We start from the raw sequence: 55,102 nt of genomic DNA, 5'->3' as shown, positions 1-55,102 counted from the left end.
TGTCCAGCGCAATGTAATCCTGCTGATAGAACTCGTCCCAACTGACGCTGCTGCGCCCGGCCAGCGGATGATCGCGACGACAGGCGACAACGTAGCACTCCTGCACAAGCGGTTCGAACTCGACTTTGGCATCCTGCGTGCCGAGAAAACTCAAACCGAAATCCGCCTCGCCATTGACCACCGCACTCAACACATCGTGGGCGCTGGAATCGAGGACTTTGACCTTGATCCGTGGAAACTGCTGGTGATAGCGCGCGACCACGCGGGGCATGAAGTAGTACGCCGCCGACGGCACGCAGGCGACGGTGACATGGCCCAGTCGGGTCGAGGCGACTTCGCTGATGCCGAGCAAGGCAATGTCGAGGTCATCCAGCAAGCGCTCGACGCTGGGCATGAAGCCGCGCCCGGCCTGGGTCAGGCTGACCTTGCGCGTGGTGCGCTCGAACAGTTTCACGCCGAGGGAGTCTTCGAGCTTTTCGATGCGCCGGCTGAGCGCCGGTTGCGACAGGCGCACGGTGTCGGCAGCCTTGCGAAAACTGCCCTGCTCGACCACCGCGCGAAAGGCTTGCAGGTCGTTAAGGTCGAAGTTGATGGCCATGGCGTTTCCGGAAATTGATGCGCAGGGGTTATAAATGTAACCAGTTGATGCAAATTATTACAGGCCTGATGAAAGCTGCCCTTGTGGGAGCGAGCCTGCTCGCGAACGCGGGGCATCAGTCAATGCATAGGTGACTGACCCAGCGCATTCGCGAGCAGGCTCGCTCCCACATTGGATCTCGAATGGTCTGGAAACCGCGTAAGCCTTATCCTTGTCACCCTCGCCGTACCCGTAGTCAGGAGTCGTTCCAATGCCCCATGAAGGCAATCTGTTGCAAGCCGCCGTCGTGTTTCTGTTCGCGGCCGTGCTCACCGTGCCTTTGGCCAAACGTCTGCAACTGGGCGCGGTGCTCGGTTATCTGTTTGCCGGGGTGATCATCGGCCCGTCGGTGCTGGGTCTGATCGGCAACCCGCAAAGCGTTGCGCATATTTCCGAGCTGGGCGTGGTGTTGCTGCTGTTCATCATCGGCCTGGAGCTGTCGCCGCGACGCTTGTGGGTGATGCGCAAATCCGTGTTCGGCGTCGGTCTGGCGCAGGTGCTGTTGACCGCATCGGTGATCGGCGTGCTGGCACTGTCGGTGTTCGGCCAGCCGCTGAACAGCGCCATTGTGCTGGGCCTCGGTCTGGCGCTCTCCTCCACGGCGTTCGGCCTGCAAAGCCTCGCCGAACGCAAGGAACTGACCAGCCCCCACGGGCGTCTCGCGTTTGCGATTCTGCTGTTCCAGGACATCGCCGCGATTCCATTGATTGCCCTGGTGCCGATGCTCGCCGGCGTCGATCACCACACCAGCACCGCCGACGATATCCGTCACAGCTTGCAGGTGCTCGGCGGCATTGCCGTGGTGGTGATCGGCGGGCGGTATCTGCTGCGTCCGGTGTTCCGCGTGGTGGCAAAAACCGGGCTGCCGGAAGTGTCCACCGCCACGGCGTTGCTGGTGGTGATCGGCACGGCGTGGCTGATGGATCTGGTCGGTGTGTCGATGGCGTTGGGTGCGTTTCTCGCTGGTCTGCTGCTGGCGGATTCGGAATACCGGCATGAGCTGGAAGCGCAGATCGAACCGTTCAAGGGCCTGCTGCTCGGGCTGTTTTTCATCAGCGTCGGCATGGGCGCCAATCTCAGCCTGTTGTTGAGCGCGCCGATCACTGTATTGGGCCTGACTCTGCTGCTGATCGGTCTGAAATTACCGCTGCTGTTCGTCGTCGGACGTCTGGCAGGAGGATTGAACAAGATCAGCGCAATCCGCCTCGGCATCGTCCTCGCTGCCGGCGGTGAGTTCGCGTTTGTGGTGTTCAAGATCGGCCGCGATCAGGGCCTGTTCGAACCGCGTCTGTACGACCTGCTGGTGCTGACCATCACCCTGTCGATGGCGCTGACGCCGTTGTTGCTGTTGATCTGCGCGCGTCTGGTCAGCCCGAAAGTGCAGCCGGTGGAAGTGCCGGAGAAATTCCGCGAAATCGACACCGAAGCACCGCGCGTGGTGATTGCCGGCATGGGCCGGATGGGCCAGATCGTGGCGCGGATTCTGCGCGCGCAGAACATCAAGTTCGTCGCACTGGACACCTCGGTGGAAACCATCGAACTGTCGCGCAGCTTCGGCGGTGTGCCAGTGTTCTACGGCGACCCGATGCGCCCGGAAATTTTGCACGCGGCCAAGGTCGGCGAAGCGGAGTATTTCGTGATTGCCACGGACGATCCGGAGACCAACATCAAGACTGCCGAAGTGGTACACAAGCTCTATCCGCACATGAAAATCATCGCCCGCGCGCGTAACCGTCAGCACGTGCATCGCCTTGTGGATGTCGGCGCGGAAGCGATTCGTGAGACCTATTATTCGAGCCTGGAAATGAGCCGGCGCACGCTGGTCGGCCTCGGTCTGACCCAAGCCCAGGCCGATGCGCGGATCAAGCGTTTCAAGCATCACGACGAACAGGTGCTGGAGGCGCAACACGCTGTCTACGACGACGCCGCCAAAGTCCTGCAGACCGCCCAGGAAGCCCGGGCGGAACTGGCCAAATTGTTTGAATCGGATCAGCTCGAAGAAGAAGCGCGCAAATCCTGATCGTGCCTTGCGCAGATCCAACTGTGGGAGCGAGCCTGCTCGCGAAAGCGTCGTGTCAGTCACCCAATACTTCACTGACAGATTGCATTCGCGAGCAGGCTCGCTCCCACAGGGGATTGGGTCAGGCCCGTTCCAGCGCGGGGGCGGGCTCGACCGGCGCGACTGCAAACCGATCCGCCAGAAACGGCGTGATATCCAACGGCAGCGGCTCGTCATTCACCAGTTTATCCAGCAGCACACCGGTAATCGCCGAGGTCAGAATGCCGGTGCGGAAGTGCCCGCAAGCATTCAGATAACCCTCCACCCCACGCATCGGCCCGAGGATCGGCAACTCATCCGGCGACCCAGGACGCAGTCCCGCCCAGGTGCGCTTGAGGTTGACGTCCACAAGCTTCGGCAGACAGCGCACCGCGCCCTGCACCAGCCCGGCGATTTCCGGGTAGGTGGTGGTGACGTCGAACCCTTTGTCTTCGGTGGTGCTACCAATGAGGATTTCGCCGTTGTCCTTTTGCGCCACGTAGCAATCGCTGGTGGTCAGGCAGCCATTGAGGATTTTCGGCATGCGCTCGGTCAGCAGGATCTGCCCTTTCACCGGTTTCACCGGAATGCGGATACCCGTGGCCCACTCACTCAAATCCGCCGCCCAGGCACCGGCGGCGTTGATCAGCGTCTTGCAGTGAAACACGCCCGCTTCTGCCGTCTGCACGCCGGTCACGCGAGTGCCGTGATGCAGCACGCCGGTGACGTTGGTGTTGACGAAGAGGTCGACGCCGTTCTGCCGCGCACCTTCCATGTAGGCATCCCCGAGGCGGAACGGGCTGACCTGATGGTCGCAGAGAAACTCCAGCGCCCCGCGTGCTTCATGGCTGACACTCGGTTCCGCCGCGCGCAACGCCGCCTGATCGAGCCAGCGCACCTGATCGGCCAGATGCGGAATGCAGCCGACGATGTGCTCGGCGTAGAGCCGGTCTTCGTCGTCATAGATCACGAATTTCAATCCGGTCTTTTCGAACTTGCAATCCATGCCGTGATTGTCTTTCAGCTCGCGATGCAGCGCCGGGTACAGCGCGTTGGACTGCAAGGCAAATTCAAAAAACGACTCCGGCAAAATATGCGGCGTACTGGCGTCCACCGCTACCGCAGCGCCCTGGGTCTCGCGCTTGCGGTTGGCCGACATCATGCGAAAGAAAATCACCCCGCAGCCGAGGCCGACCGATTCGCCGATCGCCCATAAACCACCAGCCGACGCGCGGGTCGCGTTGCCGGGGCGCTTGGCGTCGATCAGCGCAACTTTCAGATCTTTGCGCTTGGACAATTGGTAGGCGCAGGAGGCGCCGATCACGCCGCCACCGGCAATGACCACGTCGTAGAACTTACTCATGGCAAGCGCCCTCCGTGCCGAGAGACTGGAACGCGGAAAACGGTACCGGATCGATTGGAAAGCGTGGGCGCAGCCAACCGATATCCTGACGTCCGGTGGCCTGGCGCAAGCGATCGCTGCAATAGCCGACGCACATCCGCCCCTGACAATCGCCCATGCTCACGCGGGTGCGCATTTTCAGGCTGGCGATGTCTTGCACACCCTGCTCCAGCGCCAGATCGATGTCGGCGCGGGTTGCGTGCTCGCAGCGACAGATCACCGTGTCGGCTGCGGGCAAAGCAATCTGCCCGACACCGCGTTCGGTGTAGCGATCCACCGCCGCACGAAAGCGCACGATGGCTCTGAGTTTGCTTGCGTAGCGATCACTGCGCACCCGGGCGAGCTCGGCGTCGAGCACGCCGCGTTGCAGCAGGATAGAAGTGGCGGCGATCTTGCCGGCGAGCATCGCCGCTTCGCCGCCGCGGATCCCGCCCATGTCGCCGGCCAGATGCACATGCGCGACGCTGCTTTGCTGCCAGACATTGGCGTTGGCACGCAGGTAGCCGTCGTCGCTGAAGCGGTGATCAAGGCCCATCTGCTGGCTCAATTGCGTGCGCGGAATAAAACCGTAACCCACCGCCAGCGTCTGCGCTTCGAAACGCTCGACCCGCGACAGATCCGCCTCCCACGTCGACGAATACGGCGCGACGCTGACGCTTTTCAATTCGCCCTCGCCGTGGGCTTCGACCACCCCCCAACCGTAGTTCATCGGGATGCCGTGCAACTTGAGGTAAGCGAGCATGCTCAAGCCATCGAGGAACAGCTGCGGCTTGTTCAGCAGCGCCAGACTCTCGCGGGCGATCCTGCCGAATGCGCAAGCCTCATAGACGCCGGCGACGCGCACGCCAGACGCATGTAACTGGGTCGCGACAAGCGGCAGCAACGGCCCGGTGCCGGCGATGATCACCGGCCCTTGCGGCTTTACCACGCCACTCTTGATCTGCAACTGCAGGCCGCCGAGCAGGATCACTCCCGGCAACGTCCAGCCGGGAAACGGTACGCTGCGTTCATGGCAACCGGCGGCCAGCAGCAGTTGCGGATAAGCGATCTCGTGCAGCTGTTCATCGCCATCGAGCACCACCAGAGCGCGAGTGCCTTCAGCGCCGACCACCCGATGGTTGAGGCGCACGTCGATCAGCCCTGACTGCTGCTGAAATTCACCGTGCAGTTTGTCCAGTGCTTCGGAATAACGCGGGCCGAGATAATCCAGCTGCACGCCATCGCGCAACGGCCCGCGATAGACCACGCCGCCGAGGCGCGAAGCCTCTTCGAGCAAGGTGCAGCGCACGCCGTGGCGCGCCAGTTCGATGGCCGCCGCCATCCCCGCCGGCCCGCCGCCAACGATCAACGGTTGCAGGCTCATACGACCTCCTGCGCGACGACGCGGTTGATCTGGGTTTCAATCAGCATGCCGTCGCGCACTACGGTCTGGCAGGCGCGGCGTTTGTGGCGACCGTTGATTTTCACCAGGCAGCACTGGCACACGCCCATGCCGCAATAGGCGCCGCTGATTTGGTCGTGATCGTTGCGTGCAATCTGGCGCACGCCGAGGGACTGGATGACGCTGAGAACGGTTTCGCCGATGGCGGCGCTGACCGCTTGGCCATTGATGTGCACGGTCATGTCCGCCTGCACCAAGGGCTGGATATCGAAGGTTCTTTCTAGGCAGTTCATTACGGTGTTCGTCCGTGAAGATTCAGTTGAGGTTGTGACAGCTCCTTGCTGCACTACGCCTCGTCGACGCTTTTCTTGCTGTGTTTTCAACGTCGACGCGGATACTTCGCCAGCGCAACAAGGTGCGCGACAAGCACTGTAGCTCATACCTCAGCAAAGGCCTGGATCATTTACGGTAGGCGATATCGCCAAGGGAAATATTGATCCAGGCCAGTGAAAATGGCGGGATGGAAACGGTTAGTTGGAGAAGACGAACTGGCCCCGCAGAAAGCAAAAAAGCCGCTTTCACCCGAAGATGAAAGCGGCAGAGGCATCCTGCCTCAGAGGGATCAGTGTACGAACAGGGCGATCAGGATGATGATCGGGATCGGTACGCCGAGGAAGAACAGCAGTAATGAGCGCATGGTGACTCTCCTTTTTAACGGACCGGAGTGGTAGTGGTGTAGGTGTCGACTTCAACGTACTCGACCGCATCGCGACGACGACCGCCGAAGGTGGCTGCCAGGCTGGCGAAGAACGCACCGGCCAGCAGCGCGACGAACATCCACAGCGAGGTGTAGGCAGCGACTTTCGCGGCGGTGTCGGCAGCTTGCTGGGCTTTCAGTTTCGCGTCAGCGATGGCTTTCTGGGTGTTGGCGTAGATTTCGTCGACACGACGTTCAGCATCGGCCTGGCTCAGGTTGGTACGTTGCGACACCAGTTGTGCGAGGTAGGTGCGGTCTTCGGCGCTGAGCTGACCGTTGGCCAGGCTCTGAGCGAAGATGCGGGTCACGGTGCCGCGTGCGGCGTCATCGCTGACGGCAGCCGGACGGTCGTCACGGAACAGGCTGTCGACGAAGTAGCCGTACTGATCGCTGTCAGTATTGGCTGCGGCAGAACCGGCGGCCTGGCTCATGGCACCGGCAGCACCGCCGACGACGTTAGCCCCAGCCTGCACACCGCCGCTGACGACGCTGCTGACCGAACCGACCACCAGCACAGCGGTGACCAGTGTGGCGACGCACCAGGCGAGGAAGCCGTGGGCGGTGTCGCGAAAGTAGACTTCGTCACCGTGCATGTTCGCCCATTTCACCCGCAGACGACCGGCAATGTAGCCGCCCATGCCGGAAGCAATGATCTGCGTCACCGCCAGCCAGACAATCGTCGAAATGCCCAGGCCCTTGGCGCTGACGCCCTCTCCGGCCCACGGTGAAACCGCCGAAAAGCCCAGACCGAAACCGAGCAGCACGAGAATCATCGACAGCGCAGCGGCCGCCGCAGCACCGGCAAAGATCGCGCCCCAGGACACGCCTGAGACGCTGCTCGACTCTTCCACGGCAGGATAATAGCCATCAGGGGATCTATTCATTGTTGTACTGCTCCAGGCATGAAAAATGGTGTTACAACTCGTCAGGTGAGGAATTGCAGTGACCGTGCCAGTTACAGAAACTAAATAAACTCTTTATTTTCAATAGGTTAGAAAGTTTGAACTTCGCTGATCCGTGCAATTTGCAATAAATGGTCAGAGCCTGCGGGTTTTCTGCATTGATGACTGACTGGCAAATCCGATCAGTTCCGATTCACCGTCGCGACGAAGATGAAAGTTAATTTAAAGCGTCACGGTAAATTCTTGGCAAAATGCTGCCATTCCGTTTGAACCGATCAGCAGGCCTGCCTATGACTCGTATCTTGACCATCGAAGACGACGCCGTGACCGCGCGGGAAATCGTTGCCGAACTGAGCAGCCACGGGCTGGATGTCGACTGGGTCGACAATGGCCGCGAAGGCCTCGACCGCGCCGTGAGCGGCAACTACGACCTGATCACCCTCGACCGCATGCTGCCCGAGCTGGATGGTCTGGCCATCGTCACCACCCTGCGCACTATGGGCGTGGCGACGCCGATTCTGATGATCAGCGCCCTCTCCGATGTCGATGAGCGAGTGCGCGGTTTGCGAGCCGGTGGCGATGACTACCTGACCAAACCGTTCGCCACCGACGAAATGGCTGCGAGGGTCGAAGTGTTGCTGCGCCGGCAAAACAGCGTCGCCACCCAGGCCACGACATTGAACGTCGCCGACCTCGAACTCGACCTGATCAGCCATGAAGCCCGCCGCGCCGGACAGGTGCTGACGCTGCTGCCCACCGAATACAAACTGCTCGAGTTTCTGATGCGCAACAGCGGCCAGATTCTCTCGCGGATGATGATTTTCGAAGAGGTCTGGGGTTATCACTTCGACCCGGGCACCAACCTCATCGACGTGCATATCGGCCGGCTGCGCAAAAAGATCGACGCAGCCGGCAACGTTCCGCTGATCCGCACGGTACGGGGCTCCGGCTATGTCATTGCCGAACCCGTCTGACGGCTGGCGCTCGTCCAGCAGCCGCTTGCTGGCGCTGTACAGCTCGCTGTTCGTGGCCTGGAGCGCGATCCTCATGGGGGTCATGTACTACGAGGTATCCGGCTACCTCGACAAACTGGCCAAACATTCGTTGATGCAACGCCAGCATCTGTTCTCGCATTTTCGCGGCGAGCAACTCGAAGACGCGCTCGCGGCCAGCATGACCTTCGATATTCGTGGTATCGACGCCTATGGTCTGTTCAGCGCTGACGGCGTTTACCTGGGCGGCGCACTTCAGCAAATTCCCGAAGGACTACCGCTCGACGGCAAGATCCATATGCTCGCCGAGTGCGCCGATTCCGACGATCCGACTCTGCCCAGCGACAGCTGCGATGCTGTGGCCACCCAGACTCGCGACGGGCGCTGGCTGGTGCTGCTGCGTGACAATGGCTCGCTGTTCGCGGTGACGCGGATCATTTTGCACGCGTTGTTCTGGGGCGTGTCGCTGACGATTATTCCCGGGGTCGCCGGTTGGCATCTGCTGCGGCGTCGACCGTTGCAGCGCATCCGCGCGATTCAGAACAGCGCCCAGGCCATCGTTGCCGGCGACCTGACGCACCGCTTGCCGCTGTCCAATCGCCGCGATGAGCTGGACATGCTCGCCGCCATCGTCAACGCCATGCTGGAGCGCATCGAGCGCTTGATGAACGAGGTCAAAGGCGTCTGCGACAACATCGCCCACGACTTGCGCACACCGCTGACTCGCCTGCGCGCGCAGTTGTATCGCATGCAGCAACAGGCGGGCGAAGGTTCACAAGAAGCGGCGCAACTGGATCTGGTACTGGCTGAGGCGGACACGCTGATGGCGCGGTTTCGCGGACTGCTGCGGATTTCCGAACTGGAAGATCGCCAGCGCCGCTCAGGTTTCGTCGAACTTGATCCGGTGCGTTTGCTGGAGGAGTTGCACGAGTTCTATCTGCCGCTGGCCGAGGAAGGTAATCTGCGCTTTCAGTTAAACATGCCGGAGACGCTGCCGCCGCTCAATGGCGACCGCGCGTTGCTGTTCGAAGCGTTGGCGAACCTGCTGAGCAACTCGATCAAATTCACCCCGCCCGGCGGCACGGTGATGTTGCGTGGGGTCAATGCTAATGGCCAGACGCGGATCGAGGTTCACGATTCAGGCCCGGGGATTCCCGAGGCTGAACGTGAGGCGGTGTTCCAGCGGTTTTACCGCACCGAGGGTGGCCAGCCGCAGAGTGGATTCGGTCTGGGGCTGTCGATTGTCGCGGCGATTGTCAGCTTGCACGGCTTCAGTCTTGCGGTCGGCAGCAGCGATCTGGGCGGGGCGAAACTGGTGCTGGATTGTCGGCAGAGTTTGATCAGCCAGGCCTGACGTCTCGCGCCGATCGTTCCCACGCTTCGCGTGGGAATGCCTCAAGGGACGCTCCGCGTTCCGGCTTTCGAAATGGGACGCAGAGCGTCCCGGGCTGCATTCCCACGCAGAGCGTGGGAACGATCTGCGTCTCAGGTTGGGTAATTCGCCCGCAAGGCTTCGAGCCCGCCCTGGTAGATGCCGTTGAACAACGCCACCACCTCTTCATCGCTCACGCCGACCGCATTGAATCGCCCCGACCACGTCACCCGCGCGCCCTGCCCCTGAGCTTCAACCTTGATCGTCGCCAGGTAATCGCTGGCCGGAAACGGTGCCTGTTCGATCGAATAGCTGTACGTTCGGGCAGCGTTATCGAAAGTCTGCAGACGTTCGACCACTACACCCCCGTCAGCAGTTTTCAGCGTGCGCACTCGACCGCCTTCGCTCAGTTCACTGTGGGTAATCAACGGCAGCCAGTCCGGCAGCGTGTTGAAGCCGCCGATCAATTGCCAGACCTGATCGGCCGAGGCCGGGATGTCGATGGTTGCAGATGCTGTTGGCATAAAACCTCTCTTTCGGAAATTTCAGATAGTCAGGCTGTCGACCACACCGCCATCGACGCGCAACGCTGCGCCCGTGGTGGCCGAGGACAGCGGTGAAGCAATGTACGTGACCAGATGCGCCACTTCCGAAACATCCGCCACGCGCTGGATGATCGAAGTCGGACGGGCCTTGCGCACAAAGGCGTCGGCTTCGTCGCGCAGGTCGCGCCCGGATTCGGCGGCCGCGTCTCTGAGCATGTCTTGCAGGCCATCGGTGAAAGTCGGCCCCGGCAGGATCGCATTGACCGTGACCCCGGTACCAGCCAGACGTTTGGCCAAGCCGTGGGACACCGCGAGGTTGGCGCTTTTGGTCACGCCGTAATTGAGCATGTCTGCCGGCGTCGCGACCCCGGATTCCGATGACAGAAAGATCACCCGGCCCCAACCCTGCTCAACCATCGCCGGCACATAATGCCGCGCCAGGCGCACGCCGGAAATCACGTTGACTTCATAGAAGCGCGTCCACTCACTGTCCGGAGTCTCGAAGAAATCGACGTCGTTGAAGATGCCGAGGTTGTTGACCAGAATGTCCGCGCGCGGCTCGGCGGCGAAAAGCTTTTCCGCGCCCTCGGCCGTGCCCAGATCGGCGCTCAGACCACGCAACTGCGCGCTGGGCACCGCTTGGCGAATACTCGCCAGCGCCTGCTCGACCTTGGCCGTGTCGCGACCGATGACCACCACCGTCGCCCCGGCTTCGGCCAACGACTGGCTGATGCCCAGACCGATGCCGCCGGTACTGCCGCTGACAATGGCCAGTTTTCCACTCAGATCGATCTTCATGCGTTTACCTCGTTAGCAAGGAGTTCCACCGCGCTCGACTTTGGCGACGATTTCACAAGCATGGATCAGCGTAGTTGCGATATTGCCGGCATGGTTGAGCTGCCGACCGGTGACGGGGATGTTGTTTGATTGACGATCCCCTGTCTCTGGCAGACCGTAGCCCCTCACCCTAGCCCTCTCCCGGGGGAGAGGGAACCGACCGAGTTGTGCTGAATTTGCCGTCGACCTGAAAGACCATAGCGATTATGGATTCAGAGAAGACCTTTCACGTCGGCGTATTACCTGAATATCCCCCGGTCAGTCCCCTCTCCCTCCGGGAGAGGGCTAGGGTGAGGGGCATTTTGGAACAGATCAGATTTCCGTCAGACGAAGCAGACCATCGGCGCCGACCCTGACGCCGATCGCATCGTAACTGGCCAACGTCGCATGCGCCGTTTCGATCGGGTGCTGGTGCGTGGTGGTGATGATCATCAGTGCAGCGCCCGCCGCTTCCGCTGCCTGAATGCCAACCGTGGCGTCTTCAAAAATCAGACAGTCAGCCGGCTCGACTCCCAGCTTATTTGCAGCCAAGAGATACCCCGCAGGATCAGGCTTGCCAGCCTTTACATCTTCCGCCGTGATCATTACCGCCGGCTCGGGGATACCCGCCGCCGCCATCCGCCGCAACGCCAGATCGCGAGGCGCCGACGTCACCATCGCCCAACGATTTTTCGGCAGCGCGTTGAGAAAGGCTGCCGCCGCAGGAATCTCGACAATGCCTTCAACGTCATTGATTTCCGCTGCGGTGATGAACGCTGCTTGTTGCTCAGCATCCAGCCCCGGCAGATTCAGCCGAGTGATGGTGTCGATCGCCCGCGCGCCATGGATGGTCGGCAAAAACGTCTCGACATCAACGCCATGGCGCACCGCCCACGCTGACCAGATGCGCTCGGCGGCGGCGATGGAGTTGAGGACGGTGCCATCCATGTCGAACAGGAACGCGCCGAACGCGCGATCAAAAACCGATGCTTGTGCAGACAAGAGAGCAAATCCTCTGACAGTTGGCCGGGCAGCCTGGCCCGGCAATGTAGCACTTGTCAGTGCAACTGCGGCGCCTTGGATTTGAACGCACTTTCCACACAATCGAGCAACTGACCGATCGCCCACGGCTTCTTGATGAACGCCACCGAATGCTTGACCCCAGAAGTCTCGGGCGTTTCATAGCCGGACATGACCATCACCGGTTTCTCCGGCCAGCGGTCGCCGAACAGATTGGCCAGGTCCGCGCCGTTAAGCGTGCCGGGCATGGTGATGTCGGTCAGCAACAGCGCGACGTCCGCTGCGTGCTTTTCCAGATACAAGGATGCGGCGTCGGCGCTGGTTTGCGGTTCGACCTTGAACCCTTCCTCCTGGAGAATTTCGCAAAGAAACTCCAGAATCAACGGATCGTCCTCGACAACCAGAATCAACCCGCCAGGAAGGTGCGCGCTCGACGTAGGTGTAGGGCACATGAACAGCACTCCCCCGAATTACATTTTTGATAAGCGGTTTGAATCCGCTGCTTATCAGGTATGAGCAGCGCGCCTTGTAGAAATTCACTTTTGATACAGCAGATTTCGCCAAGGTGTTGTTTTTCGAAGCGCAGCGCCCGTCGAAAACCTTCATTTGTGGTTAAAATGCCGGCCCTTTGAACGGCCGAACCGTAATCCATGAACCCTCAAGCCCTCGCTACCCTCCACGCTCATTTGCTACCCGCACTGGCAGCGGCGCCCAGCGAAACCCGTCGGTTGTTTCACGGGCGCGGACGCTGCTGGCCGGGCCTGGAGCAGTTGACCGTGGACTGGTTGCAGGGCGTGGTGCTGGTGTCGCTGTTCAAGGAACCGGCGCCTGAGCAACTGCAGGATCTGCGGGATTCGCTGCTGCAACTCGCCGCCTCGGCCGAATGGCAGCAATCCGGCGCGCACACTTTGCTGATCCAGCACCGTTATCTGCCGCAAAGCACGGCCGAATGGCTGATCGGTGAGGAAATCGAAGAAATGACCATCGTCGAGGGTGGCTTGCAGTACCGCGTCGACCTGGGACGCAAGCAGAACACCGGGCTGTTTCTCGACATGCGCTACGGCCGCAACTGGGTGCGCGAACAAGCGGCGGGCAAGCGCGTGTTAAACCTGTTCGCCTACACCTGCGGCTTTTCCGTAGCGGCAATCGAGGGTGGCGCCAGCCATGTGGTCAACCTCGACATGTCCCGCGCCGCCCTGAGCCGAGGTCGCGACAATCACCGCCTGAACGGCCACGACCTGAGCAAGGTCAGCTTTCTCGGTCACGACCTGTTCAAATCCTGGGGCAAGGTGATCAACAGCGGCCCGTACGATCTGGTGATCATCGACCCGCCGTCGTTTCAGAAAGGCAGCTTTTTGCTGACCAAGGATTATCAACGGGTGTTGCGCCGCTTGCCGGAACTGCTCACCGCGCAAGGCACGGTGCTGGCGTGCATGAACGACCCGTCGTTCGGTTCCGGCTTTCTGATTGATGGCGTGACCCAGGAAGCGCCGAGCCTGCGCTTCGAGCAACGGCTGGACAACCCGCCAGAGTTTCCCGATATCGATTCAGAGAGCGGCCTGAAAGCCCTGGTCTTCCAGCGCAGCCACTGACACAGCGTAAGTTCACCTGTGGGAGCGAGCCTGCTCGCGAAAGCGCAGTGTCAGATAACAATTTTGTTGACTGATACACCGCTTTCGCGAGCAGGCTCGCTCCCACACAAGTTCTGTGTTGATCAAAAAACCGTCGGCCGCAGCACCAGTGCAAACAACTCACCATGCCCGGTGACGTTGAGCTTGTGATAGAGATTGCGTCGATGCACCTTCACGGTCTCCGGCGAAATCCCCATCTGCTGGGCCATCGCCTTGCTGGAAAAGCCCTGCAGGATCAGGCGCGCCGTGTCGATCTCGCGCGCGGTCAGCCGGGCATCGAAACGGTCCAGCAACGTCGCCAGATCACCCACCACCGCTTCAGCCACCGGTCCTTGCGGTGGCAGCAACTGCATGTGGCGATGCATCGCCGCCAATACCCAGTCACGAACGCACAACAGCCGGCCCTGCTCGGCCATGCCAAACGCGGTCGAACGGCCCAGGGACAAGCCGAGTACCGCGCCTTCGACGTTGATCAGAAACTGCAATTCATCCTCGCCCACCACGGCACGAAAGTAGCTCTGGTAATACTCGCTGTGCAGAAACTGATCCGGCGCAACGGAGGCCAGGCTGTGCAGGCCGTCGCTGATCCCGCTGACGGCGGCTTGATAAAACGGATCGAGCAGGTACATGCCGGCGGTATAACCGGCCAGCTCCTGCTGGTCGTCCACGTAGCCCTTGCTGTCGAAGTCGATCAGCAACCGCGGCGGCTGGCCGGCCTGCATCAGGGCGACGAGGGCATTGTCCAGCGGCACCAGCAGGCGCAGGGTGTCGACCAGCGCGCGCCAGAAACCGTCCTGCCCGAGGTGAGAAAATACCCGCGCCAGACTCTGATGCACCGGCAATTCCTGCAACAACGCGTCCACGCACTACCCCTTTCGAGTAACCCATGATGGGAATGGGGCTGGTGTGACCGGCCCGTTAGCCTGACCACTCCAGTTCATCACCGGCCTGCGACAGGCCAGGAGTGCCGCATCATGCGTCGTCACCGTGGATCTATCAACCCGGGCCTGCTGGCCTGTTTTTGTCTCTCCTCGGTCGCCATGGCGGCAGACGTACCGAGCGTGCATATCTACAACTGGTACGACTACATCGGGCCGAACACCCTGCATGATTTCCAGCGCGACAGCGGCATCCGGCCGGTGTACGACACCTTCGACAGCGCCGAAGTGCTCGAAGGCAAACTGATGACCAGCCGCAGCGGCTACGACGTCGTCGTGGCGAGCAACTTCAGCCTGCCGACCCTGATCAAGGCCGGCGCCCTCGCCCCTTTGCCTCGCGATCAACTGCTAGGCTGGCAGAATCTCGACCCCGAGCTGTTGAAGAAACTCGCGGTCAACGATCCGGGCAATCAGTACGCCGTGCCTTACCTGTGGGGCACCAACGGCATTGGCTACAACGTCGACAAAGTCCGCGCCGCGCTGGGTGACAAAGCGCCGGTGGATTCCTGGGAGTTGCTGTTCAACGAAGCCAATCTGGCCAAACTGGGCGAGTGCGGCGTGGCGATGCTCGATTCGCCGTCGGAAATGCTGCCGGTCGCCCTGCATTACCTGGGCTTGCCGCCGAACAGCACCGATCCCGTGGACTACAAAAAAGCCGAAGCATTGCTGCTCAAGCTGCGCCCGCACATCGCCTACTTCAACTCTTCGAAGTTCATCAGCGATCTGTCCAACGGCAATATCTGCGTGGCGGTTGGCTGGTCCGGGGCGATGCTCGAAGCCAAGACCAATGCCGAGCAGGCCAATAACGGCGTAAAGATCGCCTACAGCCTGCCCAAGGAAGGCGCGCCGGTGTGGTTCGACACTCTGGTGCTGCTCAAGGACGCCCCCAATCGCGCCCAAGGCCTGGCGTTTATCGATTACCTGCTGCGACCGGAAGTGATCGCGCCGGTCAGTGATCACCTGTCGTACCCGAATGGCAATCGCGCCGCGACAGCGCTGGTGGCAGCAGCCACTCGCGACAACCCGGCGGTGTACCCGTCCCCTGCCGCCATGGCCACGCTTTACACCCTCGAACCCTTGCCCAAAGCCGCCGAACGCGTGCGTACGCGGGTGTGGAGTAAGGTCAAGAACGGCCAGTAGCCCGCGCAAGAAATCTGCCTGCCTCATCCGAGCGGTAAGCCGCCCGACCTTTGAATGAAGAGACTGAATCTTATGAATCCGCGTGCCCGTGATCTCGATATCCTGATTGGCCAGATGCAACCTGGCCCGCTCAACGCCATTACCGATGTGCCGGGGGTGCGCGTCGGTCACAGCAATGTACGCGGTCGCAGCAGCAGCGGCCGTGACATCTGCACCGGCGTCACGCTGATCGAGCCGCGCCCCGGCTCGACCAGCCAGCAACCGTGCTTTGCCGGCGTGCATGTACTCAATGGCAACGGTGACGCGACCGGCCTGGAATGGATTCGCGAGGCCGGTCTGCTGACCAGTCCGATTGCCTTTACCAACACCCACAGCCTGGGTGTGGTGCGTGATGCGCTGATTGTGCTGGACCGTGAGCAACAGCCGAATGACGGGCGGCTTTACTGGAATATGCCGGTGGTGCTGGAAACCTTCGATGGACTGCTCAATGACATCAACGGCTTTCACGTCAAACCCGAGCATGTCGCCGAGGCACTGAACGGTGCCGTGGATGGGCCGGTAGGCGAAGGTGCGGTGGGTGGTGGCAGCGGCATGATCTGCCACGAATTCAAGGGTGGCATCGGCACCGCATCGCGCCGTTTGAGTGCTGCCCAGGGAGGCTGGACCGTTGGCGCGATCGTGCAGGCCAACCACGGCATTCGCAGTGAATTACGCGTCGATGGTTACCCGGTCGGGCGCTATATGGAGCAGAAGGATTCACCGTTCCTGCGGGCAGCGCTGCCGCACCCGGGCATGGGCTCGATCGTCGTCTGCCTGGCGACTGATGCGCCGCTGCTGCCCCATCAATGCATGCGTCTGGCACAGCGTGCCAGCCTGGGCCTGGCGCGTACCGGCGGCGGTAACGAAGACCACAGCGGCGACATCTTCATTGCCTTCGCCACTGGCAATGATCACGTCCCGCCCGCCGCTTACGAGGCTAAACGCGCAGCCACCTGCGACGGTTTGCGCATGGTCAACAACGACCACATCAGCGAGCTGTTTCTGGCCGCGACCGAAGCCGTGGAAGAAGCGATCATCAATGCCCTGCTCGCCAGCGACAGCAGCGAAGGCAACGGGCATTTGGTGCCGGGCCTGGATGGACAGACGCTTCTGGCGGCACTGAAAAAATCCGGTTGGCCGGGATCGCGCCCGGCATGAACCGGCATTGTGCAAGGACGACTGGCGGTACTTGAGTCGTCCATTGCACGCTCCTAGGATGAAGTTACGCGGTGACCGGATTGATCCGGCGCTGCGTAGGCGTGGGTGTTCTGAACCCCAATCAAGCCCACGCTTTGCTTCACACGCCTCTTGAGCCTCACGGGCTCTACTTCCTCCCCATCAAAGAGCTTTGAGGCTCTTTTTTTGTCTGCGTATTTCAGTTCTCGGCGAGACCTTCGGCGCGTATCGAACGCCACGCCGCTTGCGCGAGCACTTCGCGATAGGCGCTCGGGCTGCCTTTGACTCGCCCTGCCAGCCAGGCTCGGCAGTAGCTGTCCGCTTGGCCAATGATCAGCGATGGCAGCAGCTCGGCAGGCAAATCCTGCAGTTCGGCGGCGCGACCCGATTGCGTCAGCCATTGGCGCAGACGCAGGTTGCGCGTCTTGTTGCGCTCGGCCAGCTCGTCCTTGAACGGGCCTTTGGTCACGGCGAACCGCGCGTGGTACTGGAATCGCGCCCACTGCGGCTGTTGCTCGACCCAGTCGACATAGCTGAAGACCAGCGCCTGCACGCCTTCTTCAGTGGTACTGGCCGCGTCCAGATACGCATCACGCAAACGCGCCTGATCCTCCAGCGCGGTGAAAAACAGCGCCGCGACCAGCCCTTCCTTGTTGCCGAAATGGTGGTAGATCGCGCCGACGCTGGTGTCGCACTCGGCACGGATCATTTCGATGGTGGTGGCTTCGATCCCCTGTTCATTGAACAGGCTCAGGGCCTTGCGAAAGATATCGCGTTTGAGTTCGGCGCGGCGGCCGGGGTAGCTGCGTTCCAGTAGATCGGCGGTGTCCATGCTGCTCGGGTCCAAAAACGGAGGTTGATAAAGGCGTCACGTGCCCGTGAACAAATCGCGCCTAGGTTGACAGATTTGCCGTGAACAGAATACCGTTCCGTTACAGAATATTATTCTGTAACGGAACATCGTTCTGCAAACTACCCAGCGAGGCTTCCCATGAGTCAATCTCTCAGCATGTTCAACAGCGTCGGCCCGGATGCATTCAGCAAAATGGCCTGCCAGTTCGCCCCGTACTTCAGCAGCATCAATCCGCTGATTTCCGAGTTGCGCCCGAATGCCGCCACCGTGCAAGTGCCGTTTCGCAAGGAAATCACCAACCACCTCGGCACGGTGCACGCGATCGCCATGTGCAACGCGGCAGAACTGGCCGGCGGAATGATGACCGACGTGTCGATCCCGGCCGGCGCGCGCTGGATTCCCAAAGGCATGACCGTGGAATATCTGGCCAAGGCGAAAACCGACGTCACCGCCGTGGCCAGCGCTGAAGGTGTGGATTGGCAAAGCGATGGCGACAAGGTAGTCAACGTCGACATTCACGATTGCGAGGGTAAAAAAGTCTTCACCGCGCGCATCACCATGAACGTCAAGCTCGGTTGAGAAGCAGGCACAAAAAAGCCCTTGCCGCGGGATGCGCAGCAAGGGCTTTTGATTGGCCGACGATCAGTGCAGGGTCAGGCGCTGACGGACGAATTCTTCTACGTGGCGGCTGGTCTGGTCCAGATGGCGATCGCGTTGTTTTTCCGCATCGAGCATCGCGCGCTTGCCGTTCTTCTGCAGCAGATAGGTGTGAATCTGCTGCACTTCCAGCGAGCGATAGATCGGCGTGGTGTCGATGAACCCGCGCAGGCCGTTGCTGCGGTAATGCCGCGTGCTCATCAGCACCTGGGTTTCGCGCTGGCCGATCACTTCAAAACCCAGTGCCTCGAAATACGGCACCTTGCCAATGCTGCAGGCCAGTTCCGCATGCGGATAGCGCCCGACCATGTCCGTGAGCATCGCCCGCGCCACACCTTGGCGCCGATGGCCTTCACGCACCGCCATGTACGCGACGCTGCACGCCTCCCAATCGCCCTGCACCGGCAGACAGATGAGAAATCCGATGACTTGCTCCGGGTCTTCATCGTTAGTGGCCACCAGCAATTCCACCTCGGTGCCCTTCTGGCCGTTCAACGCCTCGAGGTAGAGATGCACCTCATAACCCACCGCGTACTGATAAACGTTGTACAGCAGATTGCTCGGGCCGAGGCCGACCGCACTGATGTCGGTCAGGTAGTCGACGACCATTTGCAGGATCTGGCTGTTGACGTTTTCCGGGCATGGGGAGGTGTAGTGGGTGATGCGTGGCATGGGCAAACTCCGGCGATAAAAAACGTTGCCGATGATCAGAGCCGTCGACGAACCGCGACATCATACCGTGCCGCGATAGACCACCGTTTAAAGATCCGCTGTCGAAGGCCGATGTAACGAACACCTTCATTTCACTACCAAGGACCGGGCCATGTATTACCCGCGCGAAGCCGCAAAAGATCATCTTTACAACCGCGTCGTCATGCTCACTGTCGCCTGCTGCGTGGTCTTGCTCCTCGCCGGGATGGCGCGCCATCAAGGCATTCTGTATGCGCTGCTGAATTTCAATGGCGCGCAAACCAACGGCACTGTCACGCAGCTGGAAGAGATCCTGATGAACAAGAATGGCAAAATCATTCACTATCGTTATGCCGGCGAGCTGGGCCAGCTCCATGAAGGTGATTTTGTCGACGAACGCTACGCCGAACACACCCAGTACGAAGTCAATGGCCCGATTGCGCTATTGGTCTCGCCCTGGATGCCGGAAAAAAGCGCCATCGCCAGCCAGCTGCAAAGCTATCGCGCAGGTTTTTACATCATGACCGGCGGCGTGACGCTCGCCCTGCTGTTCCTGCTGATTTCCGGCCGGACGTTCTGGCAGATTCAGGCGATGAAGGAACAGGACCGATATTACTGAACGGTCACTGTTGTGGCGCCACCACTCTGAATTTGATGTTGATGTCTCTGGACACCACGCTGTCAGCCCACTCCCCTGCGCCGAGGCCGAACTCCTCTCGATTGAGCACCAGCTCACCATCGAAGATGCCGATGGCGTTGTCCGGTTTCAACTGCACCGGCACCTCGACCTCGCGAGTGATGCCCTTGAGCGTAAGCTGACCGGCGACTTGATAACGATGCTCGTCCACTTGAGTAAAACGGCTGGACTTGAACACCGCGAGCGGGAATTTCCCGGTGTCGAACCACGCCGGTTTCACCAGTTCGGTATTGGCGTCTTCACTGCCAGCATCGATGCTGGCGAGATCGATATGCAGCGTGGTCTGGGCTTTGCCGAGGTCGTCGGTATCGAAGTCCAGCGTCGCCTCGAATCTGCCGAAGGTGCCGTACATTCGCGAGCCCATCTGGTTGTAGGTGAAACTGATCTGGCTGGCGCTGGTGTTGACCCGGTTGTATTCAGCGGCCTGCGCACAGACCATGACGCACGATGTAAACGCGGCAACCAGCAGCAATCGCAACGTCATGACATTCTCCTGGCGGCGTGCGTCGTCGAGGGCCTTGGTTGACTTAAGCAAACAACCCGTTGTTATGCCAGCGCCTATATCAACCGCTCTATCTTCTGATGCTTCCACACCAATTTGTAATACAGGGTCTGCAAAATCAGCATTCCCAGATAAGCAACCGGGAACGCCATCCACACACCCTGCAAACCGAACTGCCCGTCGAGCCAGTAAGCCGCCGGCAACTGCACGCCGACCACACAGATAATCGAAATGACCACCGGCACCAGGACAGTGCCGCTGGCGCGCATGATCCCGCCGATGATGGCCTGGAAACCGAACACCAACAGGCTCCAGAGCATGATATGCAGCAGGTGCTCGGCCATCGCCCGGGTCGAGTCCTCGGTGAGGAACAGGCCCAGCAACCAGTGCGATAACAGATAACCCAACACAATCAGGCCACCGGTCAGGCACACATTGATCAACAGCCCGGTGCGCAGGATCGGACCCATGCGTTGCAGATGCCCGGCGCCGATTGCCTGGGCACCAAGGATCGATGCGGTGATTGCAATCGACAGCGCCGGAAACTGCACATAGTTGACGATCTGCGTTACTGCGCCATACGCCGCTGTCGCTTGCGAGCCGTGCTGATTGACCAGTGCCAGGATCACCAGCTCCGATAACGACAGGACGATCATCTGTACCCCGGTGGGCAGGCCGATGCGCAGGACCTTGCCGAGAATGACCCGATCCAATCGCAGCGCGGCGAAGAACTCTCGATCCGGCGCTAGCGGATGGCGCTTGCGAATCAGCCGCCAGGCCAGCCACGCCATTGCCGACAGATTCCCCGCCAGCCCGGCATACGCCGCGCTCTGAATGCCCAATGGCGGCAAACCCAGCCAGCCGCGAATCAACGCCGGCGTCAGCGCCAGCCCCACGGCGGTGGAGACGATCAGCGCGAGCAGTGGCGACAGCGTATCGCTGACCCCACGCAGCAATTGGGTGAACAGTACGAATACCAATAGCGATGGCAGAATCCACAACATGACGTGGGCATAGTCCACCGCGTCGTCGAGTACATCCGCCGGCGTGCCCAACCCCGTCAGTGCCTGTCGCGCAAACACCGTGCCCAGCACCGCCGCGACCAAACCGATCAACACACCCAGCAGCAACGTCGCTCCGGCAATCGCCTTCACCATGTGCGTTTCGCGCGCGCCCCACGCCTGGCCGATCAACACGCCTGCGCCAGCGCCGAGGCCGATGACCAGGGCGATGAAAAAGAACACGACAGGAAACATGCCGGATACGGCCGCAAGCGCTTGGGTGCCGAGCATCTGACCGATGTAGATGCTGTTGACCGTCCCGGACATCGATTGCAGGAAGTTCGACAGCACCATCGGCGCGAGAAACAGCAGATAGGTTTGCCAGAGCGGTTTGGCGAAGGTGGCGCTATGCATTGAATGGAGGTCCATCTCGACGGCGGCAGGCCTGATTGACGATAGCTTCGGTGAGTTGCGTGCAGCGTGCAATCAACATTTCCAGACGGTGTTGATTGTCTGTTTTGCATTTGTGTAAATGCCGCGCATCGCTTTGTGTCAGTGTTGCGGCTGTGGTAAATCAGCGACTCTGTCGACACGTACTATTGAGGCTCGGTTCATGCGTAACGTTGCAAATTTTCTGCTTGGCTCCCTCCTCGCTCTGTCGGCCGCCTACGCGCAGGCAGCCGAACCCGCAGCAGCGCCTGCTTCATTGAAACCGCTACTGGCCACTTTGAATGAACGCCTGAGCATCGGTGATCTGGTTGCGTTGACCAAATGGGACAGCGGCAAGCCTATTCAGGACAGCCCGCGTGAGGCGCAGGTCATCGCCAATGCCCGAACTCTGGCCACCGAACACAAACTCGATCCGGACGACGTCGCGCAACTGATCGCCGCACAGATGGAAGCGAACAAACTGGTGCAATACGGTCTGCTCGCGCAATGGCAAGCGGCAGGTGCTGCACCGGACACACCGCGTCCGGATCTGGGCAAACAGATCCGCCCGCGCCTGGATGAACTGCAAAAGCGCTTGTTGCAGCAGTACGCCGCCTTCGCGCCCTATCGCCAGGATCCGAATTGCCCGGCCTGGCTGGCCGATGTCCGCAACGGTCTGGCCGCCGATTCGCTGCATGACCTGGCGCTGATTCGTGCCAGCGGCGAGTTGTGCATCCAGGCGAAAGCGCTCTGAATCAACGCTCCTGGCAAACATCATCGGCGTCGATGTTCACCATCACGTCAATGAAGTTCTCATAAAAACTGCGCGGCGTAACATCGGCTCCAGACAAACAAACAACTTTCTGGAGCACACGATCATGAAACGCCAAACCCTTCTCGGCATCGCTTTCTCGGTTTTCGCAGTTAACGCTTTTGCAGTAACGCCTGCTCACACCCTGGTCGCTGAAGGCGGCTCGGACAAGCTGATCGAAAGCCGTCTGGCTGAAGGTGGTTCGGACCGTCTGCTCGAACGCCGTGTTGCCGAAGGTGGTTCAGATCGTCTGCTCGAACGTCGCGTTGCTGAAGGCGGTTCGGATCGTCTGATCGAACGCCGCGTTGCCGAAGGTGGTTCGGATCGTCTGCTCGAACGCCGTGTTGCCGAAGGTGGTTCGGATCGTCTGCTCGAACGCCGTGTTGCCGAAGGTGGTTCGGATCGTCTGCTCGAACGTCGCGTTGCTGAAGGTGGTTCGGATCGTCTGATCGAACGCCGTGTTGCCGAAGGTGGTTCGGATCGTCTGCTCGAACGCCGCGTCGCTGAAGGTGGCTCTGATCGTCTGATCGAGCGCCGCGTTGCATGAATCTACTGCATGACCGCAACACCCATGAAAAAGCCCGGCCTGATCAGCCGGGCTTTTTTGCATTCAGCCGTCGCTTATTGCGCGGTTTTCAGCTTGACCACGTCACCGGAGATGGTGGTGGTGTAGCCGGTCAGAACCCAGGCCCAGAACCAGTTTTCCTGAACCTGCGTGTTGATCATTGCATCGCCGCCCTTGGCTTGGATGGCCGCGTTTTGCGCGCGCACAAATCGGCTGTTCTGGCGGATCGGGATAATGCCAAACAGCAGCAGGCCGGTGGCCGATGCTTCGCTGTGGCCAACCACGGTGTATTGGTTGCTGTCGTAATGGGCGGTTTTCATCGGGGCGCCGGTGCAACCTGCCAGAACCACACCGAACAGTGCGGCGGCGACTACTTTGCTGAGGTATTTCACAGTAAAACTCCATGGGGAAACGCCCGGGATCCGTCTCTCGGGCGGCGCGCATTCTAACCAAAATGATGGCTCATTGGCATCAATCTTCTTTGTATTTACTTGAACCCGTTCGCTGGCCCGCCGTCGGCGATGTCGCATACCATGGCGCCACTTCAATAAAGACAGACACCCGCCTCCATGTTCAAAGCCAGTCTGCATAGCCATCTCACCCTGTGGTTCGGCGGTTTGTCCCTGCTGACGTTATTGAGCGTCGGCTTTTATGTCGGTCACATCGCCACCGAACAAATGAAACAGGCCAGCGGCAACGCGTTGCTGAACACGGCGCGCGCGGCGGCGACGCTATTGGGCGAACAACTGCGCGAACGGCAGCTAGAGGTTTACCTGCTCAGTCGCGCGCCGCATCTGGAGCGCGGAGATCTGGACAACCCAGCCATCCTCAAGTCGATGCAGTTGCGCACCCAGGCGCGCGCCGAATATGCGTGGATGGGCGTCACCGACGCCGAGGGCAACGTGCGCCAGGCGGTCAATGATCTGCTGGTTGGCCAATCCGTACAGAAACGCCCGTGGTTCCAGATCGGCCTGCGCCGGCAATACACCGGCGATCCCCACGAAGCAGTGTTGCTGGCCAAGTTGTTGCCGGGTCTGCCCAATGGCGAGCCGCTGCGCTTCATCGATTTCGCCGCGCCAATCCACAATGCCGAAGGGCAGGTGATTGGCGTGCTGGGCGCACATGCGCACTGGAGTTGGGTGACGCGCATCGTCGAGTCGGCGGCGTTTTCCCACAAGAACTCGGCGCCGGATATTCAGGCGCTGATCGTCGACCACGATGGCAAGGTGCTCTACCCCGAAGCGCTGATGGGCCAACAGCTGGCGACCAACGATCCGGTATTGTCGGGCTGGACGGCGGCCAACGGTTACCTGACCAGCATGGTCACCGTGCCGACGCCATCGGGCACGGCGCTATCATGGTCGATCGCCATTCGCCAGCCATTGGAGACTGCGCTGCAACCGGCGCGGATGCTGCAATATGAACTGTTGATACTCGGCGTTTTCGCCGCCATCGTTTTCGGTCTGGTGGCTTATTATCTGGCGCTGTACCTGAGCCGGCCGATCGAACAACTGGCACGCTCGGCCAAACAAGTGCAGAACAACCAGTCCGGCGCACAGTTCCAGCTCCAGCATCCGGTGCTGGAAATCGCCCAGCTCGGCCAGTCCATCGACGCAATGACACAGTCACTGCTCGGCAAGGAACGCGAACTGCAAGAAGCCAACGCCTCGCTTGAAGCCACCGTGGCGCAACGCACCGCCGCACTCACCGAGGCCAACGCCGAGCTGCTGAGCCTGGCCACTCACGACGGCCTGACCGGCGTTTACAACCGCCGCCGTTTTGACGAAAAAATCACTGAGTATTCGCTGCTGTCCCGACGCACCGGACGCCCGTTTGCCCTGCTGCTGATCGATGCCGACCACTTCAAACGCATCAATGACAGCCACGGCCACGCGGTCGGTGACGAGGTCCTGCAACAACTGGCGACCTTGATCCAGAACAGCGTACGCAGCACCGATTTCGTCGCCCGCTACGGCGGCGAAGAGTTCGCCGTACTGCTGCCGGAAGTCGCGCAACCCGACACCCCGGAAGTCGTCGCCGAAAAGATTCGCGCAGCGGTAGCCGACGCGGAGTTTCCCGGCGTCGGCAACGTTACCGTGAGTATTGGCCTCGGCCTGGCAGATCCGGCGGACAACAACCATACGACGCTGGTCAAACGTGCCGATCAGCAGCTGTATCAGGCGAAAGCTGCGGGGCGCAATCAGGTTGCGTTTCATACCCACTGACACCGGCGTATATCAACCAGAGACAGGCCGGCTCACCGACCCCATCGCTGGCAAGCCAGCTCCCACAGGGATGGGGTAAAAGCGGAAATTTGGGCCGGCTGGAGAACCGCTTTCGCCAGCAGGCTCGCTCCCACAGAAAAGCAAAAAAAGGTGACTCGCCGTAAGGGCGAAACCCTAAGCAGCCGTTACCGCAGCAATGGATATGTACCCCGTCAAAACTAAAAAAACGCCTTGGAACAGCGCGTTCCCGTAATTATTCAGCGCTGAATTTCTGCAGATAAGCCAACAGATTCTCCAGCTTCTGCTCATCACTCAGCCCCCAGAAAATCATCCGCGTCCCCGGCACCACCCCTTTCGGATCCTCGAGATAAGCCTTCAACGTCGCCCGATCCCAGGTAATCCCCGAGTTTTTCATCGCATCGGAATAAACATAATTGGCCGAAGTCCCCGCAGCCCGGCCAATGACGCCGTTGAGCTGCGGACCAAACCCCGAACGAGCCGACTCGCCAACCTGATGGCAACCGCCGCACAGACGCGGAAAGATTTCCGCCCCGGCCTCAGGGTCGCCCTCAGCCTGTGCGCTGGTGCTGAAGATCAGGGCGAAAAGCAGTGCTGTGGTGAATTTCATTGAACAGTCCAAACCTCGCTTTGCATGGCGTGGGCGCAGTTTACAGATAAGCGCCGACAACCGTTCTGACGGTGATCAACGCCTGACGCAACACCTGCATGTCCACCGAGCCGAGCGCCAGACGAATCGCATGGGGCGTATGGGCCGACAGCGAAAACGGCACGGCGCTGGTGACCGAAATCTGCTGCTGCATCAACTCGACCACGATCTGATCGGCACGCACATCTTCGGGCAACGGCAACCACAGAAAATACGAGGCCGGATGAGCAATGTAGCGCAGCCCTTTGAGCACCTCGGCGGCCAAGGCCTGTCGCGCCGTAGCATCACGACGTTTCTGCGCCTCAAGCACGGTGACGGTGCCATCGTCGAGCCAGCCGCACGCGATGGCGGTCATCACCCCAGGCGTGTTCCATGTCGTCGCGCGAATGATTCGCTCCAGTGCGGACACTTGAGGAAGCGGCGCGGCAATGAAGCCGACCCGCAAACCGGTGGCGATGTTTTTCGACAGGCCCGATACGTAAAACGTCCGTTCCGGTGCCAGTTCAATCAACGGACATGGCGGGTTTTCGACCAGAAACGCGTAGGCAGCGTCTTCAATGATTGTCAGATCGTGCCGCCGGGCAATCGCCACCAATTGCTCGCGCTGTTCCAGTGGCATGACCCAGCCCAGCGGATTGTGCAGCGTCGGCATGCTGTATACGGCGCGCACCGCACGCTGGCGACAGAGTCTGTCCAGTGCCGGCAAATCCGGGCCGTGCTCCGTCATCGGGATCGCCAGCACTTCCAGATGCAGCGCGTCGGCCAGCACCTTGAATCCCGAATAGGTCAGCGCATCGGCGGCGATCACATCGCCGGGTTTGAGCAGGGCCATCAGCGTCACCGCCAAACCTTGCTGAGCGCCATTGACGACCAGCACTTGGTCGGCTTCAACCGCCACGCCGCGTGTCGACAAATGTCGCGCCACGGAGGCGCGTTCGTGGGCACGTCCGGCGTGGGGTTGATAACGCAGCAGTGCTTCCAGATCACCGGACAACGCCAGTTGGCGCAACGCCGTGCGCAACAGTTCAGCCTGACCTGGCAACGAGGGATAGTTGAAATTCAGGTCGATCATGCCGACCGCCACGTCTTTCTGATCGATGCCCTGCCCCGGCGCCAGCGACGTTTCCCGAACAAACGTGCCGCGCCCGGCTTCGCCACTGACCAGGCCCATCGCTTCAAGCTCCGCATAAACCCGTGAAGCGGTAACCAGCGCCAGACCTTCCTGGCTCGCCAGCTGCCGATGCGTTGGCAGTCGCGTGCCCGGCGCCAATCGTCCGCCACGAATGTCTGCCGCATAGCGATCAACCAGGGTCTTGTAACGGGAACGCGGCATGTCGGCTGTATCCATGACAATTTTTTGATTGTGCTGATTCTCCGCCCTAGGATCACGGCGACACAAGCCACTTTTTGAGCGCGACCGACATGCACACAACATCGACTGCGGCCCACCCGGCACTGGAAAAAACCAGTGGCTGGATCAACGGTTTTATCGGCGTGCTGATTTTCAGCGGTTCGCTGCCGGCCACACGTTTGGCGGTGCTGGAATTCGAACCGGTGTTTCTGACCGTGGTGCGAGCAGCGATCGCCGGCGCACTGGCCGTCGGACTTCTGCTGTTGTTCAAACAGCGGCGACCGGCGCATCATCAGTGGCTGTCGCTGTTGATTGTGGCGCTGGGCGTGGTGTTGGGTTTCCCGCTGCTGACCGCGTTGGCATTGCAGCACGTAACGTCAGCGCATTCGATCGTGTTTGTAGGATTGCTGCCGCTGGCCACGGCGATGTTTGGTGTCTTGCGTGGCGGTGAGCGGCCACGTCCAGTGTTCTGGATCTTTTCGGTGCTGGGCAGCGCGTTGGTGGTGGGCTTTGCCCTGTCCCAAGGCTTGAGCGCCTCGCCCACCGGCGATCTGCTGATGCTCGCGGCGATCCTGGCCTGCGGCCTCGGTTACGCCGAAGGCGCGAAACTGTCACGCAGCCTCGGCGGCTGGCAGGTGATCTGCTGGGCGCTGGTGTTGTCGTTACCGCTGATGGCAGTGCTGAGCCTGTGGCTGGCGCCCGCCTCGTTCGCCGACATCAGCATTTCGGCGTGGATGTGCCTGGCTTACGTGTCGCTGTTCAGCATGCTGATCGGCTTCGTGTTCTGGTATCGCGGTCTGGCCCAGGGCGGAATCGCAGCGGTCGGGCAGTTGCAGTTGCTGCAGCCTTTTTTTGGTCTGGCACTGGCGGCGACGTTGCTGCATGAGCAGGTCAGTGTCGGCATGCTCGGCGTCACGCTGGGGGTGATTCTTTGCGTGACCGGAGCGAAGAAATTCGCCAGGTAATGTTCAGTGTTCGGCTTTCCATTGCCGTGGACTGAGACCGGTCTTGCGCCGAAATGCCCGGGCCAGCGCCGACGGACTTTCGTATCCAACCTCCTCGGCAATCAATGCAATCGGGCGGCCTTCGCGCAGGCGTTTCTGCGCAAGACTGACGCGCCAGCTCAACAGGTAATCGGCCGGCGTCTGCCCGACCACGCGGCGAAACTGCTCGGCAAAACCGGCGCGGGACTGGTTCGCCGCCGCCGCGAGATCAGCGACACTCCAAGGCTTGTGCGGCTGCTCGTGGATCAGGTTCAAGGCGCGAGACACGCGCGGATCCGCCAGCCCGGCCATCATGCCCGGTTGCTGATCGCGACTGCCGATGAGATGGCGCAGCAGCAGAATCACCAGCAATTCAAACAGACGATCCATCACCGCCACGCGCCCGCAATGCCCTTCAAAAGCTTCGTTGAACAGCCAGTCAAGGGTGCTGCGCAATTCCGGGATATCGGTGAGTTTCAACACCAGATAGTCCGGTAACGCGGCGGCCAAGGCATTGCCCGAGCCACCGTCGAAGGTCAGCGAGGCGCACACCACTTGGCTGGCCATGGCCTCGTCGGCAAACATCCGGTGAGTGAAAGGCCGGGGAAAGAAAATCAGCGACGGTTCTTCCAGGCGAATTTCCCGCTCGTTGCCCGGTTTGAGCAGCAACGCCCCGGCTTGCAGAACATGCACATGGCCGACCGGTTCGCCTTCGTGAACGCTCACGCCGCAAAACGCGCCGCTATGGAAGGTGCCGGCGTTCACACCGAAATGACTAAGTAATGTGGAAAGGCGATCCATGGCTGACTCCCGAAGGCATATCTGGACGATCTGCCGCATATCCTCGACTATTTGCCGCCAAGGCGCCATTGGCAGCCCCTAAGATCTCTCCATCGCCGCTGCACTTCGCTGCGGAATTTCGGAGAATCACCATGAGCCGCATCCCTGCAATCAGCCTCGACACCGCCACCGATGCCACCCGTCCTGCACTGGAAGGCGTGAAGAAAAAAATCGGCTTCCTGCCCAACGTCTTCACCACCCTCGCCCAAGCGCCGGTTGCATTCGACACTTACCTGCAAGCCTCGGCCATCCTCGGCAAGACCTCATTGAGCGGCAGAGAGAAAGAAGCCGTTTACCTCGCCACTTCGCAGGTCAACGGTTGCGACTATTGCCTGTCCGCACACACCGTGTTTGCCGGCAAAGCCGGGCTGTCGGCGCAGGACATCATCGCAGCACGTCAAGGCGAACTGAATGCCTACGCCGCCCTCGCCCGCCAACTGACCGAAACCCGTGGCCACTTGAGCGATGAACAATTGGCCGCTGCCCGCGCTGCCGGTATCGATGACCGCAAGATCATCGAAGTCATTGCCCTGGTGGCCGTGCAGACATTGACCAACTACCTGAACAACACGGCGCTGACCGACATTGATTTCCCGACCGTCGAGGCCTGAGCAGTCGCTCACGATCCGAAGATAAAACCGGTGGCGAAAAGGCGCTCTTTTCGCCACCGCTGTTTTTTGCTGCCATGATGTACGTCAGAATAATTCGCAGCGCAAACAGTGTCTGGTGCGCTGAAACCAAACAGCCTGTGCGCAGGTCTTTGTTCTCAGACAAATGCCCCGGAAAGACACGAACCCCATGACAGACTGGTTGCAAGACAACGGCGAGATGGCCGGACAGATCCGCCGTCACGACTGGGCAAATTCGCCCCTCGGCCCGTTGGAACACTGGCCCGATGTACTCAAGACCACTGTCTCGCTCAGTCTCGCCTCGCATTTCCCTCAGGCGATCGTCTGGGGCCCGCAACTCATCACTCTCTACAACGACGCTTTCGTGCCGATTCTCGGCGACAAGCCGCATGCGCTCGGACGTTCTTTCAGCGACATCTGGAAGGAAGCCTGGCATGAGATCAGCCCGATAGCCGAGGCGGCCTATGCCGGCCAAGCCACCTACATCGAAAACTTTGCCCTGAAGATCGAACGCGGCAACGGTCCGGAGCAGGCGTTCTTCACTTTCTGCTACAGCCCGATTCGTGACTCGCTGGGCAATGTCGTCGGCATGCTCGACACGGTCACCGAGACCACCCAGACCGTTTATCTCAACCAACGCCTGGCCGTCCTCGATGCCATCGGCGAAGCGGTGACCAATGCCACGGATGCGCAAGCAATCCTGGCGGCGAGCACCCGGTTGATGGTCGAGCAGTTGCAATTGTCCAACTGCGCGTACGCCGACATGGATGCCGACGAAGATGGTTTCACCATTCGCGGCGACTATGCAGCGCCGGGTTCGCCGAGCATCGTCGGCCACTACCGTTTGCGCGATTTCGGTGAGAAGGCAGTGACTCTGCTGCGCGCCGGGGAACCGCTGGTCATCCATGACAACCGCAGCGAGCTACCACCGGAAGAGTCGGCGACCTTTCAGGCCATCGGTATTACCGCGACCATTTGTGTACCACTGATCAAGCAGGGCCGTCTGACCGCATTGATGGCCGTCCACGACAAAGTGCCGCGGGTCTGGTCGCAATTTGAGCAGGCATTGATGAGCGAAGTCACCGAACGTTGCTGGGCGCACATCGAGCGAGTGCGCGCCGACGCCAACGTGCGCGAGGGCCTGCTTGCATTGGCTGAACTCAATGCCACGCTGGAGCAACGGGTCGAAGAGCGCAGCCTGCGTCTGGCCCAGGCCGAGTCGGCGTTGCGCCAGTCGCAGAAGCTCGAAGCCATCGGCCAATTGACCGGCGGCGTCGCCCATGACTTCAACAATTTGCTGACGATCATTCGTTCGTCGGTGGATTTTCTGCGCCAGCCCAACCTGCCGGAAGAACGCCGCCAACGCTACATGCGCGCGGTGTCCGACACCGTTGAGCGCGCCTCCAAGCTGACCAGCCAGTTGCTCGCCTTCGCCCGCCGTCAGCCGCTCAATCCGCAGATAGTCGACGCCGGCGAACGTTTGGCCAACATCGGCGAAATGCTCGAATCGGTCACCGGCGCGCAGATTCACGTGTGCGTCGAGCGCCCGGATCACCCCTGCTACATCCGTGTCGATCTCAGTCAGTTCGAAACAGCATTGATCAACATCGCCCTGAACGCTCGCGACGCCATGAATGGTCAGGGTGAACTGAAATTGCGCCTGGAGTGCCATAAAGCGCTGCCGCCGATTCGCGGCCACGCTGGGTCCAGCAGCCATTTCGTGTCGATTGCCCTGGCCGACACCGGTGCCGGCATCGACGCACACACCCTCGAACACATCTTCGAGCCGTTCTTTACCACCAAGGCTGTCGGCAAAGGCACGGGGCTGGGGCTGTCGCAGGTGTTCGGCTTCGCCAAGCAATCGGGCGGCAACGTCGATGTTTCCAGCGTCCTTGGTCAAGGCACCGAGTTCACCTTGTATTTGCCGCAAGTGCCGGCGATCGAGGCAGAAATGGACGAGGCAGAGGACGATGGCGAGGTGCAGCCGGCCTGCGAAAAACGCCGGGTGCTGGTGGTAGAAGACAATCTCGATGTCGGCCGTTTCGCCAATCAGATCCTCCAGGATCTGGGCTATGAAACGGCGTGGGCGACCAACGCCGAAGAAGCCCTGCAGTTGGCCGGTAGCGATGCCAGCGCGTTCGATGCGGTGTTTTCCGACGTAGTCATGCCGGGCATCACCGGTGTCGCGTTGGCCAAGGAACTGCGCCAGCGCCGCCCCGATCTGCCGGTGATTCTCACCTCCGGCTACAGCGAAGAACTGGCCCGCAGCGGGTACGAAGGTTTTGAATTTCTCGCCAAGCCCTACTCCGCCGAACAGGTCTCGCGGATTCTCGGCAAGACCTGGCTCAAGGACGCAAAACCAGCGGCGTCAGTCGTGATCGACGCCGGCGCGCTTGAGTAATTTCTTGCAGCGTTCCGACAGATGAAACACCTGTAGATGCTTGCCCGCCTTGGCGTAGCGTTCACGCAGGGTTTTCAATGCGGCGATCGCCGAGTAATCGACAAAGCTCAGGTGTCGGCAGTCGAGAGTGACTTTGGCCGGGTCGTTGGCCGGGTCGAACTGATTGAGAAACGGCGTGGTCGAGGCAAAGAACAGCGTGCCGTGCAGGCGATAGAGCTTGCTGCCGTCGGCCTCCAGATGTTCATCGGCATACAGTTCGCGGGCCTGCTGCCAGGCGAAGTTGAGCGCAGCGATGATGATCCCGCACAGCACGGCCGTGGCCAGATCGGTGAACACGGTGATGGTGGTCACCGCGATGATCACCAGCACATCGTGCAGCGGCACCTTGTTGATCACCCGCAACGACGCCCAGGCGAAGGTCTGCTGCGACACCACGAACATCACCCCCACCAGTGCGGCCAGCGGAATACGCTCGATCAGCGGTGACAGAAACAGAATGAACAACAGAATCAGCACACCGGCAACCACGCCGGACAAGCGTCCGCGCCCGCCGGAGCTGAGATTGATCACGGTCTGCCCGATCATCGCGCAACCGCCCATGCCACCGAACGCCCCGGACACCATGTTCGCCGCGCCGAGCGCTACGCACTCGCGATCCGGATAGCCACGGGTTTCGGTGATCTCGTCGGTCAGGTTCAGTGTCAGCAAGGTTTCCAGCAGGCCGACCATCGCCATCAGGATTGCGTACGGAGCGATGATGCGCAGGGTTTCGAAATTCCATGGGATGTCCGGCAAAGCGAAGGTCGGCAGACCGCCGGCAATGTGTGCCATGTCGCCGAGGGTGCGGGTCGGCAGGCCGAACAGGTAGACCAGCAGGCCGACACCCAGGATCGCCACCAGCGCCGGCGGCACTGCTTTGGTCAGGCGCGGCAGGATGTAAACGATGGCCATGGTCAATAGCACCAGCCCGGTCATCAGATACAGCGGCGTACCGCTGAGCCAGTGCTCGCCGCTTTTGAAGTGCTCCAGTTGCGCCAGGGCAATGATGATCGCCAGGCCGTTGACGAAACCGAGCATCACCGGATGCGGCACCATGCGCACCAGTTTGCCCAAGCGCAACAGCCCGAACGCCATCATGATCAGACCGCCGAGCAGCACCGTTGCCAGCAGATATTGCACGCCGTGTTGCACCACCAGCGCGACGATCACCACCGCCATCGAACCCGCCGCACCGGAAACCATGCCCGGTCGACCGCCAAACAACGCCGTCAGCGTGCAAATGATGAACGCGCCGTACAGGCCCATCAGCGGATTGAGATGCGCGACCAGCGCGAAAGCAATGCATTCGGGCAACAGGGCGAACGAGGTGGTGAGTCCGGCGAGGACATCGGCGCGCAGACGAATCGGTTTCATGGCTTACCTGACTGAGCGGCCGCTGGGCACGGCTGCTGTTTTCGCGAAAAAAGAGGGAGGCGAATGTTACGGAATTGTTCAGCCTCGGGCCAGTGAAACGCTGACATGGGGGGCGCGGGCCTTATCCTTGCAGGCTTGTCCATCGAATCGAGTCGCAGCATGTCAGCGTTTCTGTCCGCCCGTGATGTGTGTCAGCGCCTGCGCGAAGCTGCGCTGGGCGTGCTTGGGTTCGAAGTCTGCCAGGTAATGTCCGAGACCGGGCTGATTGCCGTTGATATCGACGGCTGGCATCTGCGGTTGGACTTCGCCGAGGGACACTTGCATCACTGTGAATACGCGCGCAACTGCGCCGGGGATGAAGCGACGCTGGACACTTGGCAGCGTTATGGCACGGACCCGGTGAGTCTGCTCAGCACGTGGGAATTGGCGCAGATCGAGCGGTTATTGCGTGAGGCGGATGGAGTTGTGGCTCAGGGCATCATTTCCAGAACCAGAGACGACTGACTTTCGTGCATGCGGTCATACCAGCCCTGCAGCACATCGGGCAGCCGCTTCTTCCACTTCGCCACGTTGGTGTAGTACCGCAGATGTTCATGGCTCTGGTCATCGTAGCTTTTGAAGATCAGCCAGACCTGCGCGTCGGCCGCGCTCATCAGGATGCCGATGCCGCCGAGACCGCGCATCCACATTTCTACAACCTGAGCATCGGGCACATCTTTTGAGTCTTCGCCGACCTGCAAGGAACCGGAGGTCTCTACCAGTTTTTGGTAGTCGGTCTTGAGCAGCGAACGCAGTACCTGATCTTCTGCGGGCGTGCGAGCCAGACCCAGGCTGAGCAGATCGTAATCCAGCTTCAGCGGTTGTTCGGAGGCGACATACCGACCGGCGTAATACACGCCCATGCCTCCGCCGCAGTCGGAGTCCGCACCGGTTTGCGTGACGTTCAGTACGCCATTGATGGGCGTGAAAGCGAGTTTGCAGGCGTCCTCGGCGTACACGGCTGTTCCATCCTTGAGTATGGCAACGCCAGTCAAGTCTCCGGAATTGGCGCCCTCGCCTGCCGAGATATCGATGGCGATATGCGTGGCATTACGACGTTGGGTGACAAGGGTCGCCGAGGTCGAGGTGCCGCGCGGAATCAGTTGCCAGGTGGCATCCCAACTGAAGGGCTGAACCGCGTGTTCGAGCTCAGTGAGGCGCATCAGGTATTCGCGCCGAAGACACGCGCTCAGGGCACCGCAGGCGTTGCGGCTTTTCAGCCACTGACGCTGGTCGGTTTTCAGCATATTGGGATCGGCAACTTTGCCCAGCGTGGTCCGCCATTGCTCGGCGAGCTTGTCGTCAAGGGTTGAGAGGTAGGGATCAGTGCAGATGGCTTTTTCGGTTTTGCTGGTGGCGTCGGTGCAATCGAAACTGCTGGCATGGGCGGTGCAGGCGAGGACGAGAGATGTCAGCGCCACGGCGTGACGCAGGTAGATAGCGAACATCGAGAGATTCCATTCTTCGGGCGGCGGGGATTATGCCAGTGCTGCTGCCGTAAATCGCCGCTGTCGTAGAGCCTGCTCACCCCTGTGGGAGCGAACCTGCTCGCGAAGGCGGTATATCAGTCGGTTTGATGTTGGCTGTCACAGCGCTTTCGCGAGCAGGCTCGCTCCCACAGGGGTTTTATGTGGGTTCAGATGGTGATTTGGGCTGCCGGTTTGACGTCGATTCGTGCCACGGAACTGGTCAGGGCGGCGAAGTCCTTGTTGTGTTCGGCAATGATGTCCTCGGCGCTCATGTTGCCGTTATCGACCGTTGAATGCGCATCTCGCGCGACGACGATGTCGTAGCCCAGTGAATGCGCGCTGCGCACCGTGGCGTTGACGCAGTAATCGGTTTGCAGGCCGCAGATGATCAGGCGTTCGAAGTCCTCGCTGGGCAGCAGCTTGCCGAGATCGGTCTGGTAGAAAGAGTCCCCGGTGGTTTTGTCTACGCGCAGGTCTTTCGTAGAAGTCAGAAGGTTTTTCGCCAGTTGCCAACCCTCAGCACCGCGAACAAATGAGCCGTCCTTTTCTTCGTGCTGAATCAAAACCACCGGAACGCCAGCCGTACGGGCGCGTTGGCTGAGATCATTGATCGTGGCGATCACGCGGTCGATTTCAAAGCACTGATATTCACCAGCACACAGCGCCTGCTGGACGTCGATGATCAGTAATGCGGTGGTCATGTCGAGCCTTCCTTGATCAGTCCTTGAGAATAGGGCGGACCTGCGCCCGCCCCTTTTTACTCCGCTCAGTAACCCAAAGACAAGCCGGTATTGCGCCGTGGATCGTTGGCGCCGTAGAAGCGATTCTTGCCAACCGGTTTGCCGTCCAGTGACGGCGCGCCGACCAGAATCGCGGCGATGTGGTTGGCATCCTGCGGGCCGGCAAACTTGTGGCCCCAGCTTTCCAGGATTTTTTTCGTATCCGGGCTGGCGGCGAAGTCTTCGAGGTTGGTTTCCTCCGGCATCCACTGCTGATGGAAGCGCGGCGCGTCGACCGCTTCCTGCAAGCCCATGCCGTAATCGATGACGTTGAGCATGGTCAGCAAGGTCGCGGTGATGATCCGGCTACCACCCGGCGTGCCGACCACCATCACCACTTTGCCATCCTTGGTGACGATGGTCGGACTCATCGACGACAGCGGCGCCTTGCCCGGTGCGATAGCGTTAGCCTCGCCTTGAACCAGCCCATACATGTTCGGAACGCCGACCTTGGAGGTGAAGTCGTCCATTTCATCGTTGAGGATCACCCCGGTCTTGCTCGCCATCACGCCCGCGCCGAACCAGTCGTTGAGCGTGTACGTCACCGAAACGGCATTGCCCCACTTGTCGACAATCGAATAGTGCGTGGTGTTGCTGCCTTCGTGGGGCGCTACACCGGGCTTGAGCTCAGCCGACACGCCGGCCTTCTGCGGCTGGATGGCGTTGCGCAGTTTGGTCGCGTAATTCTTGTCCAGCAGATGCTCGATCGGATTCTTCACGAAATCCGGATCGCCGAGGTAGCTGTTGCGATCAACGTACGCGTGGCGCATCGCTTCGATCTGGTAGTGCATGCCCTGAGCGGAATGGAAGCCCAAGTCCTTCATCGGATAGCCTTCGAGGATATTCATGATCTGGCAGATCACCACCCCGCCGGAGCTCGGCGGTGGCGCCGAGACCACGTGATAGCCGCGATAATCGCACTCAACCGGGGCCAGTTCGCGAGTCTTGTATTTGTCCAGGTCGGCCTGGCTGATGATGCCTTTGTTGGCCTGGCTGGAAGTGACAATGGCATCGGCGACCCAACCTTTGTAGAAGCCGTCGGCGCCCTTGTCGGAGATTGTCCGCAGGGTTTTCGCCAGATCCTTTTGCACCAGTTTCTGCCCGACCTGCATCGGCTCGCCGTTGCTGAGGAAGATCGAGCCGGAATCGCGCATGTCCTTCTTGAACACATCCGTCGCGTATTCGAGCAGCTCGACATCGCCCTGCTGCAATTCGAAACCGTCTTCGGCCAGTTTGATCGCCGGGGCAATCATCTCCTTGCGCTGTTTGGTGCCGTATTTGCTCAGCGCCAGCTCCATGCCGGACACCGTACCCGGTACGCCGACCGCCAGGTGCCCGCGCGTGCTCAGTTCCGGAATGACATTACCGTCCTTGTCCAGATACATGTTGGCGGTCGCTGCCAGCGGGGCTTTCTCACGGAAATCGAGGAAGGTCTTGCGCCCGTCCGCCAGTTGTATGGTCATGAACCCGCCACCGCCAAGGTTGCCCGCAGCCGGATAGACCACCGCCAGCGCATAGCCCACGGCCACTGCCGCATCCACGGCATTGCCGCCGTTTTTCAAAACGTCGACGCCGACATGGGTCGCCAGATGTTGCGCGGTGACCACCATGCCGTTTTCCGCCGCAACCGGCGCCACTGATGCCGCGTGAGCCATGAGACAGCTGAGCGCCAAGGAGGTCGCAATGAGCGATCTGGCCAAAGGTTCGTACTTCATGAGTCGATCTCTTTTTGTTTTTGGGGACTGCGCAAAACGCAGGGCAACACTTCAGGAGCAACAAGCAGTATGGCCGGCTTTGCGTATTGCGCCTCCCTGTTCAGCCAGTATGCTGAGCCATCGCAGCCGTTGGCAGCTCCTGCCCGAATCAAGCGAAGAGGTTATTCATCGCTGCGTACTGCAACAGCATGATGGTCTTGGCATCGCAGATCTCGCCGCGTTGAAACGCTGCCAGTGCCTCATCGAAGCCCCACTCGAGCACTTCCAGTTCTTCGGTTTCCTCTTCAAGGCCACCACCGTCGCTGACTTTGGACGCCGCGTCGTATTCAGCGATAAAGAAGTGCAGTTTCTCCGTCACCGAACCGGGACTCATGTACGCCTCGAATACTTTTTTCACGTCGTGCACGCGGTAACCGGTTTCCTCCTCGGCTTCGTCACGAATGCGCTGCTCGGGCGCGGCACCTTCCAGCAACCCGGCGGCCACCTCGATCAACAATCCATCGTGGCCGTTGACGAACACCGGCAAACGAAACTGGCGGGTCAGCACCACCGTGCGCTTTTCGCGGTTGAACAGCAGAATCGCCGCGCCGTTGCCCCGGTCGTATACCTCGCGGGTCTGGCGCTGCCATTCGCCGTTGTTGCGGTGGTAATCGAAAGTGATTTTCTTCAACAGATACCAGTCGTGGGACAACACCTGAGTGTCGACGATGTTGACCCGTTCGGCTGTGTTGGACATCGCGTCTGATCCTGTCTTCATGGGGGGACTGCCATGGTCGATCAATTGCGCCGACAAAAAAAGCCCGGCAGCGCTACCGGGCTCGTTCAGCCTGCGCGGTTACTGAAAGTCGACGTCGAAGGCCTGGTAGAAGGCGTTGCCGGTATTGGCGACGATCCACATCAGCACAATGACGTGATGACCCTGCTTGTTCGCAGGCAGCTTCACTTGATGATCGACCTTGGCCTTCAATTCGCCGGCATGGCTGTAATACGGCACTTGCGGGTAGAAATCTTCGAAGAACGGCTGGGTTTCCAGCTGCGCACGGCTGATGCGTTGCTGTGGATCCCAGCCGTCTTTGGTGATCAGCCAGCGATAACCACGGGTGGTGTGCGGCGCGGTGTACGCCCAGCTGACCTCGAGAATCTGCCCCGGATCGACATTCAGCAGCGGCCAGTTGAATGAACGGCCGAGCTTCTTGCTCATCTCGTCGTCGGTGTAATTGACGCAATCGCGGGCATCGGTCTTGCCGCCGCTGAGAATGTAGCCATCGGCCGGCGGCGCGACGCTGTCCGAGTCGGTCTCGAAAGGTTGCGGGAAAGGTCCGGCGTCCATGGCCGGAAAGTTCTTGCCACCTTCCATTTCATTGACTTGCCAAGCGCCGAGCAGGCCGAGGTCGATGGCGACCGCGCCGCGACTCGCTGGCGAGATGACACGACCGTGTTTGAGTTGGGTTTGTGGGATTGCCTGATTCATCTTGCTCACTCCGTTGATTTGAGAACTCTCCTTCCCGAGGAGAGGCCTTCAAGCTAACGGAGGTGAATTTTTTGTCCATCGGCGCTTTTGTCACAGTCCCAGTGTGCAAGACGTAAAAAGCCCGGAAACACTGGATGCATAACCAGTGCTCGACGACGCATCGCACTCAACGTGTAGCTGAACACCTACACGCCGAGTCGCCTTTGGTCATTCAGACAGTTGCGCCTGATACTCCTTTTCGTACTGCCCGGCGAGTTGGCTTTTCTGTTTATCGTCGAGCAGCTTGCCGGCCATCTGGAAGAATTTGTGCTCTTCTTCCTCGAGGTGGTGATGAACCTTGTCGGAAAGCTTTTTGGCCGTGGCCAGCCAGGCAGGACTGGACATTTCGGTCTCGTCGAGCTCTTCCATCATCTCGTCCATTTCGTGGTGTTCGGCGATGGCGTGGCGGCTCAGGTCCACGCCTTCATCGATTTCCATCAACGGAATGTAGAAATGCCGCTCTTCAGCGGTTTCATGCGCTTGCAGTTCTGCTTTGAGCTGCTTGTAGGCCTCGACTCGCTCAGGGCTGTCGCCGCTGGTCGCGATCAAAGCCTTGGCGTAAGTGCGCTGGCGCTCGTGGCTTTCGCGCAGGGCTTCAAAAATATTCACGGGATTTCCTCATCAATCGCGCTCAGGGAAAGACGCGATAAAAGCCTAGACCGCAACGCTGGTTTGACGGTTCCGCTTGTTCGATCGAAGGGCTTGGAGGCGTTTGCCCGGACGGGTTAGGCTGGGCGTTCAATTACACAAGGAAGTCATGCATGAATTTGCGTATCGAGTTGACGCAGAGCCCTACCGAGGAACAGCGTCAGGCCATTCTGCAGCCGCTGATCGAATACAACGATGCTCAAACCGGCGGTTCGAAATCCGAGCCGTTCGCCTTGATGGTCAAAGACGAAAATGGCGAAATACTGGGCGGTTTGTACGGGCGAATGATTTTTCGCTGGATGTTCATCGAGCTGCTGTCCGTGCCGGAACAGGGTCGCGGAAAGGGTATCGGCTCGAAATTGATGGCTCAGGCGGAAGCCTTGGCCAGGGAAAAGAATTGCTACGGCCTCTGGCTCGACACGTTCGATTTTCAGGCGCCGGAGTTCTACAGGAAGCTGGGGTTCAGCCAGTTTGGGGAAATCGTTGACTACCCACCGGGGCACAAGCGGCACTACTTTCAGAAGCGCCTGATCGATTGAGTCATGCCGTATTCGCGAGCAGGCTCGCTCCCACAGTGCAATGCATTACAACTTGTGGGAGCGAGCCTGCTCGCGAAAGCGTCAACCGCTTCACCCCATAATCACAGGCAGGTCGCCATCGCCGCCATCCGCCGCATCGCGACAAAATCACTCTTCTGCGCGTAATAGTTCAAGGTCGTACCTGACGCTTCGGTGATCACATCGACAAACGACTCTGCCGAACGCGTATAAACCGTAGTGCCGCCGGACTTGCGCGGTTCCAGATAGGCCGCCGCGTCGACGCCAAACACCGCTTCGTCCTGCCAGGCGAATTGCACGCACCGGGCGACGTCTTTCTCCGGCTTGTCCGAGGTCAGGACCTTGTCCGGGCTCTTGCTGCGAGCATCGTTCATCACCGAACCGGCGCACCCGGCCAACAGGGCCGCCGCCAGCACTACCATCAGCATTCGCATTGCATTTGCTCATCGAGAAAAAAGCGGACTGTAGCACTGCGACGCGGCAAATCGTTCTGCTTTACTGTTTTTATGCGCGACATGCGCAAGCAGGTGCGGCACCCTATGGTCATCAGTCACACAAGGAAATTACATGGCGCCTAGCGACCAGCGACATGAACAGGCTTTGAAACTGTTTCTCGATGCGCGACCCGAACTACGTGAAACCCTCGACCATCTCAACCCGCTGCTGGCTCAGGCCAAGGGCGAAACCCAGGCGCAGTATCGCGAAGAACGCTTGCATGAGGCGTTTGAGGAAGAAGCGGAGAGACAGAGGTTGTTCGCCTGGGAGCTGACGTTGCAGTTGACCGCTGCTTCGCCCGAGGAATATCAGGCGCAACGGCTGGAAGTGCATCGGGAAGTGGCGGAAATGGCGGGGATGGGCTGGATCGAGTATTGCGAGCTTTACGGCATCACCCCGTAATCGATGTAGGAGCTGCCGAAGGCTGCGATCTTTTGATTTTGCTTTTCAAAATCAAAAGATCGCAGCCTTCGGCAGCTCCTACAAAGGTATCTGCGTAAAACTCGGGTTTCGCGGCTGTCGCAATAAAGCTTTATCATGGCCGCAGTTTCGCTGATCGAGTCCATCATGAAGTTCGCCATCGCGCTGTTTTCCGCCGCCCATGCGCCCTCCTCGCGCCGTGCCTTGCTGTTTGCCCAGGCCGCGCTGGCCGGCGGCCATGAGATTGTTCGGCTGTTCTTCTATCAGGACGGCGTGTTCAACGCCTCCGATGCGGTGGTGACCCCGCAGGATGAACTGGACGTGCCCAAGCAATGGCGCGCCTTTATCAACGAAAAGCAACTTGACGGCGTGGTCTGCATCGCCGCCGCTCTGCGCCGTGGTGTGTTGAACGAAGAAGAAGCCAAGCGTTACCAGCGTGAAGCGATTTCGCTCAGCACGCCGTGGGAATTGTCCGGTCTGGGTCAATTGCACGACGCCGTGCAGGACGCTGATCGGCTCATCTGTTTCGGAGGCGCTTGAACATGGCCAAATCGCTGTTGATCATCAGCCGCCAATCGCCTTGGTCCGGCCCCGGCGCGCGGGAAGCGCTGGATATCGTGCTCGCCGGTGGCGCCTTTGATCTGCCGATCGGTTTGCTGTTTCTCGATGACGGCGTGCTGCAACTGGCCGCTGGGCAGAACGCCAGGGCCTTGCAGCAGAAAGACCTCAGCGCCAATCTGCAGGCGCTGCCGATGTTTGGTGTCGAAGAGCTGTTCTATTGCGCCGAAAGCGCCAATGCTCGCGGTCTTGGCAACCTGTCGCTGGACGAAGCGCAGCCGCTTGCTGCTGAACACATCACCGCCCTTATTGACCGTTACGATCAGGTGATCACCCTCTGATGTCGACTTTGCATGTGTTGTCTCATTCCCCGTTCGGCGACGATCGTCTGAGCAGTTGTCTGCGCCTGCTCGGCAGCGCCGACGCTGTGTTGTTGTCCGGCGATGCGGTGTATGCGATGCAACCGGACACTGCGCCGTTCGCTGCTCTGCAAGAGCGACCAATCAATCTGTTCGTATTGGTTGAGGACGCACAGGCGCGTGCGATCGAGGTTCCAGACTGGGCCGAGGCCATTGACTACCCGGCCTTCGTCGAACTGTCGATCCATCACGCCAAGGTCAACAGCTGGCTATGAATTCAATGACCGTCGGCGCCCGCGCCATCGAACTGGACAAGGACGGCTTTCTCGTTGACCTCAGCGACTGGTCGGCTGAAGTCGCCAGCGCCCTCGCCGCCGCCGAAGACATCGAGTTGACGCCCGAACACTGGGAAGTCCTTGAGCTTCTGCGTAGCTTCTACGCCGAATTCCAGCTATCGCCGGCCACGCGTCCGCTGATCAAGTACACCGCGTTGAAACTCGGCGCCGACAAAGGCAACAGCCTGCACCTGAACCGACTGTTCAAAGGCACCCCTGCCAAACTCGCCGCGAAACTGGCGGGCCTGCCCAAACCGACGAATTGCCTATGAACGACTTTCCAGCATTGACCCTCGAAACGCCTGCCGAGCACCCGTTCGCGCAATTCGTGCGCATTCTCGGCAAGGGCAAGCGCGGCGCCCGCGACCTGACGCGCGAGGAAGCCCGCGAGGCCATGGGCATGGTGCTCGATGACAAGGTCGAAGATACGCAACTGGGTGCCTTCCTGATGTTGCTGCGGCACAAGGAAGAAAGTGCCGAGGAAATGGCCGGTTTCACCGAAGCCCTGCGCGCACGCTTGCACGCGCCCGCATTGAATGTCGACCTGGACTGGCCGACCTACGCCGGCAAAAAACGCCACCTGCCGTGGTATCTGCTGGCGGCCAAGTGCCTGGCGCAAAACGGCGTACGCATCTTCATGCATGGCGGCGGCGCGCACACGGCCGGGCGTCTATACAGCGAACAACTGCTGGGCGAACTGAACATTCCCCTGTGCCGCAATTGGCAGCAGGTCGGCGCGGTACTGGACAACGGCGGCCTGGCGTTTATGCCGCTGGTGGACTGGGCGCCACAGTTGCAAAAGATGATCGACCTGCGCAATACCCTGGGCCTGCGGTCGCCGATCCACTCGCTGGCGCGGATTCTCAATCCGCTCGGCGCACGTTGTGGCCTGCAAAGCATTTTCCACCCGGGCTATCAGGCGGTGCATCGCGATGCCAGCGGCTTGCTCGGCGACACGGCAATTGTGGTCAAGGGCGATGGCGGTGAAATCGAGATCAACCCCGACGCCACCAGCCACCTTTATGGCACCAGCGGCGGTCAGAGCTGGGATGAAGAATGGCCGCAGCTGTCAGCGCAGCGCCATGTCAAACCCGCCTCGCTGGACATCGAGCACTTGAAAGCCGTGTGGCGTGGCGATGTGGTCGACAGTTACCCGCAAATGGCTTTGATTGCGACCATGGCCCTCGCCCTGCGCGGTCTCGGTCAGAATCGCGAACAGGCCTTCGCAACCGCAGAACAGTATTGGGCGGCGCGTAACACATCGATCTAACCGATCATTAGCGCCCGATCTTTGCGCTTTTTGTTCGAACTCATCGGAATAGACTCGACTCCAACGAATATTGGTTTTGGGAGTCTTGATCATGGGTTTACTCGTCGACGGCCACTGGCAGGACAAGTGGTACGAAAGCAGCAAGGACGGCGCGTTCCAGCGCGAACAAGCGCAACGCCGCAACTGGGTGACCGCCGACGGTCAGCCAGGCCCCAGCGGTGAAGGCGGTTTCACTGCCGAAGCCGGGCGCTATCACCTCTATGTTTCCCTCGCCTGCCCTTGGGCGCATCGCACGCTGATCCTGCGCAAACTCAAAGGGCTGGAAAGTCTGATCGACGTGTCGGTGGTCAGCTGGCTGATGCTGGAGAACGGCTGGACTTTCGACAAAGCGCTCGGCTCGACCGGCGACAAACTCGATGGCTTCGACTTCATGCATCAGCGCTACACCGCTGACACGCCTGATTACACCGGGCGCGTGACGGTGCCAGTGCTGTGGGACAAGAAACTCAAGCGCATTGTCAGCAATGAATCGGCGGAAATCATCCGCATGTTCAACAGCGCCTTCGACGGGCTCACTGGTAACGATCTGGACTTTTATCCGGCGCCGCTACGCAACGAGATCGATGCGCTGAACGAGCGGATCTACCCGGCGGTGAACAACGGTGTCTATCGTGCCGGATTCGCCACCTCGCAACAGGCATACGAACAGGCGTTCGATGAAGTCTTCGCCGAACTGGATCATCTGGAGCAACTGCTGGGTGCCAATCGCTACCTGAGCGGGGAATACCTGACCGAGGCCGACGTGCGCCTGTTTACCACGATGATTCGCTTTGACGCGGTGTATCACGGGCACTTCAAGTGCAACCTTAGGCGGATTGCCGATTACCCGAACCTGTCGAACTGGCTGCGCGAGATGTATCAGTGGTCGGGAATTGCCGAAACCGTGGATTTCCAGCACATCAAGCATCACTACTATGGCAGCCACAAGACCATCAACCCGACCGGCGTGGTGCCGAAGGGGCCGCAGCAGGATTTCAGCGTAGCGCATGATCGCGAGCGGTTGATCGGGAAAGGGGTTTGGCGCCGGGGTTGATTAGCTCGGTGTTTTCGAGACCCCGTTCGCGAGCAGGCTCGCTCCCACACCGGATTTGTGCATGACACAGATCCAATGTGGGAGCGAGCCTGCTCGCGAAGGGAACGACGCGGTGTTTAGACCTGCGCCTGCGCCCCTTCAAACCACGCCAGCTTCTCGCGAAGTTGTACCACTTCGCCGACGATCACCAAGGTCGGTGCATGCACTTCATGCTCCGCCACCATTCGCGGAAGATCCGCCAGCGTGCCGGTGAAAACCCGCTGATTGACTGTAGTGCCCTGCTGAATCAACGCCGCCGGGGTATCCGCCGCGCGACCATGCTTGATCAACTGTTCACAGATGATCGGCAAACCCACCAGGCCCATGTAAAACACCAGCGTCTGCGCCGGGGCGACAAGATCGGCCCATGGCAGATCGGTGGAACCATCCTTCAAGTGGCCAGTGACAAACCGCACGGACTGCGCATGGTCACGGTGGGTCAGCGGAATCCCCGCATAAGCCGCGCAACCGCTGGCCGCCGTAATGCCCGGCACTACCTGGAATGGAATACCGTGGGCCGCCAGCTCTTCGATCTCTTCGCCACCGCGGCCGAAGATAAACGGATCGCCGCCCTTCAACCGCACCACACGCTTGCCGGCCTTGGCCAGATCGACCAGTTGCTGGTTGATCTGATCCTGCGGCACGGCGTGTTCGGAGCGACGCTTGCCGACATACACCCGCTCGGCATCGCGACGGCACAACTCGAGAATCGCCGGCGCCACCAGGCGGTCATAGAGCACCACATCGGCTTGCTGCATCAGGCGCAGTGCGCGGAAGGTCAACAGATCCGGATCACCGGGGCCGGCACCGACCAGATAAACCTCGCCAGTGGTGACCATGGGCTCGCCATCGACCTTGGCCTGCAACAGGCGCTCGGCTTCAGCGCCCTGCCCGGCCAGTTGACGATCGGCAATCGGGCCTTGGAAAACGTCTTCCCAGAAGCCGCGACGCTGCTGAACATCCGGAAACAGGTTTTTCACCTGATTGCGAAAACGCGCAGCCAATCCAGCCAACTGACCGTAAGTCGAAGGAATCCAGGTTTCGATTTTCGCGCGGATCAGGCGCGCCAGTACCGGCGCATCGCCGCCGCTGGACACGGCGATGATCAACGGCGAGCGATCGACGATCGCCGGGAAGATCACGCTGCACAAGGCCGGCGCATCGACCACGTTGACCGGCACGCAACGACGGTGGGCGTCGGTGGAGACTTGCGCGTTGAGCGTTTCGTCGTCGGTAGCGGCAATGATCAGCCCGCAACCGTCCAGATCCGTTTCGGCGTAACCGCGCAACAGGCATTCACCGCCGCTGGCAGCGACCAGTTCAGCCAGTTGCGTTTCGATTTCAGGTGCGACCACCCGCAGCAGCGCACCGGCATCGGCCAGCAGGCGGGATTTGCGCAAGGCAATTTCCCCCCCACCGACAACCAACACACGACTGCCGCGCAGGTTGTGAAACAGCGGCAGATATTTCATTTAGCCGATGACCTCGAGGCCACCCATGTACGGCTTGAGCACGTCCGGTACGCGGATAGAACCGTCGGCCTGCTGGTAGTTTTCCAGCACGGCAACCAGAGTACGACCGACCGCCAGGCCGGAACCGTTCAAGGTGTGCACCAGCTCGGGCTTGCCAGTTTCCGGGTTGCGGAAACGCGCCTGCATGCGACGCGCCTGGAAATCGCCGCAGTTGGAGCACGAGGAGATTTCGCGGTATTTGTCCTGGCTCGGAATCCACACTTCCAGATCGTAGGTCTTGACCGCGCTGAAGCCCATGTCGCCGGTGCACAGCGCCAGGGTGCGGTAAGGCAGACCGAGCAGCTGCAGGACTTTTTCAGCGTTGGCGGTCAGGCCTTCCAGCGCTTCCATCGATTGCGATGGCTCGACGATCTGGACCATTTCGACTTTGTCGAACTGGTGCTGGCGGATCATGCCACGCGTGTCGCGGCCCGACGCACCGGCTTCGCTGCGGAAGCATGGGGTATGGGCGACGAACTTGATCGGCAGCAGTTTCGAATCGACGATTTCGCCGGCAACGATGTTGGTCAGCGACACTTCGGCAGTCGGGATCAGGTACAGATCGGCTTCGCCTTCGCGGGCAATCTTGAACAGATCCTCTTCGAACTTTGGCAACTGGCCGGTGCCTTGCAGCGCCGGAGCCTGAACCAGATAAGGCGTGTAAGCCTCTTCGTAGCCATGTTCGGTGACATGCAGGTTGATCATGAACTGCGCCAGTGCGCGATGCAGCCGCGCGATCGGGCCACGCAACAGCGCAAAGCGCGCGCCGGACAGCTTGGCGGCGGTTTCAAAGTCCAGCCAGCCGAACTTTTCGCCGAGGGCAACGTGGTCTTTGACTTCGAAATCGAACTGAGTCGGCGTGCCCCAGCGGCGCACTTCGACGTTGTCGTCTTCGTCCTTGCCGACCGGAACCGACTCGTGCGGCAGGTTCGGGATACCGAGCAGGATCGAATCGAGTTCGGTCTGGATCGCATCCAGCTCGACCTTGCCAGCGCTCAGCTCGCCCGCCATGCGCTCGACGTCCGCCATCAGCGGCGCGATGTCTTCGCCACGCTGCTTGGCCTGCCCGATGGATTTGGAACGCGCGTTACGCTCAGCCTGCAGTGCTTCAGTGCGGGTCTGGACGGTCTTGCGCTGTTCTTCCAGCGCTTCGATGCGCGCGGTGTCCAGGGCAAAGCCACGGGAAGCCAGGCGGTCCGCTACGTCCTGAAGGTTGCTACGTAACAGTTTGGAATCGAGCATGTCGGTTTCTCGTTATCAAAGTTTGGTCAGGGACAGGCCGGCCCACGTCGCGAGCAGCCCGCCGAATACGCTGAGTGCGGCATAGCCCAGGGCCAGCAACACTTGCCCGCTTTCCAGCAGGCGCACCGTATCCAGTGAAAAGGATGAAAAAGTCGTCAGCCCCCCGAGGAAGCCGACCATCAACCCGGCGCGTACTTCGATCGGCACCTCCGGGCGTATCAGAAACAGGCCGTACAACACGCCAATCAGCAGGCAGCCCACGATATTAACGGCCAGCGTCGCGGTATAGAAGTGCCGCGGCCAATTGGCGCTGACCCAATTACCGGTGGCGAAGCGCAACAAGGTGCCGGCAACACCGCCGACCGACACTGCAAGGATCAATGGAAGCACTATTTTCTCCGCTGCCGAGGGCTCAGACGATCGAGCTGAGCGAGGTGATTGAGCTTCTCGCCGATCTTCAACTCCAGGCCACGGGGCACTGGCTGATAGAACGGAATCGGCTCGAGTTCTTCCGGAAAATAGTCTTCGCCGGCGGCATAGGCGTCCGGCTCGTCGTGGGCGTAGCGGTATTCGTCGCCATAACCCAATTGCTTCATCAGCTTGGTCGGTGCATTGCGCAAATGCAGCGGGACTTCCAGCGAGCCGTTCTCAGCCGCTGCGCGCAGCGCGGTTTTGAAGCCCATGTACACCGCATTGCTTTTCGGTGCGCAGGCCAGATAAGTAATGGCCTGGGCGACTGCCAATTCGCCCTCGGGGCTGCCGAGACGCTCCTGCACTTCCCACGCCGCCAGGCACAGGCTCAGCGCACGCGGATCGGCATTGCCGATGTCTTCGCTGGCCATGCGCACCACGCGGCGGGCCAGATAAAGCGGATCGCAGCCGCCGTCGATCATCCGCGCAAACCAGTACAACGCGCCGTCAGGGTTGGAGCCGCGCACCGATTTGTGCAAGGCCGAGATCTGGTCGTAGAACGCTTCACCGCCCTTGTCGAAACGCCGACGGGTGTCGCCGAGCAGGCTTTGCAGCAGGTCGATGCCGATTTCGCTGTTGTCTTCGGCCAGATCGGAGGCGTTTTCCAGCAGATTGAGCAGACGCCGGCCATCGCCATCGGCGGCCGACAGCAGCATCTGGAAGCCTTCATCGCTCAGGGTCAGGTTGCGCTTGCCCAGCCCGCGCTCTTCGGTCAAAGCCCGATGCACCAGTTTGCGCAGCGCCGCTTCGTCGAGGCTTTTCAGCACGTAGACGCGGGCACGCGATAACAAAGCGTTGTTCAGTTCGAACGAAGGGTTTTCGGTGGTGGCGCCGATGAAGATCAGCGTGCCGTCTTCAACGTAGGGCAGAAACGCGTCCTGCTGCGACTTGTTGAAACGGTGCACTTCATCGACAAACAAGATCGTGCGCTTGCCGTACTGGCCGGCCTGCTGCTTGGCAATTTCAACGGCCTGGCGGATTTCCTTGACCCCGGCGAGCACCGCCGAAACCGTCTCGAAGTGCGCATCGGAGACTTCTGCGAGCAAGCGCGCCAAGGTGGTCTTGCCCACGCCCGGCGGTCCCCAGAAGATCATCGAATGCAGCGCGCCCTGCTCCAGCGCCTCACGCAGAGGCTTGCCGCGAGCGAGCACGTGTTCCTGACCGACGTACTCATCCAGATTGGCCGCACGCAAACGCGCGGCCAAGGGTTGGGCAATCGGTGCACTGCGAAACAGATCCATCACGTAGCGTTGAAACCTCTGATTTTCTGAAATCTGCTGAAGAACCTGTGGTGAGGGGATTTATCCACGTTGGGCTGCGAAGCGGCCCCAAAAGCGACGACTGCTGCGCAGCCGGACTGGTATAAATCCCCTCGCCACAATAGCCCCTCAATAGCAGGCCCTCACCACAAAGGCCCTGACACAAAGGGCCGGTGTTTATTCCTGGATAACGTCGGCACCCTTGGGAATGTCGAATTTGAACTTGGACGCTGGCACCGCTTCGTTGGCCTTGACCCCGGTAAACAGGATATTGGTGCGCTGGCCGACGCTGTCAATCAGTTGCATGTCATTGAGCAGGCCGTTGCGGAACGACAGGCGCAGGTTGTCGAACAGGGTGTCCTTGGTTTTCGGCTTGAGAGTGAAGTCGATCACGCCGCCCGCCTCTTTCGCGCTGATATCGAAGCTCTGGCTGATTTTCGAGACATCACCGGACAGCAACAGCGCTGGCGTCTGGGTCAGGCGCTCGTCGAGCTTCTTGATGGTTGCCTGCTCCAGATCCGGGTCCCACAGGGTGACTTTCTTGCCGTCGGAGACCATGGTCTGCTCGGCCGGCGCGTTGGTGTGCCAGTAGAACAGGCCCGGACGCTGCAGGGTCATGTTGCCGGTGGTTTCCTGCAACTGGGTGCCGGTGCCGTCGAGGGTCAACTGCGAAAAGTTCGCCGACAGGGTTTTCGATGTTTCGAGCAATTGGGTCAGACGCGCCACGTCCTTTTCATCGGCGTGGGCCGTGAGTGTGGTCAGCGCCAGTACTGGCAACAGCATGCGGATAAGGCGCATGAGAGTCCTCTTGAATAATCGTGGGAGAGCGGGTGGTGCGTCATTGCGCCACCCGCGTCGTTGCGTTTCAGTCGCGTACCGGGCCCGGGGCCAGGACTTCACGCGAACCGTTGGTGTTCATTGAGGTAACAACGCCGGCCATCTCCATCGCCTCGATCATCCGCGCGGCGCGGTTGTAGCCGATCTTCAGCTTGCGCTGCACAGCGGAAATCGACGCGCGACGGCTTTCGAGGACGAACTGCACCGCTTCGTCATACAGCGCGTCGGCTTCCGGATCATCACCGTCACCACCACCGCTACTGCCTTCAAAGCCGCTGCCTGCCTCTTCGACACCGTTGAGGATATCGTCGTTGTATTCCGGCGCGCCGCGCAGCTTCCACGCTTCGACCACGCGGTGAACCTCATCGTCGGAGACGAATGCGCCGTGGACGCGGATCGGCAGACTGGTGCCCGGCGGCATGTAGAGCATGTCACCGTGACCGAGCAGTTGCTCGGCGCCACCCTGATCGATGATGGTCCGCGAGTCGATCTTGCTCGATACCTGAAACGCCATACGGGTCGGGATGTTGGCCTTGATCAGACCGGTGATCACGTCCACCGACGGGCGCTGGGTCGCGAGAATCAAGTGAATCCCTGCTGCACGCGCCTTTTGCGCAATACGGGCGATCAGTTCTTCAACCTTCTTGCCGACGATCATCATCATGTCGGCGAATTCGTCCACCACTACGACGATGGTCGGCAGTTTCTGCAGCAGCGGCGCTTCGTCATGAATGCTTTCGCGCTTGTACAGCGGATCGCTCAACGGCTCGCCGGCATCCTGGGCTTCCTTGACCTTGGCGTTGAAGCCGGACAGGTTACGCACGCCCATTTTCGCCATCAGCTTGTAGCGACGCTCCATCTCGGCAACGCTCCAGCGCAAGGCGTTGGCAGCGTCCTTCATGTCGGTCACAACCGGACAGAGCAGGTGCGGAATGCCTTCGTAGATCGACAGCTCAAGCATTTTCGGGTCGATCATGATCAGCTTGGCGTCGTCAGGCCCGGACTTGAACAGGATCGACAGGATCATCGCGTTCACGCCCACCGACTTACCGGAACCGGTGGTACCGGCCACCAGCAAGTGCGGCATCTTCGCCAGGTCAGTGATGACCGGCTTGCCGCCGATGTCATGACCGAGCGCCAGGGTGACCGGCGATTTGAAGTTGTCGTACTCGGGGGTCGACAGCACCTCGGAGAAACGCACGATCTGGCGGTCTTCGTTGGGAATCTCGATACCGACGGTGGTCTTGCCCGGAATCACCTCGACGACCCGCACACTGGTCACCGCCAGCGAACGCGCCAGGTCTTTCGCCAGGTTGGCGATACGGCTGACTTTTACCCCGGCGGCAGGCTGGATTTCGTAACGGGTAATCACCGGGCCCGGGTGGATAGAGTCAACGGTGACTTCGACGCCGAATTCCTTGAGCTTGATTTCCAGCAAGTGGCCGACCGCTGCCAAGGATTCAGGCGAATAGTTGAGCTGTTTCTTTTCCGCAGGATCAAGAATGGAGATCGGCGGCAAGGTGCCTTCGACCGCGCTGTCGACGAACAACGGCGCCTGCTTCTCTTTCTGTACGCGCTTGCTCGGCTCTGGGGCCTTGGCCGGTGCCGGCGCGATCACCGGTGGCACCTGCTTCTCGCGGTCGGACATGTGCTTGCTCAGCGCTTGCTCACGCTCGATCAGGCGTTCCTTGACCTTGGCCTGTTCACGCTTGTCGGTGACAGTCGGTGCGACCACATCGTGGACGCGGTCATCAACCTCACGCAGTTGCGCGACCAGTTGCTTGCGCTCGGTGCGCGCCGACCACCAGCGGTTGAGCGCGCCCTGGAACAGTTCGAACAGATCGAGGGTGATCTTGCCGGTGACGTCCATCACCTTGAACCACGACAGGTCGGTGAATACGGTCAGGCCGAACAGGAACAGCGCGATGAACAGCAGCGTGCTGCCTTGAATGTTCAGCGCATTCTTCGCCAGATCGCCAAGGCTTTCGCCCAGGGCACCGCCAGCGCCGGCCGGCAGACCGGTCGCGGCATGGAAATGAATGTGCGCCAGCGCAGCACCGGAGAGCACGAGGAACACCAGACCGATCAGGCGCCAGGAAAACAGCCAGCCGCTCCACTGCCATGGCTCGTGACGTTGACGGAAGATCTGGTACGCCTTGACCGCCAGCAGCAACGGAAAAATATAGGCGAAGTAACCGAGCACCATGAACAGGATATCGGCGCTGTACGAGCCGGCCGGGCCGCCGAAGTTCTGCACATCGTCGATCTTGCTGTTATGGCTCCAACCCGGGTCGTCCTTGCCGTAAGTCAGCAAAGCCATCATCAGGAACAGGCACAAGGCGCCGATGGCGATCAATGCACCTTCCTTGAGCCGGTAGTGCAGTTGCTGGCGCCAGAGCGGAACGACTGTTTTGGGTGCTTCGGTGGTCTTCTTCAAAACGCTTCTTTTCCTGCGCCCGAGGCGCGTCCATCTATTGAATGACGATAAAAAACTGCCCAATCCAGGCAGGTAAAAAAGGTGAAAAGCTCAACTGGGACTACTTTTAACACTGTGCCACTGGTTTTATAAACACAGCCATAAACACTGTGCGCAGCGAAAAGACCGTCACAACCCGGCATTGTACGGGTTTGTGCGCCCGACGCCATGTTTCAGCCCCCAGCCTTGAGCATAGCCAATCGCACACGCAACGCCTTGCAATTGGAGCATGCATTGCCTTTTGTGACAAAGGCTTATGAGCTGTATTTGATGAACGTAGCGAACCTGGCCGGATTGAGCTCACAGGAATGCTCAACAGCATCGACACGGCGACGCTTACGACCACGGGCGACACATCAAGTTGCAGCTCAATGCTCGCTGCACCAGACAACTGTGCAGGACAGCGGCGCCGTTTCGCGGCAAACTCTTTCGCGGGGCCTGCACGCCCCCTGACCGCCCTCCCCTTCTGCAAGCCTGGATGCCATGCTGACTTGGTTACAACGCAATTCCCTGACCTTTCCACCACTGGAAAAAGCCATGCGCGAGCCGAACGGATTGCTCGCCGCCGGCGGCGATCTGTCCGCCGACCGCCTGATCCAGGCCTATCGCCATGGCTGCTTTCCCTGGTTCTCCGAAGGCCAACCCATTCTCTGGTGGTCGCCAGACCCTCGCACCGTGCTGTTTCCCGACGAACTGCACGTCTCGCGCAGTCTCGGCAAGCTGCTGCGCAAGCAACGCTATCAAGTGACTTTCGATCAGGATTTCGACGCCGTCATCCGCGCCTGCGCTGCCCCGCGTGACTACGCCGACGGCACCTGGATCACCGAGGCCATGCAGGATGCTTACGTAGAATTGCATCGGCGCGGTTTCGCTCATTCGGTTGAGGTCTGGGACGAGGGACAGCTGGTCGGCGGCCTGTATGGCCTGGCAATGGGCCAACTGTTTTTTGGCGAGTCGATGTTCAGCCGTGCCGACAACGCGTCCAAATACGGCTTTGCCACGCTGGTGAAGCATTTGAAAGCCGCCGGGTTCGTGCTGATCGATTGCCAGATGCCGACCGATCACCTGCACAGCCTCGGTGCGCGATCCATTCCGCGGGGCGAATTCGCCGACTATCTGCAGCGCCATCTCGACCAACCGAATTCGGCGACCTGGGTTTGCTGAGCGACTTTTGCGCAGGTGGCTTACACTTAATCCACCAGCTTATCCCGAGGGTTGATTCATGACCGAGTTGGCGCGTTTGAAGTTTTATGCCACTCAGCCCCACTCTTGCAGTTATCTGCCCGAGGAGCAGGCCACGACGCTGTTTCTCGACCCGAGTCAGCCCATGGATGTGCATGTCTACGCAGACCTGTCGGAAATGGGCTTTCGTCGCAGCGGCGATCATCTGTACCGGCCGCATTGCCAGAATTGCAATGCGTGCGTGCCTGCGCGCATTCCTTCCGCCCAGTTCATCGCCAATCGCCAGCAGAAGCGTATCTACAAACGCAACGCGGATTTGCAGGTGCAGCCGGTCAAACCGCACTTCAGCGAAGAATATTTCGACCTGTACCAGCGCTACATCGAACAGCGCCATGCCGACGGCGACATGTACCCGCCAAGCCGTGATCAGTTCTCGACGTTCCTGGTGCGTGACCTGCCCTTCTCGCGCTTCTACGAGTTTCGACTCGACGGACGGTTGCTCGCGGTGGCGGTCACCGATCTGCTGCCCAACGGCCTGTCGGCGGTGTACACCTTCTACGAACCGAACGAAGAACGCCGCAGCCTCGGCCGTTACGCAATCCTCTGGCAAATCGCCGAGAGCCAGCGTCTGGGCCTTGAGGCCGTGTACCTCGGTTACTGGATCAAGAACTGCAAAAAGATGAACTACAAGACGCAATATCGACCCATCGAATTGCTGATCAATCAGCGCTGGGTCATCCTGAACTGAACCTGCGGCCTAAACCCCTTGGCGTAAACACCATTTTTCGGGCACAATGCACGCCGCTTTTGCCTGGCGCAGTTGCACCGGGCCATTCATTGGATACCGAGGGCTTTACTGCATGTCGAAAGAAGACAGCTTCGAAATGGAAGGCACTGTCGTCGACACCCTGCCCAACACCATGTTTCGTGTGGAGTTGGAAAATGGGCACGTCGTAACCGCGCATATTTCCGGCAAGATGCGCAAGAACTACATTCGTATTCTTACCGGTGACAAAGTGCGCGTCGAGCTGACGCCCTATGACTTGAGCAAAGGGCGGATCACTTACCGCGCTCGTTAATCAAGTCAATACAGAACGCCCGGGTAATGCCGGGCGTTTTTGTGTCTGCGTTTTGAGGTTTTGGGGCTGGCGGTTTCGCGCTTACAGCATGCAAATCAAAAGATCGCAGCCTCCGGCAGCCCATAGGTTGGATCGCGTGAATTCGATAGAAACGGGTTGACCTGCGGGCCGCCTTCGCGAGCAGGCTCGCTCCCACAGAAAAGCAAGCAGCGCAGCTGCCCGCGGCGAAGCCGCCCCACTCAACAATGAGCGCAAGCTC

59 protein-coding genes (1 of these 59 cut by a window edge) are annotated in these 55,102 nt (G+C 60.2%); 26 read left to right on the top strand and 33 right to left on the bottom strand.

Annotation, left to right across the window (positions count from 1 at the left end; genetic code table 11):
* Positions 1 to 598: the 5' portion of a LysR family transcriptional regulator gene (locus D8U82_RS04670; protein WP_130901744.1), read on the bottom strand. It extends 317 nt beyond the left edge of the window; 598 of the gene's 915 nt are visible here — the first part of the coding sequence; its start codon is at positions 596 to 598; the stop codon falls past the left edge of the window.
* 250 nt (positions 599 to 848) lie between these two features.
* Here D8U82_RS04670 and D8U82_RS04660 point away from each other — a divergent pair, with 250 nt between their 5' ends.
* Complete coding sequence (locus tag D8U82_RS04660) at positions 849 to 2,657, top strand: monovalent cation:proton antiporter-2 (CPA2) family protein (protein ID WP_024013370.1); 1,809 nt, start codon at positions 849 to 851, stop codon at positions 2,655 to 2,657.
* Between the two features lie 121 nt (positions 2,658 to 2,778).
* Here the strand turns inward: D8U82_RS04660 and hcnC are convergent, their stop codons facing one another.
* The 4 genes from hcnC to D8U82_RS04640 all read right to left on the bottom strand — a co-directional run bounded on the left by hcnC (position 2,779) and on the right by D8U82_RS04640 (position 7,099).
* Positions 2,779 to 4,038, bottom strand: a complete 1,260-nt coding sequence (hcnC, locus tag D8U82_RS04655; RefSeq protein WP_130901743.1) for a cyanide-forming glycine dehydrogenase subunit HcnC — start codon at positions 4,036 to 4,038, stop codon at positions 2,779 to 2,781.
* Complete coding sequence (gene hcnB / locus D8U82_RS04650) at positions 4,031 to 5,440, bottom strand: cyanide-forming glycine dehydrogenase subunit HcnB (protein ID WP_130901742.1); 1,410 nt, start codon at positions 5,438 to 5,440, stop codon at positions 4,031 to 4,033. Before hcnB ends, hcnC begins: the two co-directional genes overlap by 8 nt.
* A complete protein-coding gene (locus D8U82_RS04645) occupies positions 5,437 to 5,751 on the bottom strand; it encodes a (2Fe-2S)-binding protein (RefSeq protein WP_095182029.1) in 315 nt (104 codons plus the stop codon). The genes hcnB and D8U82_RS04645 overlap by 4 nt, the downstream gene beginning before the upstream one ends.
* Positions 5,752 to 6,169: 418 nt before the next feature.
* Positions 6,170 to 7,099 carry a hypothetical protein gene (locus tag D8U82_RS04640; protein WP_016775227.1) on the bottom strand — a complete coding sequence of 310 codons (930 nt, stop codon included), beginning with the start codon at positions 7,097 to 7,099 and terminating at the stop codon, positions 6,170 to 6,172.
* A 308-nt stretch (positions 7,100 to 7,407) separates the two neighbouring features.
* On the opposite strand from D8U82_RS04640, the gene D8U82_RS04635 reads away from it, so the two are divergent.
* The gene (locus tag D8U82_RS04635) at positions 7,408 to 8,091 is read left to right on the top strand and encodes a response regulator transcription factor (RefSeq protein WP_016775228.1); all 684 of its coding nucleotides are present in this window, start codon (positions 7,408 to 7,410) and stop codon (positions 8,089 to 8,091) included.
* Positions 8,069 to 9,463 carry a HAMP domain-containing sensor histidine kinase gene (locus tag D8U82_RS04630; protein WP_130901741.1) on the top strand — a complete coding sequence of 465 codons (1,395 nt, stop codon included), beginning with the start codon at positions 8,069 to 8,071 and terminating at the stop codon, positions 9,461 to 9,463. Before D8U82_RS04635 ends, D8U82_RS04630 begins: the two co-directional genes overlap by 23 nt.
* Before the next feature lie 131 nt (positions 9,464 to 9,594).
* Here the strand turns inward: D8U82_RS04630 and D8U82_RS04625 are convergent, their stop codons facing one another.
* From D8U82_RS04625 to D8U82_RS04610, 4 genes are all read right to left on the bottom strand, one after another.
* The gene (locus D8U82_RS04625) at positions 9,595 to 10,005 is read right to left on the bottom strand and encodes an SRPBCC family protein (protein WP_130901740.1); all 411 of its coding nucleotides are present in this window, start codon (positions 10,003 to 10,005) and stop codon (positions 9,595 to 9,597) included.
* Between the two features lie 21 nt (positions 10,006 to 10,026).
* Entirely contained in the window at positions 10,027 to 10,824 is a 798-nt protein-coding gene (locus tag D8U82_RS04620) for an SDR family oxidoreductase (protein WP_110600877.1), read from the bottom strand.
* 351 nt (positions 10,825 to 11,175) lie between these two features.
* Positions 11,176 to 11,844, bottom strand: a complete 669-nt coding sequence (locus D8U82_RS04615) for an HAD-IA family hydrolase (protein WP_125927904.1) — start codon at positions 11,842 to 11,844, stop codon at positions 11,176 to 11,178.
* Positions 11,845 to 11,900: 56 nt separating this feature from the next.
* Positions 11,901 to 12,314, bottom strand: coding sequence for a response regulator (locus D8U82_RS04610; protein WP_016775233.1), 414 nt, complete (start codon positions 12,312 to 12,314; stop codon positions 11,901 to 11,903).
* Between the two features lie 198 nt (positions 12,315 to 12,512).
* Here D8U82_RS04610 and D8U82_RS04605 point away from each other — a divergent pair, with 198 nt between their 5' ends.
* Positions 12,513 to 13,454, top strand: coding sequence for a class I SAM-dependent methyltransferase (locus D8U82_RS04605; RefSeq protein WP_130901739.1), 942 nt, complete (start codon positions 12,513 to 12,515; stop codon positions 13,452 to 13,454).
* Between the two features lie 122 nt (positions 13,455 to 13,576).
* On the opposite strand, the gene D8U82_RS04600 is transcribed toward D8U82_RS04605, so the two are convergent.
* Positions 13,577 to 14,356: a helix-turn-helix transcriptional regulator gene (locus tag D8U82_RS04600; RefSeq protein WP_130901738.1), complete on the bottom strand. Its 780-nt coding sequence runs from the start codon at positions 14,354 to 14,356 to the stop codon at positions 13,577 to 13,579.
* Positions 14,357 to 14,467: 111 nt separating this feature from the next.
* Here D8U82_RS04600 and D8U82_RS04595 point away from each other — a divergent pair, with 111 nt between their 5' ends.
* Both D8U82_RS04595 and D8U82_RS04590 read left to right on the top strand, forming a co-directional pair.
* Positions 14,468 to 15,571: a polyamine ABC transporter substrate-binding protein gene (locus D8U82_RS04595; protein ID WP_130901737.1), complete on the top strand. Its 1,104-nt coding sequence runs from the start codon at positions 14,468 to 14,470 to the stop codon at positions 15,569 to 15,571.
* Between the two features lie 72 nt (positions 15,572 to 15,643).
* Positions 15,644 to 16,768 carry a P1 family peptidase gene (locus D8U82_RS04590; protein ID WP_130901736.1) on the top strand — a complete coding sequence of 375 codons (1,125 nt, stop codon included), beginning with the start codon at positions 15,644 to 15,646 and terminating at the stop codon, positions 16,766 to 16,768.
* 217 nt (positions 16,769 to 16,985) lie between these two features.
* Here D8U82_RS04590 and D8U82_RS04585 read toward each other — a convergent pair whose 3' ends face one another.
* On the bottom strand, positions 16,986 to 17,618 hold the full coding sequence (locus tag D8U82_RS04585) for a TetR/AcrR family transcriptional regulator (RefSeq protein ID WP_130901735.1): 633 nt from the start codon (positions 17,616 to 17,618) through the stop codon (positions 16,986 to 16,988).
* A 159-nt stretch (positions 17,619 to 17,777) separates the two neighbouring features.
* Here D8U82_RS04585 and D8U82_RS04580 point away from each other — a divergent pair, with 159 nt between their 5' ends.
* Positions 17,778 to 18,218, top strand: coding sequence for a hotdog fold domain-containing protein (locus D8U82_RS04580; RefSeq protein WP_024013379.1), 441 nt, complete (start codon positions 17,778 to 17,780; stop codon positions 18,216 to 18,218).
* Positions 18,219 to 18,281: 63 nt separating this feature from the next.
* Here the strand turns inward: D8U82_RS04580 and D8U82_RS04575 are convergent, their stop codons facing one another.
* A complete protein-coding gene (locus D8U82_RS04575) occupies positions 18,282 to 18,968 on the bottom strand; it encodes a GNAT family N-acetyltransferase (RefSeq protein ID WP_016775237.1) in 687 nt (228 codons plus the stop codon).
* 151 nt (positions 18,969 to 19,119) lie between these two features.
* Between D8U82_RS04575 and D8U82_RS04570 the strand changes: the two genes are divergently transcribed.
* Positions 19,120 to 19,605, top strand: a complete 486-nt coding sequence (locus tag D8U82_RS04570) for a hypothetical protein (RefSeq protein WP_130901734.1) — start codon at positions 19,120 to 19,122, stop codon at positions 19,603 to 19,605.
* Between the two features lie 4 nt (positions 19,606 to 19,609).
* Here D8U82_RS04570 and D8U82_RS04565 read toward each other — a convergent pair whose 3' ends face one another.
* Positions 19,610 to 20,167, bottom strand: a complete 558-nt coding sequence (locus tag D8U82_RS04565) for a YceI family protein (RefSeq protein ID WP_130901733.1) — start codon at positions 20,165 to 20,167, stop codon at positions 19,610 to 19,612.
* A gap of 74 nt (positions 20,168 to 20,241) precedes the next feature.
* Entirely contained in the window at positions 20,242 to 21,600 is a 1,359-nt protein-coding gene (locus D8U82_RS04560; protein ID WP_130888692.1) for an MATE family efflux transporter, read from the bottom strand.
* A 199-nt stretch (positions 21,601 to 21,799) separates the two neighbouring features.
* On the opposite strand from D8U82_RS04560, the gene D8U82_RS04555 reads away from it, so the two are divergent.
* Together D8U82_RS04555 and D8U82_RS04550 are read left to right on the top strand one after the other, a co-directional pair.
* Complete coding sequence (locus D8U82_RS04555; protein ID WP_130901732.1) at positions 21,800 to 22,369, top strand: chorismate mutase; 570 nt, start codon at positions 21,800 to 21,802, stop codon at positions 22,367 to 22,369.
* A gap of 124 nt (positions 22,370 to 22,493) precedes the next feature.
* Positions 22,494 to 22,973, top strand: a complete 480-nt coding sequence (locus tag D8U82_RS04550; RefSeq protein WP_130901731.1) for a phage infection protein — start codon at positions 22,494 to 22,496, stop codon at positions 22,971 to 22,973.
* A 74-nt stretch (positions 22,974 to 23,047) separates the two neighbouring features.
* Here the strand turns inward: D8U82_RS04550 and D8U82_RS04545 are convergent, their stop codons facing one another.
* Complete coding sequence (locus D8U82_RS04545) at positions 23,048 to 23,383, bottom strand: hypothetical protein (RefSeq protein WP_024013386.1); 336 nt, start codon at positions 23,381 to 23,383, stop codon at positions 23,048 to 23,050.
* 177 nt (positions 23,384 to 23,560) lie between these two features.
* Here D8U82_RS04545 and D8U82_RS04540 point away from each other — a divergent pair, with 177 nt between their 5' ends.
* Positions 23,561 to 25,216, top strand: a complete 1,656-nt coding sequence (locus D8U82_RS04540) for a diguanylate cyclase (protein WP_130901730.1) — start codon at positions 23,561 to 23,563, stop codon at positions 25,214 to 25,216.
* 253 nt (positions 25,217 to 25,469) lie between these two features.
* Here D8U82_RS04540 and D8U82_RS04535 read toward each other — a convergent pair whose 3' ends face one another.
* The gene (locus tag D8U82_RS04535) at positions 25,470 to 25,844 is read right to left on the bottom strand and encodes a cytochrome c family protein (RefSeq protein ID WP_130901729.1); all 375 of its coding nucleotides are present in this window, start codon (positions 25,842 to 25,844) and stop codon (positions 25,470 to 25,472) included.
* A 40-nt stretch (positions 25,845 to 25,884) separates the two neighbouring features.
* Positions 25,885 to 27,216 carry a PLP-dependent aminotransferase family protein gene (locus tag D8U82_RS04530; RefSeq protein WP_130901728.1) on the bottom strand — a complete coding sequence of 444 codons (1,332 nt, stop codon included), beginning with the start codon at positions 27,214 to 27,216 and terminating at the stop codon, positions 25,885 to 25,887.
* Positions 27,217 to 27,305: 89 nt separating this feature from the next.
* On the opposite strand from D8U82_RS04530, the gene D8U82_RS04525 reads away from it, so the two are divergent.
* Positions 27,306 to 28,199 carry a DMT family transporter gene (locus tag D8U82_RS04525; RefSeq protein WP_130901727.1) on the top strand — a complete coding sequence of 298 codons (894 nt, stop codon included), beginning with the start codon at positions 27,306 to 27,308 and terminating at the stop codon, positions 28,197 to 28,199.
* Positions 28,200 to 28,202: 3 nt separating this feature from the next.
* On the opposite strand, the gene D8U82_RS04520 is transcribed toward D8U82_RS04525, so the two are convergent.
* Entirely contained in the window at positions 28,203 to 29,018 is an 816-nt protein-coding gene (locus D8U82_RS04520; protein WP_123442139.1) for an AraC family transcriptional regulator, read from the bottom strand.
* Positions 29,019 to 29,149: 131 nt separating this feature from the next.
* On the opposite strand from D8U82_RS04520, the gene D8U82_RS04515 reads away from it, so the two are divergent.
* Together D8U82_RS04515 and D8U82_RS04510 are read left to right on the top strand one after the other, a co-directional pair.
* A complete protein-coding gene (locus tag D8U82_RS04515) occupies positions 29,150 to 29,668 on the top strand; it encodes a carboxymuconolactone decarboxylase family protein (RefSeq protein WP_130888685.1) in 519 nt (172 codons plus the stop codon).
* Between the two features lie 187 nt (positions 29,669 to 29,855).
* Positions 29,856 to 32,087: a response regulator gene (locus tag D8U82_RS04510; protein WP_130901726.1), complete on the top strand. Its 2,232-nt coding sequence runs from the start codon at positions 29,856 to 29,858 to the stop codon at positions 32,085 to 32,087.
* Here D8U82_RS04510 and D8U82_RS04505 read toward each other — a convergent pair.
* A complete protein-coding gene (locus D8U82_RS04505; protein ID WP_130901725.1) occupies positions 32,055 to 33,500 on the bottom strand; it encodes a SulP family inorganic anion transporter in 1,446 nt (481 codons plus the stop codon). The two genes, D8U82_RS04510 and D8U82_RS04505, sit on opposite strands and share 33 nt — an antisense overlap.
* Before the next feature lie 159 nt (positions 33,501 to 33,659).
* Between D8U82_RS04505 and D8U82_RS04500 the strand changes: the two genes are divergently transcribed.
* A complete protein-coding gene (locus tag D8U82_RS04500) occupies positions 33,660 to 34,004 on the top strand; it encodes a hypothetical protein (protein WP_125927808.1) in 345 nt (114 codons plus the stop codon).
* Here D8U82_RS04500 and D8U82_RS04495 read toward each other — a convergent pair.
* From D8U82_RS04495 to D8U82_RS04470, 6 genes are all read right to left on the bottom strand, one after another.
* Positions 33,971 to 34,987 (bottom strand): lysozyme inhibitor LprI family protein, encoded by a 1,017-nt coding sequence (locus D8U82_RS04495; protein WP_125927810.1) that lies wholly within the window; start codon positions 34,985 to 34,987, stop codon positions 33,971 to 33,973. The two genes, D8U82_RS04500 and D8U82_RS04495, sit on opposite strands and share 34 nt — an antisense overlap.
* Before the next feature lie 188 nt (positions 34,988 to 35,175).
* Positions 35,176 to 35,709, bottom strand: coding sequence for a cysteine hydrolase family protein (locus D8U82_RS04490; protein ID WP_110600826.1), 534 nt, complete (start codon positions 35,707 to 35,709; stop codon positions 35,176 to 35,178).
* Positions 35,710 to 35,774: 65 nt separating this feature from the next.
* Positions 35,775 to 37,502, bottom strand: coding sequence for a gamma-glutamyltransferase (gene ggt / locus D8U82_RS04485; RefSeq protein WP_024013396.1), 1,728 nt, complete (start codon positions 37,500 to 37,502; stop codon positions 35,775 to 35,777).
* Between the two features lie 148 nt (positions 37,503 to 37,650).
* On the bottom strand, positions 37,651 to 38,238 hold the full coding sequence (locus D8U82_RS04480; RefSeq protein WP_024013397.1) for an NUDIX domain-containing protein: 588 nt from the start codon (positions 38,236 to 38,238) through the stop codon (positions 37,651 to 37,653).
* 99 nt (positions 38,239 to 38,337) lie between these two features.
* Positions 38,338 to 38,973 (bottom strand): lytic polysaccharide monooxygenase auxiliary activity family 9 protein, encoded by a 636-nt coding sequence (locus tag D8U82_RS04475; protein WP_016775256.1) that lies wholly within the window; start codon positions 38,971 to 38,973, stop codon positions 38,338 to 38,340.
* A 207-nt stretch (positions 38,974 to 39,180) separates the two neighbouring features.
* Positions 39,181 to 39,621: a hemerythrin domain-containing protein gene (locus tag D8U82_RS04470; RefSeq protein ID WP_024013399.1), complete on the bottom strand. Its 441-nt coding sequence runs from the start codon at positions 39,619 to 39,621 to the stop codon at positions 39,181 to 39,183.
* Between the two features lie 152 nt (positions 39,622 to 39,773).
* On the opposite strand from D8U82_RS04470, the gene D8U82_RS04465 reads away from it, so the two are divergent.
* On the top strand, positions 39,774 to 40,199 hold the full coding sequence (locus tag D8U82_RS04465; RefSeq protein WP_130901724.1) for a GNAT family N-acetyltransferase: 426 nt from the start codon (positions 39,774 to 39,776) through the stop codon (positions 40,197 to 40,199).
* A gap of 101 nt (positions 40,200 to 40,300) precedes the next feature.
* On the opposite strand, the gene D8U82_RS04460 is transcribed toward D8U82_RS04465, so the two are convergent.
* Positions 40,301 to 40,651 (bottom strand): hypothetical protein, encoded by a 351-nt coding sequence (locus tag D8U82_RS04460; RefSeq protein WP_130901723.1) that lies wholly within the window; start codon positions 40,649 to 40,651, stop codon positions 40,301 to 40,303.
* Between the two features lie 133 nt (positions 40,652 to 40,784).
* Between D8U82_RS04460 and D8U82_RS04455 the strand changes: the two genes are divergently transcribed.
* From D8U82_RS04455 to D8U82_RS04420, 7 genes are all read left to right on the top strand, one after another.
* The gene (locus D8U82_RS04455; protein ID WP_073471290.1) at positions 40,785 to 41,114 is read left to right on the top strand and encodes a DUF6388 family protein; all 330 of its coding nucleotides are present in this window, start codon (positions 40,785 to 40,787) and stop codon (positions 41,112 to 41,114) included.
* A gap of 165 nt (positions 41,115 to 41,279) precedes the next feature.
* A complete protein-coding gene (tusD, locus tag D8U82_RS04445; RefSeq protein ID WP_122691927.1) occupies positions 41,280 to 41,672 on the top strand; it encodes a sulfurtransferase complex subunit TusD in 393 nt (130 codons plus the stop codon).
* A 2-nt stretch (positions 41,673 to 41,674) separates the two neighbouring features.
* Positions 41,675 to 42,031 (top strand): sulfurtransferase complex subunit TusC, encoded by a 357-nt coding sequence (tusC, locus tag D8U82_RS04440; protein WP_071172887.1) that lies wholly within the window; start codon positions 41,675 to 41,677, stop codon positions 42,029 to 42,031.
* Positions 42,031 to 42,324: a sulfurtransferase complex subunit TusB gene (gene tusB / locus D8U82_RS04435; RefSeq protein WP_130888678.1), complete on the top strand. Its 294-nt coding sequence runs from the start codon at positions 42,031 to 42,033 to the stop codon at positions 42,322 to 42,324. The genes tusC and tusB overlap by 1 nt, the downstream gene beginning before the upstream one ends.
* On the top strand, positions 42,321 to 42,656 hold the full coding sequence (locus D8U82_RS04430) for a TusE/DsrC/DsvC family sulfur relay protein (RefSeq protein ID WP_016770652.1): 336 nt from the start codon (positions 42,321 to 42,323) through the stop codon (positions 42,654 to 42,656). The genes tusB and D8U82_RS04430 overlap by 4 nt, the downstream gene beginning before the upstream one ends.
* The gene (locus D8U82_RS04425; RefSeq protein ID WP_130901722.1) at positions 42,653 to 43,654 is read left to right on the top strand and encodes a glycosyl transferase family protein; all 1,002 of its coding nucleotides are present in this window, start codon (positions 42,653 to 42,655) and stop codon (positions 43,652 to 43,654) included. Before D8U82_RS04430 ends, D8U82_RS04425 begins: the two co-directional genes overlap by 4 nt.
* A gap of 91 nt (positions 43,655 to 43,745) precedes the next feature.
* Positions 43,746 to 44,747 (top strand): glutathione S-transferase family protein, encoded by a 1,002-nt coding sequence (locus tag D8U82_RS04420; RefSeq protein ID WP_130901721.1) that lies wholly within the window; start codon positions 43,746 to 43,748, stop codon positions 44,745 to 44,747.
* A gap of 116 nt (positions 44,748 to 44,863) precedes the next feature.
* Here the strand turns inward: D8U82_RS04420 and cysG are convergent, their stop codons facing one another.
* From cysG to ftsK, 6 genes are all read right to left on the bottom strand, one after another.
* Positions 44,864 to 46,258: a siroheme synthase CysG gene (gene cysG / locus D8U82_RS04415; RefSeq protein ID WP_041477064.1), complete on the bottom strand. Its 1,395-nt coding sequence runs from the start codon at positions 46,256 to 46,258 to the stop codon at positions 44,864 to 44,866.
* Positions 46,259 to 47,539, bottom strand: coding sequence for a serine--tRNA ligase (gene serS / locus D8U82_RS04410; protein ID WP_024013408.1), 1,281 nt, complete (start codon positions 47,537 to 47,539; stop codon positions 46,259 to 46,261). It abuts the gene before it with no gap.
* 15 nt (positions 47,540 to 47,554) lie between these two features.
* A complete protein-coding gene (crcB, locus tag D8U82_RS04405; RefSeq protein WP_123442126.1) occupies positions 47,555 to 47,929 on the bottom strand; it encodes a fluoride efflux transporter CrcB in 375 nt (124 codons plus the stop codon).
* A complete protein-coding gene (locus tag D8U82_RS04400) occupies positions 47,929 to 49,251 on the bottom strand; it encodes a replication-associated recombination protein A (protein ID WP_130901720.1) in 1,323 nt (440 codons plus the stop codon). Before D8U82_RS04400 ends, crcB begins: the two co-directional genes overlap by 1 nt.
* A 195-nt stretch (positions 49,252 to 49,446) precedes the next feature.
* Positions 49,447 to 50,067: an outer membrane lipoprotein chaperone LolA gene (gene lolA, locus D8U82_RS04395; protein ID WP_016775262.1), complete on the bottom strand. Its 621-nt coding sequence runs from the start codon at positions 50,065 to 50,067 to the stop codon at positions 49,447 to 49,449.
* Between the two features lie 67 nt (positions 50,068 to 50,134).
* Positions 50,135 to 52,543, bottom strand: a complete 2,409-nt coding sequence (ftsK, locus tag D8U82_RS04390) for a DNA translocase FtsK (protein ID WP_041477069.1) — start codon at positions 52,541 to 52,543, stop codon at positions 50,135 to 50,137.
* Between the two features lie 522 nt (positions 52,544 to 53,065).
* Here ftsK and aat point away from each other — a divergent pair.
* From aat to infA, 3 genes are all read left to right on the top strand, one after another.
* On the top strand, positions 53,066 to 53,746 hold the full coding sequence (gene aat / locus D8U82_RS04385; RefSeq protein WP_038861865.1) for a leucyl/phenylalanyl-tRNA--protein transferase: 681 nt from the start codon (positions 53,066 to 53,068) through the stop codon (positions 53,744 to 53,746).
* A gap of 58 nt (positions 53,747 to 53,804) precedes the next feature.
* Positions 53,805 to 54,512: an arginyltransferase gene (locus D8U82_RS04380; protein ID WP_016775265.1), complete on the top strand. Its 708-nt coding sequence runs from the start codon at positions 53,805 to 53,807 to the stop codon at positions 54,510 to 54,512.
* Positions 54,513 to 54,624: 112 nt separating this feature from the next.
* On the top strand, positions 54,625 to 54,843 hold the full coding sequence (infA, locus tag D8U82_RS04375; protein WP_002553999.1) for a translation initiation factor IF-1: 219 nt from the start codon (positions 54,625 to 54,627) through the stop codon (positions 54,841 to 54,843).
* Here infA and D8U82_RS28260 read toward each other — a convergent pair.
* The coding region (locus tag D8U82_RS28260) for a hypothetical protein (RefSeq protein WP_206663103.1) at positions 54,824 to 55,102 on the bottom strand (279 nt) is incomplete at its 5' end. The two genes, infA and D8U82_RS28260, sit on opposite strands and share 20 nt — an antisense overlap.

Origin of the sequence: Pseudomonas sp. Sample_23 (genome assembly GCF_004307595.1) — a bacterium.
Taxonomy (GTDB): Bacteria; Pseudomonadota; Gammaproteobacteria; order Pseudomonadales; family Pseudomonadaceae; genus Aquipseudomonas; species Aquipseudomonas atacamensis.
This window is presented reverse-complemented; position numbering and strand designations above follow the sequence as displayed.

Coding starts and splice junctions, on each gene's coding strand:
- lolA (WP_016775262.1), bottom strand. CDS start 50,067: ATGCGCCTTATCCGCATGCTGTTGCCAGTACTGGCGCTGACCACACTC.
- D8U82_RS04515 (WP_130888685.1), top strand. CDS start 29,150: ATGAGCCGCATCCCTGCAATCAGCCTCGACACCGCCACCGATGCCACC.
- D8U82_RS04500 (WP_125927808.1), top strand. CDS start 33,660: ATGTCAGCGTTTCTGTCCGCCCGTGATGTGTGTCAGCGCCTGCGCGAA.
- D8U82_RS04585 (WP_130901735.1), bottom strand. CDS start 17,618: ATGGACACCGCCGATCTACTGGAACGCAGCTACCCCGGCCGCCGCGCC.
- D8U82_RS04480 (WP_024013397.1), bottom strand. CDS start 38,238: ATGTCCAACACAGCCGAACGGGTCAACATCGTCGACACTCAGGTGTTG.
- D8U82_RS04620 (WP_110600877.1), bottom strand. CDS start 10,824: ATGAAGATCGATCTGAGTGGAAAACTGGCCATTGTCAGCGGCAGTACC.
- hcnC (WP_130901743.1), bottom strand. CDS start 4,038: ATGAGTAAGTTCTACGACGTGGTCATTGCCGGTGGCGGCGTGATCGGC.
- D8U82_RS04490 (WP_110600826.1), bottom strand. CDS start 35,709: ATGACCACCGCATTACTGATCATCGACGTCCAGCAGGCGCTGTGTGCT.
- D8U82_RS04495 (WP_125927810.1), bottom strand. CDS start 34,987: ATGTTCGCTATCTACCTGCGTCACGCCGTGGCGCTGACATCTCTCGTC.
- D8U82_RS04625 (WP_130901740.1), bottom strand. CDS start 10,005: ATGCCAACAGCATCTGCAACCATCGACATCCCGGCCTCGGCCGATCAG.
- D8U82_RS04420 (WP_130901721.1), top strand. CDS start 43,746: ATGGGTTTACTCGTCGACGGCCACTGGCAGGACAAGTGGTACGAAAGC.
- ggt (WP_024013396.1), bottom strand. CDS start 37,502: ATGAAGTACGAACCTTTGGCCAGATCGCTCATTGCGACCTCCTTGGCG.
- D8U82_RS04590 (WP_130901736.1), top strand. CDS start 15,644: ATGAATCCGCGTGCCCGTGATCTCGATATCCTGATTGGCCAGATGCAA.
- aat (WP_038861865.1), top strand. CDS start 53,066: ATGCTGACTTGGTTACAACGCAATTCCCTGACCTTTCCACCACTGGAA.
- D8U82_RS04535 (WP_130901729.1), bottom strand. CDS start 25,844: ATGAAATTCACCACAGCACTGCTTTTCGCCCTGATCTTCAGCACCAGC.
- D8U82_RS04510 (WP_130901726.1), top strand. CDS start 29,856: ATGACAGACTGGTTGCAAGACAACGGCGAGATGGCCGGACAGATCCGC.
- D8U82_RS04645 (WP_095182029.1), bottom strand. CDS start 5,751: ATGAACTGCCTAGAAAGAACCTTCGATATCCAGCCCTTGGTGCAGGCG.
- tusC (WP_071172887.1), top strand. CDS start 41,675: ATGGCCAAATCGCTGTTGATCATCAGCCGCCAATCGCCTTGGTCCGGC.
- D8U82_RS04580 (WP_024013379.1), top strand. CDS start 17,778: ATGAGTCAATCTCTCAGCATGTTCAACAGCGTCGGCCCGGATGCATTC.
- D8U82_RS04505 (WP_130901725.1), bottom strand. CDS start 33,500: ATGAAACCGATTCGTCTGCGCGCCGATGTCCTCGCCGGACTCACCACC.
- infA (WP_002553999.1), top strand. CDS start 54,625: ATGTCGAAAGAAGACAGCTTCGAAATGGAAGGCACTGTCGTCGACACC.
- D8U82_RS04525 (WP_130901727.1), top strand. CDS start 27,306: ATGCACACAACATCGACTGCGGCCCACCCGGCACTGGAAAAAACCAGT.
- D8U82_RS04635 (WP_016775228.1), top strand. CDS start 7,408: ATGACTCGTATCTTGACCATCGAAGACGACGCCGTGACCGCGCGGGAA.
- D8U82_RS04430 (WP_016770652.1), top strand. CDS start 42,321: ATGAATTCAATGACCGTCGGCGCCCGCGCCATCGAACTGGACAAGGAC.
- cysG (WP_041477064.1), bottom strand. CDS start 46,258: ATGAAATATCTGCCGCTGTTTCACAACCTGCGCGGCAGTCGTGTGTTG.
- D8U82_RS04610 (WP_016775233.1), bottom strand. CDS start 12,314: ATGTGCCCTACACCTACGTCGAGCGCGCACCTTCCTGGCGGGTTGATT.
- D8U82_RS04400 (WP_130901720.1), bottom strand. CDS start 49,251: ATGGATCTGTTTCGCAGTGCACCGATTGCCCAACCCTTGGCCGCGCGT.
- D8U82_RS04570 (WP_130901734.1), top strand. CDS start 19,120: ATGTATTACCCGCGCGAAGCCGCAAAAGATCATCTTTACAACCGCGTC.
- serS (WP_024013408.1), bottom strand. CDS start 47,539: ATGCTCGATTCCAAACTGTTACGTAGCAACCTTCAGGACGTAGCGGAC.
- D8U82_RS04465 (WP_130901724.1), top strand. CDS start 39,774: ATGAATTTGCGTATCGAGTTGACGCAGAGCCCTACCGAGGAACAGCGT.
- D8U82_RS04475 (WP_016775256.1), bottom strand. CDS start 38,973: ATGAATCAGGCAATCCCACAAACCCAACTCAAACACGGTCGTGTCATC.
- D8U82_RS04555 (WP_130901732.1), top strand. CDS start 21,800: ATGCGTAACGTTGCAAATTTTCTGCTTGGCTCCCTCCTCGCTCTGTCG.
- D8U82_RS04565 (WP_130901733.1), bottom strand. CDS start 20,167: ATGACGTTGCGATTGCTGCTGGTTGCCGCGTTTACATCGTGCGTCATG.
- D8U82_RS04455 (WP_073471290.1), top strand. CDS start 40,785: ATGGCGCCTAGCGACCAGCGACATGAACAGGCTTTGAAACTGTTTCTC.
- D8U82_RS04605 (WP_130901739.1), top strand. CDS start 12,513: ATGAACCCTCAAGCCCTCGCTACCCTCCACGCTCATTTGCTACCCGCA.
- tusB (WP_130888678.1), top strand. CDS start 42,031: ATGTCGACTTTGCATGTGTTGTCTCATTCCCCGTTCGGCGACGATCGT.
- D8U82_RS04520 (WP_123442139.1), bottom strand. CDS start 29,018: ATGGATCGCCTTTCCACATTACTTAGTCATTTCGGTGTGAACGCCGGC.
- D8U82_RS04380 (WP_016775265.1), top strand. CDS start 53,805: ATGACCGAGTTGGCGCGTTTGAAGTTTTATGCCACTCAGCCCCACTCT.
- D8U82_RS04640 (WP_016775227.1), bottom strand. CDS start 7,099: ATGAATAGATCCCCTGATGGCTATTATCCTGCCGTGGAAGAGTCGAGC.
- D8U82_RS04530 (WP_130901728.1), bottom strand. CDS start 27,216: ATGCCGCGTTCCCGTTACAAGACCCTGGTTGATCGCTATGCGGCAGAC.
- D8U82_RS04560 (WP_130888692.1), bottom strand. CDS start 21,600: ATGCATAGCGCCACCTTCGCCAAACCGCTCTGGCAAACCTATCTGCTG.
- tusD (WP_122691927.1), top strand. CDS start 41,280: ATGAAGTTCGCCATCGCGCTGTTTTCCGCCGCCCATGCGCCCTCCTCG.
- D8U82_RS04460 (WP_130901723.1), bottom strand. CDS start 40,651: ATGCGAATGCTGATGGTAGTGCTGGCGGCGGCCCTGTTGGCCGGGTGC.
- D8U82_RS04540 (WP_130901730.1), top strand. CDS start 23,561: ATGTTCAAAGCCAGTCTGCATAGCCATCTCACCCTGTGGTTCGGCGGT.
- D8U82_RS04660 (WP_024013370.1), top strand. CDS start 849: ATGCCCCATGAAGGCAATCTGTTGCAAGCCGCCGTCGTGTTTCTGTTC.
- D8U82_RS04630 (WP_130901741.1), top strand. CDS start 8,069: ATGTCATTGCCGAACCCGTCTGACGGCTGGCGCTCGTCCAGCAGCCGC.
- hcnB (WP_130901742.1), bottom strand. CDS start 5,440: ATGAGCCTGCAACCGTTGATCGTTGGCGGCGGGCCGGCGGGGATGGCG.
- D8U82_RS04425 (WP_130901722.1), top strand. CDS start 42,653: ATGAACGACTTTCCAGCATTGACCCTCGAAACGCCTGCCGAGCACCCG.
- D8U82_RS04595 (WP_130901737.1), top strand. CDS start 14,468: ATGCGTCGTCACCGTGGATCTATCAACCCGGGCCTGCTGGCCTGTTTT.
- D8U82_RS04550 (WP_130901731.1), top strand. CDS start 22,494: ATGAAACGCCAAACCCTTCTCGGCATCGCTTTCTCGGTTTTCGCAGTT.
- D8U82_RS04575 (WP_016775237.1), bottom strand. CDS start 18,968: ATGCCACGCATCACCCACTACACCTCCCCATGCCCGGAAAACGTCAAC.